This is a genomic window from Xanthomonas sp. F1, from assembly GCF_014199855.1.
This window is the reverse complement of the sequence record NZ_JACHOK010000011.1, coordinates 56,852-114,522: the sequence shown is the minus strand read 5'-3', so window position 1 is coordinate 114,522 and position 57,671 is coordinate 56,852. Positions and strand designations below refer to the sequence as shown.

General features: G+C 68.2%; 43 protein-coding genes and 3 pseudogenes (1 of these 46 cut by a window edge). 26 read left to right on the top strand and 20 right to left on the bottom strand.

Annotation, left to right across the window (positions count from 1 at the left end):
• From rpsE to GGR71_RS18865, 10 genes are all read left to right on the top strand, one after another.
• Window positions 1–144: the 3' end of a 30S ribosomal protein S5 gene (rpsE, locus tag GGR71_RS18910; RefSeq protein WP_010340449.1), read on the top strand. Its footprint begins 402 nt before the window's first position; only the last 144 of its 546 coding nucleotides appear in the window; its start codon lies beyond the left edge, outside the window; its stop codon occupies window positions 142–144.
• Window positions 137–328, top strand: a complete 192-nt coding sequence (gene rpmD / locus GGR71_RS18905) for a 50S ribosomal protein L30 (protein WP_010340450.1) — start codon at window positions 137–139, stop codon at window positions 326–328. Before rpsE ends, rpmD begins: the two co-directional genes overlap by 8 nt.
• Window positions 329–334: 6 nt before the next feature.
• Window positions 335–778 (top strand): 50S ribosomal protein L15, encoded by a 444-nt coding sequence (rplO, locus tag GGR71_RS18900; protein WP_160959228.1) that lies wholly within the window; start codon window positions 335–337, stop codon window positions 776–778.
• A 7-nt stretch (window positions 779–785) separates the two neighbouring features.
• Window positions 786–2,156: a preprotein translocase subunit SecY gene (secY, locus tag GGR71_RS18895; RefSeq protein WP_048490054.1), complete on the top strand. Its 1,371-nt coding sequence runs from the start codon at window positions 786–788 to the stop codon at window positions 2,154–2,156.
• 340 nt (window positions 2,157–2,496) lie between these two features.
• A complete protein-coding gene (rpsM, locus tag GGR71_RS18890) occupies window positions 2,497–2,853 on the top strand; it encodes a 30S ribosomal protein S13 (protein WP_010340453.1) in 357 nt (118 codons plus the stop codon).
• 9 nt (window positions 2,854–2,862) lie between these two features.
• The gene (rpsK, locus tag GGR71_RS18885; protein WP_003470632.1) at window positions 2,863–3,255 is read left to right on the top strand and encodes a 30S ribosomal protein S11; all 393 of its coding nucleotides are present in this window, start codon (window positions 2,863–2,865) and stop codon (window positions 3,253–3,255) included.
• 14 nt (window positions 3,256–3,269) lie between these two features.
• Window positions 3,270–3,899 carry a 30S ribosomal protein S4 gene (gene rpsD, locus GGR71_RS18880; RefSeq protein ID WP_010340454.1) on the top strand — a complete coding sequence of 210 codons (630 nt, stop codon included), beginning with the start codon at window positions 3,270–3,272 and terminating at the stop codon, window positions 3,897–3,899.
• Window positions 3,900–3,950: 51 nt separating this feature from the next.
• Entirely contained in the window at window positions 3,951–4,949 is a 999-nt protein-coding gene (locus GGR71_RS18875) for a DNA-directed RNA polymerase subunit alpha (protein ID WP_010340455.1), read from the top strand.
• 200 nt (window positions 4,950–5,149) lie between these two features.
• Entirely contained in the window at window positions 5,150–5,533 is a 384-nt protein-coding gene (gene rplQ, locus GGR71_RS18870) for a 50S ribosomal protein L17 (RefSeq protein WP_010340456.1), read from the top strand.
• Between the two features lie 202 nt (window positions 5,534–5,735).
• Window positions 5,736–6,248 (top strand): disulfide bond formation protein B, encoded by a 513-nt coding sequence (locus tag GGR71_RS18865; RefSeq protein ID WP_048490055.1) that lies wholly within the window; start codon window positions 5,736–5,738, stop codon window positions 6,246–6,248.
• Between the two features lie 187 nt (window positions 6,249–6,435).
• Here GGR71_RS18865 and GGR71_RS18860 read toward each other — a convergent pair whose 3' ends face one another.
• Window positions 6,436–7,326 carry an alpha/beta hydrolase family protein gene (locus tag GGR71_RS18860; RefSeq protein WP_160959231.1) on the bottom strand — a complete coding sequence of 297 codons (891 nt, stop codon included), beginning with the start codon at window positions 7,324–7,326 and terminating at the stop codon, window positions 6,436–6,438.
• A gap of 356 nt (window positions 7,327–7,682) precedes the next feature.
• Window positions 7,683–9,821 carry a TonB-dependent receptor gene (locus tag GGR71_RS18855; RefSeq protein ID WP_160959233.1) on the bottom strand — a complete coding sequence of 713 codons (2,139 nt, stop codon included), beginning with the start codon at window positions 9,819–9,821 and terminating at the stop codon, window positions 7,683–7,685.
• A gap of 200 nt (window positions 9,822–10,021) precedes the next feature.
• Between GGR71_RS18855 and GGR71_RS18850 the strand changes: the two genes are divergently transcribed.
• Together GGR71_RS18850 and GGR71_RS18845 are read left to right on the top strand one after the other, a co-directional pair.
• A complete protein-coding gene (locus GGR71_RS18850) occupies window positions 10,022–11,416 on the top strand; it encodes a class II 3-deoxy-7-phosphoheptulonate synthase (RefSeq protein WP_160959235.1) in 1,395 nt (464 codons plus the stop codon).
• 269 nt (window positions 11,417–11,685) lie between these two features.
• Window positions 11,686–12,849 carry a mechanosensitive ion channel family protein gene (locus GGR71_RS18845; protein WP_160959238.1) on the top strand — a complete coding sequence of 388 codons (1,164 nt, stop codon included), beginning with the start codon at window positions 11,686–11,688 and terminating at the stop codon, window positions 12,847–12,849.
• Between the two features lie 80 nt (window positions 12,850–12,929).
• On the opposite strand, the gene GGR71_RS18840 is transcribed toward GGR71_RS18845, so the two are convergent.
• The 3 genes from GGR71_RS18840 to typA form a co-directional block, all read right to left on the bottom strand.
• Window positions 12,930–15,125 (bottom strand): ricin-type beta-trefoil lectin domain protein, encoded by a 2,196-nt coding sequence (locus tag GGR71_RS18840; RefSeq protein WP_237474323.1) that lies wholly within the window; start codon window positions 15,123–15,125, stop codon window positions 12,930–12,932.
• A gap of 315 nt (window positions 15,126–15,440) precedes the next feature.
• Window positions 15,441–15,923 carry a DUF2127 domain-containing protein gene (locus GGR71_RS18835; protein WP_160959240.1) on the bottom strand — a complete coding sequence of 161 codons (483 nt, stop codon included), beginning with the start codon at window positions 15,921–15,923 and terminating at the stop codon, window positions 15,441–15,443.
• Window positions 15,924–15,939: 16 nt separating this feature from the next.
• Window positions 15,940–17,769 carry a translational GTPase TypA gene (gene typA / locus GGR71_RS18830; protein ID WP_160959243.1) on the bottom strand — a complete coding sequence of 610 codons (1,830 nt, stop codon included), beginning with the start codon at window positions 17,767–17,769 and terminating at the stop codon, window positions 15,940–15,942.
• Between the two features lie 206 nt (window positions 17,770–17,975).
• On the opposite strand from typA, the gene GGR71_RS18825 reads away from it, so the two are divergent.
• From GGR71_RS18825 to GGR71_RS21205, 10 genes are all read left to right on the top strand, one after another.
• Window positions 17,976–18,470, top strand: a complete 495-nt coding sequence (locus GGR71_RS18825; protein ID WP_048490063.1) for a peptidylprolyl isomerase — start codon at window positions 17,976–17,978, stop codon at window positions 18,468–18,470.
• 91 nt (window positions 18,471–18,561) lie between these two features.
• Window positions 18,562–18,939: a glutaredoxin family protein gene (locus GGR71_RS18820; protein ID WP_160959246.1), complete on the top strand. Its 378-nt coding sequence runs from the start codon at window positions 18,562–18,564 to the stop codon at window positions 18,937–18,939.
• 36 nt (window positions 18,940–18,975) lie between these two features.
• Window positions 18,976–19,962 (top strand): malate dehydrogenase, encoded by a 987-nt coding sequence (locus GGR71_RS18815; protein ID WP_010340467.1) that lies wholly within the window; start codon window positions 18,976–18,978, stop codon window positions 19,960–19,962.
• A 70-nt stretch (window positions 19,963–20,032) separates the two neighbouring features.
• The gene (locus GGR71_RS18810) at window positions 20,033–20,911 is read left to right on the top strand and encodes a LysR family transcriptional regulator (RefSeq protein ID WP_160959249.1); all 879 of its coding nucleotides are present in this window, start codon (window positions 20,033–20,035) and stop codon (window positions 20,909–20,911) included.
• 79 nt (window positions 20,912–20,990) lie between these two features.
• Entirely contained in the window at window positions 20,991–21,611 is a 621-nt protein-coding gene (gene gstA / locus GGR71_RS18805) for a glutathione transferase GstA (RefSeq protein WP_160959251.1), read from the top strand.
• 98 nt (window positions 21,612–21,709) lie between these two features.
• Window positions 21,710–24,220: a prolyl oligopeptidase family serine peptidase gene (locus GGR71_RS18800; RefSeq protein WP_184452211.1), complete on the top strand. Its 2,511-nt coding sequence runs from the start codon at window positions 21,710–21,712 to the stop codon at window positions 24,218–24,220.
• A gap of 22 nt (window positions 24,221–24,242) precedes the next feature.
• Window positions 24,243–24,551 carry a hypothetical protein gene (locus tag GGR71_RS18795; RefSeq protein ID WP_160959257.1) on the top strand — a complete coding sequence of 103 codons (309 nt, stop codon included), beginning with the start codon at window positions 24,243–24,245 and terminating at the stop codon, window positions 24,549–24,551.
• Between the two features lie 70 nt (window positions 24,552–24,621).
• Window positions 24,622–24,888: a hypothetical protein gene (locus GGR71_RS18790; RefSeq protein WP_160959259.1), complete on the top strand. Its 267-nt coding sequence runs from the start codon at window positions 24,622–24,624 to the stop codon at window positions 24,886–24,888.
• A 60-nt stretch (window positions 24,889–24,948) separates the two neighbouring features.
• Window positions 24,949–25,233, top strand: coding sequence for a hypothetical protein (locus tag GGR71_RS18785; protein WP_160959262.1), 285 nt, complete (start codon window positions 24,949–24,951; stop codon window positions 25,231–25,233).
• Window positions 25,234–25,394: 161 nt separating this feature from the next.
• Window positions 25,395–25,667 carry an acetyl-coenzyme A synthetase N-terminal domain-containing protein gene (locus GGR71_RS21205; RefSeq protein WP_456362640.1) on the top strand — a complete coding sequence of 91 codons (273 nt, stop codon included), beginning with the start codon at window positions 25,395–25,397 and terminating at the stop codon, window positions 25,665–25,667.
• 58 nt (window positions 25,668–25,725) lie between these two features.
• On the opposite strand, the gene GGR71_RS18775 is transcribed toward GGR71_RS21205, so the two are convergent.
• Window positions 25,726–27,402 carry a ShlB/FhaC/HecB family hemolysin secretion/activation protein gene (locus tag GGR71_RS18775; RefSeq protein WP_160959264.1) on the bottom strand — a complete coding sequence of 559 codons (1,677 nt, stop codon included), beginning with the start codon at window positions 27,400–27,402 and terminating at the stop codon, window positions 25,726–25,728.
• A gap of 44 nt (window positions 27,403–27,446) precedes the next feature.
• On the bottom strand, window positions 27,447–35,006 hold the full coding sequence (locus tag GGR71_RS18770; RefSeq protein ID WP_160959267.1) for a YDG domain-containing protein: 7,560 nt from the start codon (window positions 35,004–35,006) through the stop codon (window positions 27,447–27,449).
• 476 nt (window positions 35,007–35,482) lie between these two features.
• Between GGR71_RS18770 and GGR71_RS18765 the strand changes: the two genes are divergently transcribed.
• Window positions 35,483–36,556, top strand: a complete 1,074-nt coding sequence (locus GGR71_RS18765) for a helix-turn-helix domain-containing protein (protein ID WP_160959269.1) — start codon at window positions 35,483–35,485, stop codon at window positions 36,554–36,556.
• Here GGR71_RS18765 and GGR71_RS21200 read toward each other — a convergent pair.
• Window positions 36,552–36,929 (bottom strand): annotated as a pseudogene (locus GGR71_RS21200) (IS5/IS1182 family transposase); the annotation flags it as partial. The gene GGR71_RS18765 and the pseudogene GGR71_RS21200 sit on opposite strands and share 5 nt — an antisense overlap.
• A gap of 271 nt (window positions 36,930–37,200) precedes the next feature.
• On the opposite strand from GGR71_RS21200, the gene prpE reads away from it, so the two are divergent.
• Window positions 37,201–39,069 (top strand): propionate--CoA ligase, encoded by a 1,869-nt coding sequence (gene prpE, locus GGR71_RS18760; RefSeq protein ID WP_184452209.1) that lies wholly within the window; start codon window positions 37,201–37,203, stop codon window positions 39,067–39,069.
• A gap of 48 nt (window positions 39,070–39,117) precedes the next feature.
• Here the strand turns inward: prpE and GGR71_RS18755 are convergent, their stop codons facing one another.
• The 6 genes from GGR71_RS18755 to GGR71_RS18730 all read right to left on the bottom strand — a co-directional run bounded on the left by GGR71_RS18755 (window position 39,118) and on the right by GGR71_RS18730 (window position 46,983).
• Complete coding sequence (locus tag GGR71_RS18755) at window positions 39,118–39,726, bottom strand: glutathione S-transferase N-terminal domain-containing protein (protein ID WP_160959275.1); 609 nt, start codon at window positions 39,724–39,726, stop codon at window positions 39,118–39,120.
• Between the two features lie 123 nt (window positions 39,727–39,849).
• Complete coding sequence (locus GGR71_RS18750) at window positions 39,850–40,311, bottom strand: cell wall hydrolase (protein WP_019797714.1); 462 nt, start codon at window positions 40,309–40,311, stop codon at window positions 39,850–39,852.
• Between the two features lie 299 nt (window positions 40,312–40,610).
• A complete protein-coding gene (locus tag GGR71_RS18745; RefSeq protein WP_184452207.1) occupies window positions 40,611–42,107 on the bottom strand; it encodes a hypothetical protein in 1,497 nt (498 codons plus the stop codon).
• A 90-nt stretch (window positions 42,108–42,197) separates the two neighbouring features.
• Complete coding sequence (locus tag GGR71_RS18740; RefSeq protein WP_184452205.1) at window positions 42,198–43,355, bottom strand: glycerophosphodiester phosphodiesterase family protein; 1,158 nt, start codon at window positions 43,353–43,355, stop codon at window positions 42,198–42,200.
• 209 nt (window positions 43,356–43,564) lie between these two features.
• Window positions 43,565–44,461, bottom strand: a complete 897-nt coding sequence (locus GGR71_RS18735; RefSeq protein WP_160959280.1) for a glycerophosphodiester phosphodiesterase family protein — start codon at window positions 44,459–44,461, stop codon at window positions 43,565–43,567.
• Window positions 44,462–44,484: 23 nt separating this feature from the next.
• Window positions 44,485–46,983, bottom strand: a complete 2,499-nt coding sequence (locus GGR71_RS18730; protein ID WP_160959283.1) for a TonB-dependent receptor — start codon at window positions 46,981–46,983, stop codon at window positions 44,485–44,487.
• 112 nt (window positions 46,984–47,095) lie between these two features.
• Here GGR71_RS18730 and GGR71_RS18725 point away from each other — a divergent pair, with 112 nt between their 5' ends.
• Entirely contained in the window at window positions 47,096–48,217 is a 1,122-nt protein-coding gene (locus GGR71_RS18725) for an ROK family protein (protein WP_160959285.1), read from the top strand.
• A 137-nt stretch (window positions 48,218–48,354) separates the two neighbouring features.
• On the opposite strand, the gene GGR71_RS18720 is transcribed toward GGR71_RS18725, so the two are convergent.
• Window positions 48,355–49,686, bottom strand: a complete 1,332-nt coding sequence (locus GGR71_RS18720) for an MFS transporter (protein WP_160959288.1) — start codon at window positions 49,684–49,686, stop codon at window positions 48,355–48,357.
• 98 nt (window positions 49,687–49,784) lie between these two features.
• On the opposite strand from GGR71_RS18720, the gene GGR71_RS18715 reads away from it, so the two are divergent.
• A complete protein-coding gene (locus GGR71_RS18715) occupies window positions 49,785–50,195 on the top strand; it encodes a Rap1a/Tai family immunity protein (protein ID WP_160959291.1) in 411 nt (136 codons plus the stop codon).
• Between the two features lie 171 nt (window positions 50,196–50,366).
• Here GGR71_RS18715 and GGR71_RS18710 read toward each other — a convergent pair whose 3' ends face one another.
• From GGR71_RS18710 to GGR71_RS18690, 5 genes and pseudogenes are all read right to left on the bottom strand, one after another.
• Entirely contained in the window at window positions 50,367–52,415 is a 2,049-nt protein-coding gene (locus GGR71_RS18710) for an NADPH-dependent 2,4-dienoyl-CoA reductase (RefSeq protein ID WP_160959293.1), read from the bottom strand.
• 545 nt (window positions 52,416–52,960) lie between these two features.
• Window positions 52,961–53,983 (bottom strand): zinc-binding alcohol dehydrogenase family protein, encoded by a 1,023-nt coding sequence (locus tag GGR71_RS18705; protein ID WP_160959296.1) that lies wholly within the window; start codon window positions 53,981–53,983, stop codon window positions 52,961–52,963.
• Between the two features lie 42 nt (window positions 53,984–54,025).
• Window positions 54,026–55,058, bottom strand: a pseudogene (locus tag GGR71_RS18700) (aldo/keto reductase).
• A 39-nt stretch (window positions 55,059–55,097) separates the two neighbouring features.
• A pseudogene (locus GGR71_RS18695) lies at window positions 55,098–56,402 on the bottom strand (SGNH/GDSL hydrolase family protein).
• On the bottom strand, window positions 56,399–57,649 hold the full coding sequence (locus tag GGR71_RS18690; protein WP_184452203.1) for an MFS transporter: 1,251 nt from the start codon (window positions 57,647–57,649) through the stop codon (window positions 56,399–56,401). Before GGR71_RS18690 ends, GGR71_RS18695 begins: the two are co-directional and overlap by 4 nt.
• Window positions 57,650–57,671 lie beyond the last annotated feature (22 nt).

Here is a 57,671-nt window from a genome sequence, read left to right as displayed (position 1 = left end):
AAGAACGTGCTGGCCAAGGCCGTCGGTTCGCGCAACCCGATCAACCTGGTGCGCGCCACCCTGCGCGGCCTGGAAGACATGCAGTCGCCGGCCCGCATCGCGGCCAAGCGCGGCAAGAAGGTGGAGGATCTGACCCATGGCTAATGAATCCACCAAGACCGTCAAGGTGCGCCTGGTGCGCGGCCTGCGTGGCACCCAGTCGCGTCACCGCCTGTCGGTGCGTGCCCTGGGCCTGAACAAGCTCAACGATGTGCGCGAACTGAAGGACAGCCCGCAAGTGCGCGGCCTGATCAACAAGGTTCAGTACCTCGTCCAGGTTGAGGAGTAATCGACCATGACTTTGCATCTGAATGATCTGAAGCCCGCGCCGGGCGCGCGCACCGAGCGCACCCGCGTCGGTCGCGGCATCGGCTCCGGCCTGGGCAAGACCGCTGGCCGCGGCCACAAGGGTTCGTTCGCGCGCAAGGGCGGCGGCAAGATCAAGGCCGGCTTCGAAGGCGGCCAGACCCCCATGCAGCGTCGTCTGCCGAAGATCGGCTTCCGTTCGAAGATGGCCAAGGACACTGCCGAAGTGCTGTCCTACCAGCTCGACAACCTGCCGGCGGGCGAGATCGATTTCGCCGCGCTGCGCGCCGCGAAGCTGGTCCCGAGCACCGCGAGGAAGGCCAAGGTGGTCCTGAAGGGCGAACTGACCAAGAAGTTCGTGCTGAAGGGCGTCGCCGCGACCGCCGGTGCCAAGGCGGCAATCGAAGCTGCCGGCGGCAGCGTGCAGGAGTAACACGCAGATGGCGCAGGCTGGCATGGGTAACCTCGGCGGCGGGCTCGGCAAGTTCACGGAACTTCGCCAGCGCCTGTTGTTCGTTCTCGGCGCATTGATCGTCTATCGCATCGGCTGCTATGTGCCGGTGCCGGGCGTCAATCCCGAAGCCATGCTTGCGCTGATGCAGGCGCAGGGCGGCGGCATCGTGGACATGTTCAACATGTTCTCGGGCGGCGCCCTGCACCGTTTCAGCATCTTCGCGCTGAACGTGATGCCGTACATCTCGGCATCGATCGTGATCCAGCTGGCCACGCACATCTTTCCGTCGCTGAAGGCGATGCAGAAGGAAGGCGAGTCGGGCCGGCGCAAGATCACCCAGTATTCGCGCATCGGCGCGGTGCTGCTGGCGGTGGTGCAGGGCGGCAGTATCGCCCTGGCGCTGCAGAACCAGACCGCACCGGGCGGCGCGCCGGTGGTGTATGCCCCCGGCATGGGCTTCGTGCTCACCGCGGTGATCGCGTTGACCGCGGGCACCATCTTCCTGATGTGGGTCGGCGAGCAGGTCACCGAGCGCGGCATCGGCAACGGCGTCTCGCTGATCATCTTCGCCGGCATCGTCGCCGGCCTGCCAGCGGCGGCGATCCAGACCGTGGAGGCCTTCCGCGACGGCAACATGAGCTTCATCGCGCTGCTGTTGATCGTGCTGACCATCCTCGCCTTCACCCTGTTCGTGGTGTTCGTCGAGCGCGGACAACGACGGATCACGGTGAACTACGCGCGCCGCCAGGGTGGCCGCAATGCGTACATGAACCAGACCTCGTTCCTGCCGCTGAAGCTCAACATGGCCGGCGTGATTCCGCCGATCTTCGCCTCGAGCATCCTCGCCTTCCCGGCGACGCTGTCGATGTGGTCGGGCCAGGCCGCCTCCAACAGCACCTTCGGCAGCGTGCTGCAGCGCATCGCCAATGCGCTCGGCCCCGGCGAGCCGGTGCACATGATCGTGTTCGCCGCGCTGATCATCGGTTTCGCGTTCTTCTACACGGCGCTGGTGTTCAACTCGCAGGAAACCGCGGACAACCTGAAGAAGTCCGGCGCGCTGATCCCGGGCATCCGTCCGGGCAAGGCCACCGCCGACTACGTCGACGGCGTGCTGACCCGCCTGACCGCGGCCGGCTCGGTGTACCTGGTGATCGTGTGTCTGCTGCCGGAAGTGATGCGCGCCCAGCTCGGCACCTCGTTCCACTTCGGCGGCACCTCGCTGCTGATCGCGGTCGTGGTGGTGATGGACTTCATCGCGCAGATCCAGGCGCACCTGATGTCGCACCAGTACGAAAGCCTGTTGAAGAAGGCCAACCTCAAGGGCGGCTCGCGCGGCGGCGGTTTTGCCCGCGGTTGATTGCTATACTGTTTGAATCCTTCCGCGAAGACGCCCCCGGTTCCCGGGCGCAGTCTTCCGACTTGAAGGGCGGCTCGCGCAGCGGTCTCGTGCGCGGGTGAGACGTGGTGGTCCTGCGCTGGAGTAGCGCGGGCGGCAGGGCGGAGGTTTCTCCCTGCCAACGACGTCCGGCGCCGGAGCATGGGCACACTCCCCATGCCGGGCTTGCGGAACCTTGCGGTTCCGCGGGCTTCCATGTAACCCGAGACCTTGCTAGACTTACAAGTTCACTTTTTGATCCATCCTGCCGGATGGCGCCGTGGTGCGCCGTCGGGCCATCACTCAGTTGGAGAACCGCGTCATGGCGCGTATTGCAGGCGTCAACCTGCCAGCCCAGAAGCACGTCTGGGTCGGGTTGCAAAGCATCTACGGCATCGGCCGTACCCGTTCGAAGAAGGTCTGCGAAGCCGCAGGCGTGACCTCGACCACCAAGATCCGCGACCTGTCCGAGCCGGAAATCGAGCGCCTGCGTCTCGAAGTCGGCAAGTACATCGTCGAAGGCGACCTGCGTCGCGAAATCGGCATCGCCATCAAGCGACTGATGGACCTGGGCTGCTACCGCGGCCTGCGTCACCGTCGTGGCCTGCCCCTGCGCGGTCAGCGCACCCGTACCAACGCCCGCACCCGCAAGGGTCCGCGCAAGGCGATCAAGAAGTAAGGGACCGACATGGCTAAGCCCGCAGCAGCAAAGACCAAGAAGAAGATCAAGCGCGTCGTCACCGACGGTGTCGCCCACGTCCACGCTTCGTTCAACAACACCATCGTGACTATCACCGACCGTCAGGGCAATGCGTTGTCCTGGGCGACCTCCGGTGGCGCCGGTTTCCGCGGTTCGCGCAAGTCCACGCCGTTCGCGGCGCAGGTGGCCGCCGAGAAGGCCGGGCGCGCTGCGCTCGACTACGGCGTGAAGTCGCTGGAAGTGCGCATCAAGGGCCCGGGTCCGGGTCGCGAGTCCGCCGTCCGTTCGTTGAACAACGTCGGATACAAGATCACCAACATCATCGACGTGACGCCGATCCCGCACAACGGGTGCCGTCCGCCGAAGAAGCGTCGCGTCTAAAGGAGCGATAAGAAATGGCTCGTTATATCGGTCCTACCTGTAAGCTCGCGCGCCGCGAAGGCGCCGATCTTTCCCTCAAGAGCCCGGCGCGTGCGCTGGACTCCAAGTGCAAGCTGGAGCAGAAGCCCGGCCAGCATGGCGCGACCGCCCGCAAGGGCAAGCTGTCCGACTACGCCACCCAGCTGCGCGAGAAGCAGAAGGTCAAGCGTATCTACGGTCTGCTGGAGCGTCAGTTCCGCAACTACTACAAGAAGGCCTCGACCAAGAAGGGCAACACCGGCGAGAACCTGCTGCAGCTGCTGGAAACCCGCCTGGACAACGTCGTCTACCGCATGGGCTTCGCCGTCACCCGTCCGGCCGCGCGCCAGCTGGTGTCGCACCGTGGCGTGCTGGTCAACGGCAAGTCGGTGAACCTGGCCTCGTACCAGGTCAAGGCCGGCGACGCGATCGCCCTGTCGGAAAAGGCGCAGAAGCAGCTTCGCGTGCAGGAAGCGCTGACCGTTGCCGAAACGCATGACCTGAACCCGTCGTGGGTCGAGGTCGATTCGAAGAAGTTCAGCGGCATCTTCAAGGCCGTGCCGGACCGTGCGGACCTGCCTGCCGACATCAACGAAGCGCTGATCGTCGAGTTGTATTCGAAGTAATCACATCGGAGAGCCTCCGGTCCACGGAGGCTCGTCAGGAGAACCCGCAACATGACGGTTACCGCCAACCAGGTTCTGCGCCCGCGTGGGCCGCAGATCGAACGCCTTACCGACAACCGCGCCAAGGTCGTGATCGAGCCCTTGGAGCGCGGGTATGGGCATACGCTGGGCAACGCCCTGCGTCGCGTGCTGCTGTCCTCGATTCCCGGCTTCGCGATCACCGAAGTCGAGATCGACGGCGTGCTGCACGAGTACACCACGGTCGAAGGGCTGCAGGAGGACGTGCTGGAAGTCCTGCTGAACCTCAAGGACGTGGCCATCCGTATGCATACCGGTGACAGCGCCACGCTGTCGCTGTCCAAGCAGGGTCCGGGCACGGTCACTGCCGCCGACATCAAGACCGACCACAACGTCGAGATCCTCAACAACGACCACGTGATCTGCCACCTGACCAAGGACACGGCGATCAACATGCGTCTGAAGATCGAGCGTGGCTTCGGCTACCAGCCGGCCGCCGCGCGTCGCCGTCCGGACGAAGAGACCCGCACCATTGGTCGTCTGGTCCTGGACGCCTCGTTCTCGCCGGTGCGCCGCGTCGCCTACGCGGTCGAGTCGGCCCGCGTCGAGCAGCGTACCGATCTGGACAAGCTGGTCCTGGACATCGAGACCAACGGCACGATCGATGCCGAGGAAGCCGTGCGCACCGCCGCCGACATCCTCAGCGACCAGCTGTCGGTGTTCGGCGACTTCACCCATCGCGACCGTGGCGCGGCCAAGCCGGCCAGCAACGGCGTGGATCCGGTGCTGCTGCGCCCGATCGACGATCTGGAACTGACCGTGCGTTCGGCCAACTGCCTGAAGGCCGAGAGCATCTACTACATCGGCGATCTGATCCAGAAGACCGAAGTCGAGCTGCTCAAGACCCCGAACCTGGGCAAGAAGTCGCTCACCGAGATCAAGGAAGTGCTGGCCCAGCGTGGCCTGTCGCTCGGCATGAAGCTGGAGAACTGGCCGCCGGCCGGCGTCGCCCAGCACGGCATGCTCGGCTGAGTCTTGCATATCCGGCCGGTGCCGCAAGGCACCGGCCGTGCGTTGTCCGCTTCATCCGCTCCACCACGTCGACGGGTCGCCAAGCCCGCGGCGTCGCCCGGTCAGGGACGGCCGGCACGGACCATCCGCAGTCCACTTTCAACGCCAGGACGGCGACAGCGATCTCCAACAGTCACACTCTTCCATAGGAATCCCAACCCATGCGTCACCAGAAATCCGGCCGCAAGTTCAGCCGCACCAGCGCCCACCGCGAAGCGATGTTCAAGAACATGGCGGCGTCGCTGATCAAGCACGAACTGATCAAGACCACCCTGCCGAAGGCCAAGGAACTGCGCCGCGTCGCCGAGCCGCTGATCACCCTGGCCAAGGTCGACAACGTCGCCAACCGCCGCCTAGCGTTCGCCCGTCTGCGCGACAAGGAAGCGGTCGGCACCCTGTTCACCACGCTGGGCCCGCGCTACCAGGCGCGCCCGGGTGGCTACCTGCGCATCCTCAAGTGCGGCTTCCGCGCCGGCGACAACGCGCCGATGGCGTACGTCGAGCTGGTCGATCGCCCGGCCGTGGCCGAGGAAGTGGCCGAGTAATCGGGTCCGCACCTGCAGCAGCAAGAAGCCCGGCCTGTCCGGGCTTTTTTGTTTGCGGGGCGGGGATTCGCAAGTGGGGATTCGGGATTGGTAGAGCCGCTGTCGCCGAACTGGCGAGGGGCGGCCAACAGCGGCATGGCGCATGGTGATGGAGCGCACGATCGCGGATAATGCGCGCATCGTCGTTGCGAGTCCGAGTCCGATGAATCCGTTCCGCTGGGGTTTCCGCGCGCAGTTCCTGCTCGGCTTTCTGATCTGCGCCGGCTTGCTGGGCTATGCGATCTTCGTGCAGCTGCAGCTGGGCATCGAGCCCTGCCCGCTGTGCATCTTCCAACGCATCGCGTTCGCCGCGCTGGGCGTGCTGTTCCTGCTCGGCGCCCTGCACGGGCCGCGCAGCGCCGGTGGGCGCAAGCTCTACGGCGTCCTGGCGTTCCTGGCCGCGCTGGTGGGCGCCGGCATCTCTACCAAGCACGTTTCGGTGCAGCTGTTCCCGGACCCGATGGCCTCCTGCGGCCCGCCGCTGAGCTTCCTGCGCGAGACCATGGGGCCGTTCGAGGTGCTGCGCCGGGTGCTGACCGGCACCGGCGACTGCGGCAACATCGACTGGCGTTTCCTCGGCCTGTCGATGCCGATGTGGTGCCTGATCTGCTTCGTGCTGCTGGCCGTATTCGCGCTGTATGCGGGCTTCAAGAGCCGGCGGCGCACGCTGATCTGATGGTGCTCCTGCTGCGCGCCGATTGCCCTGCCTGATGGCTGGCGGCAGCGCCGCTGGATGCTGGTAGGGCCGATGCGGGCAGCGCGGGCGCACGCCGCCGGGCCCCGACGCTGTCCATCCGCTTTGGCCAGCGCCTTGTCTGCAGTTCCCCGCTGGCGATACGAAATCCCGCCTGCGCCTGTCTGCCTCACTGCGCCGTGCTGGCCTGTGGCGGCACCTGCGCGCTGACAGCCTGCGGGACGACCTGGGGGAGGAACGCGGCCACCGGTCTCGCCCACACCGACGGATCGGCCTGGGCGAAGGTCTTGTGGCCGTCGTCGCCGAACGGCGGCAGGTCGACGAGAGCCACCGGCGGCGTCGAGCCGGCGCGGTAGGCGGCATACATGCGGTGCGCCAGCTCACGCCGGAAGAAGTGATCGTTCTCGGCGTACAGCCACAGCTGCGGCAGCGTGTTGGCTGCACCCAAAGTCTTCTCCGCATCGACCAGGCGGTCCTCGCCGGCGCAGATGACCTCCTTGCCATTGCTGCCGCGTCCGCCGGCGAAGCTGATGACGCCACGTACACCCGGCGGCGGCGCATCGGCCAGCGCCACCGCGCCGAGGCCACCGGCGGACTGGCCGACCACGACGATGCGCTGCGGATCCACGCCGGGAAGGCGAGCGGCGGCATCGACGATCGCCGCCTCGGCCGCGGCGATCTTGCGCCCGGCGACGACGAAATCGATGTCGTGGCAATTGCCTGCGCCTTCCAGATAGCTGCCGCTGGAGTTGCCGTAGCCGGGCCGTAGTGCCAGCACCACCATGTAGCCGTGGGCGACGAACCAGCGCGCAGCGCGGGCGAAGCCGAGGCGGGTGTCGGCGAGTTTGTGCCTGTCCGCCGGGGTGCCGTGATGGATGACGATCAGCGGGAACGGGCCGGGGCCGGTGGGGCGATACACACGTGCGGCGAGAGCGTAGTCGACGCCTTGCACGACCACCGGCATGCGGAAGTCGGTGACGCGTTCGGCGTGCGCCGGCGGCGGTGCGGCGAAGGCGAGGATGGTGGCCGCGACGGTTGCGGCGAACAATTGCTGAAGCATGGGCGGGACCTGGCCTGGACGGGGTGCGTGGCAACGCGTCGTGGCGGTCCGTGTGCGACCGGCGTGTCGCGTGGCCTTGCCGTCTCGCTGGGCGATGCCAAGGCCACGAGGCGGCGCGCGGCTTCGCTTTATTGCTGGACGTGTCTTGGTCGGATGCCGGATGCATCGTACCCGGCGATTGGCGGCGGCAGGCTACGACATCGTGCGTGTCGGCTCTGGCGGACTGACCGTCAAAGGACTGGGAGTCGCTAGCAGGGTCATGGCGCATGCATCAGTACGCCGCAACCGCCGTCATCACTGCGATGTGGCCTGCGGCACGTCGATCGACATGCCGCAGGCCGTCGCCAGGGACTTGCTCAGAAGTCCTGCTGCAGGCTCAGGTAGACGCCGCGGCGCGGCGCCCACTGCGGCGCGAACACGCCGATGCCGCCGCCGTCGCGCAACTGGTAGTGGCGGTCGAGCACGTTGAGCACCGCCAGCTGCGCGTGCAGCGGGTGGTTGCTGGCCAGGGCGAAGTCGTGGCCGGCGCTGAGGTTGAGCTGGAAGTACGCCGGCAGTTCGCCGCCGTTGGGCACGCCGTTGGCATCGGTGCGCAGGCCGCTGCCGAACAGGTAGTCGGCGCCGACGCGGCTGTCGTCGGCCAGGGCGTAGTTGATGCCGCCGGAGGAGGTCAGCTTCTGGTCGTGATCCAGGTGGATCCAGTGGTCGTAGGCGTAGGCCAGCGCGTCCGGATCGAAGTTGTACAGGCTGGTCATCACCTGCTTGCCCATGGCCTTGCTGTAGGCCGCGTTGAAGTAGGCGTTGATCGGGCCGTTGCTGTAGTCAGCGCTGAACTCGGCGCCGCGGATGCGGCCGTAGCGGTAGTTGAAGGTGGAATAGACGTAGGCGGCACCGAACTGGCCTTCGTCCTGTAGGCGGTCGGCCTTGCGGTAGTAGGTGTCCAGGCCCAGGGTCAGGTGGTCGCCGACCATCTGCGAGATGCCCAGGTCGTAGTAGTCGCTGCGCTCGCTCAGCGGCTTGGTCGGGCCGCCCGCCGCCGACTGCTGGTTGGTGGTGCCGTCGTACAGGGCGATGTCGCTGGTGGAGATCAGCTCGGTGGCCGGGGGGGTGAAGTAGCGGGCATAGCCGGCGTGCAGGGTGGTGCTGTCGCTGGCGTGCCAGACCACGCCCAGGCGCGGGCTGAGCTGGCCTTCGGTGGTGCCGAAGGCCTTGTAGCGATCGCCACGCACGCCGTAGTTGATGGTCCAGGCGTCGCTCGGCTGCCATTCGTCCTGCAGGTACACCGCGTAGGTGCTGGCGTGGAAGCGGCTGCCGTCGGGGATGAACAGCGGCACGTCGCTGCTCTGGCTGCCGTCGTCGTTGGCCGGGAACACGTAGGCGTTGTTGCTGGCGTTGGCGTGTTCGAAGTTGCCGTACACGCCATAGCGCAAGGTGTGGGTGCTGCCCCACGGCGTGGAGAAGTCGGCCTGCAGGGTGCTGGCGCGGTTGGCGCGCTGCACCTGCGAGGCGATGCCGTTGAAGATCAGGTCGCCGGCGATGTCCGGGGAGAACGCGACGCTGCTGTAGCGCTGGCCGGCCGACAGCTGGTAACTGGTGTCGCCGAGCGCGCCCTGCAGCACCAGGGTGCCGAAACGGGTGTTCTCGCGCTGGTTCTCGTCGAGCTGCGCTGAATCGAAGCTGTTGTTGCCCAGGTAGGTGAACGCCGGCGTCTGCCCCGGGTTGTTGGGGATCTGGAAGCGGTTGTTGGCGTAGCCGACCAGCAGGCTGAGCCGGGTGTTCTCGTTCAGCAGATAGCTGAGGTCGGCGAAGCCCTTGCCCTGGTGGGTCTTGTCGTGGATCGGGTTGTCGCTGTCGGTCGGATTTTCCATGCCGATGCGGTTCTGCAGGTAGTTGCCGCTGGCGAACCAGCTGAAGCGGCCGTCGCTGCCCCACCACGACGCATTGGGATTGAGCGTGCCGTAGGAGCCGCCGGTGATGCCGACGCTGCCGCCGTTGCCCAGTTCCACGCCGTTCTTGGTGGTGATGTCGACCACCGCCGCGGTGCGGTCGCCGAACTGCGCCGGCAGCGCGCCGTCGAGCAGGCGGATGTTCTTGATCGTGCGCGGATCCAGGGTCTGGCCGAAGCCGGAGATGGACTCGGGGATCATCACGCCGTTGATGCGGTACTGCAGATTGGCATGGTCGCCACGCACATGGATGCCGCCGTAGGAATCCTGGACCACGCCCGGCGCCTGCAGCAGCACCTGGTTGAGCGGGGTGGAGGCGCCCAGCGGCAGGCGCGCGATGTCCTCGGCAGTGATGGCGTACTGGCTGCTGCCGATGTCCGGCGACAGTGCGTTGCGCGCGGCTTCCAGCTTGGCGGTGACGGTGACCGGATCCAGATCGACGGTCGGTTCGGCGGCGGTGCTGTCCGCGCCGGCGTCTGCGGCGAGGGCAAGGCCGGGGACGACCAGGAGGATCAGGGCGATGGCGGAGGAGAGGGGGCGACGTGTCATGGCGAGGCGGACCGAATGGAAAGGAATTGTTACTTAATAACAGTGTGCTTTCGCAAAAACGCCGGCGTAGGCCGGAAGTCATGGTGGCATCGCGGTGTTGCTTGCCGTTCATGTCCTGGCGCTGCCAGCGTGACCGGCGTGCGGCGCTATGCGGCGCGCCCCGGCTCTGCGAACATCGCACACTGCCAAGGAGTCCTTTCATGAATCTGTCCGCCGCCGCCGTGTCCGCATCCGTCTCGTCGCCCTGGTCACCTGCCAGTTGGCGCGAGCGGCCGGCGCTGCAGATGCCGGTGTATCCGGACCCGCAGGCGCTGGAAGCCGCGCTGACCGAATTGCGGCAGTTGCCGCCGCTGGTGACCTCCTGGGAGATCTTCGCGCTGAAGAAGCAACTGGCCGAAGCGCAGGAAGGCAAGCGCTTCCTGCTGCAGGGCGGCGACTGCGCGGAGAACTTCAGCGATTGCGAATCCGGCACCATCTCCAACCGGCTCAAGGTGCTGTTGCAGATGAGCCTGGTGCTGGTGCACGGGCTGCGTCTGCCGGTGGTGCGGGTCGGTCGCTATGCCGGGCAGTACGCCAAGCCGCGCTCGGCCGATACCGAGACCCGCGACGGTGTGACCCTGCCCAGTTACCGCGGCGACGTGGTCAACGGCCCGGAGTTCACCGCGCAGGCGCGCGTGCCGGACCCACGGCGCATGATCACCGCGCACTCGCGTTCGGCGATGACCATGAACTTCGTGCGCGCGCTGATCGACGGCGGCTTCGCCGACCTGCATCATCCCGAATACTGGAACCTGAGCTGGGTCGGCTATTCGCCGCTGGCCGACGACTACCAGAAGATGGTGTCCTCGATCGGCGATGCGGTGCGCTTCATGGAGACCCTCTCCGGCGCGCAGCTGTACAACCTCAACCGCGTCGATTTCTATACCTCGCACGAGGCCTTGCTGCTGCCCTACGAAGAGGCGCTGACCCGCGAGGTGCCGCGGCAATGGGGCTGGTTCAACCTCAGTACGCACTATCCGTGGATCGGCATGCGTACCGCCGCGCTGGACGGCGCGCACGTGGAGTATTTTCGCGGCATCCGCAATCCGATCGCGATCAAGGTCGGGCCATCGGCGCAGCCGGACCAGTTGCTGCGCCTGATCGACGTGCTCAATCCGGAGGACGAGCCGGGCCGGCTGACCTTCATCCACCGCATGGGGGCGGCACAGATCGCCGAGAAGCTGCCGCCGCTGCTGGAGGCGGTGAAGCGCGATGGCCGTCGCGTGCTGTGGGTGTGCGATGCGATGCACGGCAACACCGAGAGCACCAGCAACGGCTACAAGACCCGGCGCTACCAGAATGTCCTCGGCGAGGTGGAGCAGTCGTTCGACATCCATGCCGCGGCCGGGACACGCCTGGGCGGCGTGCATCTAGAACTGACCGGCGAGGACGTCACCGAGTGCACCGGCGGCGCGCGCGAACTGACCGAGCGCGACCTGGAGCGCGCCTACCGCTCCAGCGTCGACCCGCGCCTGAACTACGAGCAGTCGCTGGAGATCGCGATGGCGATCGTGCGCAAGCAGAACGGGCGTAACGTCGCCACGCCGCTCGCGTAACCGGGGTTGCCGCCATTCGCCGGCGCGCAGCGTGCGCGGCGGCGCTGGCGCTGTGCGGAGTCTTATGTTGCGCCCTTACGTCTGCACGTATTGCCGTACGGCGACCTGACATCGCTGCCGCTTCAGTTCCTTTTGCAGCAGCGCGTGCATACGCGCCGACGCACGTTACGGTTGTCATCACTTAGCGCCGCAGCGTGCGTGCTCGACATCGCGCTAATCCGCGCGCTGCCACACTGTCGCGACTCCTCCCCCCAACAAAGGAGCGCAACTTGACCCTCGATCTCCACTGGGTGCCCTGGCGTGCCTACACGGTGCCGCTCGGCGCTGCACTGATTCTCGGTTTCCTGGCCTGGTGGCTGCTGTTGCGCATCGCCCAGCGCATGCGCGGCCGCGACTACCGTCGCGCGCGCATCGTGCGCGTGATCAGCGTGCCTGTGGCGTTCCTGCTGCCGATGCTGATGCTCAGCTTCGCGCTCGAATCCACGCCACTAGACGATGCGGCGCTGACCGACCTGCAGCATCTGCTGCACATCGGCATGATCGGTTGCGTCACCTGGCTGCTGGTGCGTGGCGTGGCGGCGCTGGAAACGGCGATCCTGCGCAGCCACCCGATCGAGGTGGCGGACAACCTCACCGCGCGCCGCGTGCAGACCCAGACCCGGGTGCTGGCGCGGGTGGCGATGGGCACGATCATCCTGTTCGGCACCTCGATCGTGCTGCTGACCTTCCCCGCGGTGCGACAGATCGGCACCACCTTGCTGGCGTCGGCCGGCATCATCGGCCTGGTCGCCGGTATCGCCGCCAAGCCGGTGTTCGGCAACCTGATCGCCGGCCTGCAGATCGCGCTGACCCAGCCGATCCGGCTCGACGACGTGGTCATCGTCGAAGGCGAGTGGGGCCGCATCGAGGAGATCGGCAGTTCCTACGTGGTGGTGCGGATCTGGGACGAGCGGCGCATGGTGGTGCCGTTGACCTGGTTCATCGAGAACCCGTTCCAGAACTGGACGCGCAGCAGCGCCGACCTGCTCGGCACCGCGTTCCTGTGGCTGGACTACCGCACGCCGATCGCGCAGGTGCGCGCCGAGCTGGAGCGGATCTGCAAGAGCGAGCCGCTGTGGGACGGACGGGTCTGCGTGACCCAGGTGACCGATACCAGCGAACGCACGATCCAGGTGCGCCTGCTGGTCAGCGCGCGCAACTCCGGCGATGCCTTCGACCTGCGCTGCATCGTGCGCGAACGCATGCTGGATTTCCTGGTGCGCGAGCACCCCTACGCCTTGCCGTTGCTGCGTGCGGAACTGGCGCCCGAACCGGTGCGGCTGTCGCACCCGCCAGTGCGTGCCAGCGACTCGGATGCGATGCGTTCGCCTGGTGCTGAGGATGGGGCTGGAGCCACGCCTGCGCCGGCTCCCGCGCAGCGCGGCGCCGCGTGAACCCCTGTGTACCGGTCGGCACATCTGAAGTGGCCACGGTTGGCCCGCGAACATGCCGACCGCGGCGATTGGGCTGCGCGTCAGTTGGACTGCACTTCCCAGAGCTGATTGACGTTGCCGAGGCATTCCCACATCTGCACGCGCGCGCCATTGAGGGTGCCGCCGGCAGAGTCGTCCAAACACTTGCCGTGCAGTTCGCTGCGGATCTGGCCACGGATCCGCCACGCTTGCGCGTTGCTGCCGGTGCATGTCGCCATCCGGATGGCGGCGCCGTTCTGAGGCGTATTCACTACCTCTAGACAGTTGCCGCCATACCCCACGATCGCGCCGTTCTTGCCGAGCTGCCAGGCCTGGTTCTTGGTGCCGTTGCAATCCCATATCTGCACTGGCGTTCCAGGGGCGGTGCTGAAATTCACGACATCCAGGCAACGCCCGGTCGAGACCCGGATTTCGCCGCTCGCGGGGTTGAACGACCAGCGCTGGTTGGGACCGCTGAGGTTGTCCCAGAGCTGCAGCTGTGCGCCGTTGGCCGTTCCATATGCCGCGACATCCAGCACCTTGCCGCCGGTGGCGATGAGCGAGGCATTGGTGAAGTACCAGGCCTGGTTCGCCGTATTCAATGATTGGTACAACTGGATCGGTGCACCGTTGGCGCGGCTCACCGCGGTGACGTCGAGGACCTTGTTGGTACCCAGGCCGCGCAGGCTGCGGCTGCCGGGCTGGAACGACCACTTCTGCTGGCGAAACCCGTTGCAGTCCCATACCTGGATCGGGGTACCGTTGCCTGTCTCTCCGTTGATGACATCGACGCATTTGCCGGAAGGGCCCATGATCTGACCGGGGGAACTGGAATCGTCGAATGGCACCACGGTTTGCCGATACTGGACGACGTTCGGCACCGTGGTGAGGAAGGCGCGGGCATTGTCGGCCTGGTCCGGCACGCCGCAGGCTTGCCCATTGCAGGTGCTGATCGCCGGCGACGAGTACACCAGGATCTCGCTTTGCCCGTTGACCGCGTAGGCCATCGTGGTGTGGAAGCTGCCTGTGTCGCTGCGATGGCCGAAGTTGAAGCCCGGCTCCTGGCCGGTTTCGTGCTGGTGGCCGGAGCCGAGCAGGTGGCCGAACTCGTGGGCGAGGGTGCCGCGGGTGCAGTAGTAGCCGCCATCTACGCCGTCGGAGATCACCGAGTATCCCCAGCGCGAATCCGTGCCGCCCGATTGCCAGGCGACGCCGCAGCTCTGTTGGGAATTGTTGAAGCGCCGCACCAGGCCGACCAAGTCGGCGCCGAAGCGGTCGCGGGCGTCGTGCAGCGGCACCAGCGCCGCTGCGGTCGCCTGGCCGACGCCGGTGAGCTCGTTGAGAGTGCCGTCGTTCGGCGTGTTGTCCGGGTAGTCGACCTGCACGGTCCCGACCAGGCGATAGCGCACATTGATGTTGGCGTTGGCGAAGGATTGGTTGGCCGTTTCCACCAGATTGGTGAGCACGGTTTCGATCGCCGACGCCCCACCGCGATAGTCGCGGTAGCCGGGTGTGTAGCCGAGCAGCACGTCGATCGTGTTGGTGGAGGTGGTGCCGGCTTGTGCGTTGACCTGCGCGAGGCTGCTGTACCCGGCGATATAGCCCTGGGCGGTGTTGCCTGCGGGCAGTTGTGTGACCGACTCGGCCAGGCGGCGCCCATCCGCGCGGCTTCCGGCGGAATGCAGGTCGGCGCTGGTGGCCGCCATGATGTAAGGCACCCCATCGATGGTGGTGAGCTGGTAGGTCATGCCATCAATGGTGCCCAGCGATCCGAACACCGCGTCCCTGCCGAAACTGATGACCGTCTCGTTGCCCATCGGTTGGCCGTCCACCCGGCCGACCCAGGTCCAGATGCCGCGCTTGGCGTCGCGCCGGCTCTGGTAGGTGATGCGCAGGTTCTTCCCGTCCGGCGTCGGCACCGTCATCGTGCCGTCGACGCTGGCCTTGATCGCATGTGCCTCGCTGAGGGTGATGGGGTACAGGGCGAACGCGCCGTCGTGTCCGGTCGGGGTGCGGCTGGTGTAGCGGATCAGTGCGCCGCTGTCCTTCGCGTCGAACAGGGATGCGGGTTGTGCGGCTGCCATGGGCAACGCGGTGGTGGCCGCAGCGGACGCGTGCTTGTCGTCCGAGGTTGCGCTGTGTTTGTGATCGATGGCGCCGCCGCAGGCGCTCAGGCCAGTGCAAAGTAACGCCGCCACACTCCAACCCATCGCTTTCGCGATTCGCATCGTTGATTCCCCTGTGGTGATCTCCGCCATCGGCCTATTGGTGATGGCGCGCTGTCCGGGGTTCCCGGAACCTGTCAAGGGTCAGAATCGACCGGACTGGACAATTCTGTAGACATTTTCGCGAAATGATCGCGTTGCGGGGACCGTGCCTAAAAGGGCTGGGGATGACATCACAAATCCATCCGGCAGCTTGTCGGCTAACGCGTTCTGCCCATCAGGACGAGGGCGTTCAGAAACGGCATGTCCGCCGAACTTGTGGTGTGACGAGGCCGGTCAGCAGGGATGAACGTACGTTGAGCGGCGCCACGGTCATGGCCGCCGTGACAGGGATGCGGCGCAGATAGATCAGGCAGCAGGATGCCGCCGGCGCCGCACCAGGTCGCGGGCGAGGATGCCGACCACCGCGAGGTTGATCGCCAGCACCGCCCAGGAGGCCCAGCCGGGATGGCGCACGATGGCGTAGACGTCGAACGGCAGGTAGATCGCCGCGGAGATGCAGCCCAGCAGCGAGGCCCAGGCCTTGGCGCGCCACAGACCCCAGGCCTCGATGATGTGCAGCACGCCGTAGGCGAGCATGCCGGCGGCGGCCAGGTGCACCGCGCCGGGGCTGATCATGGTCAGCAGTGAGGGCAGGGCGCCATGGTCCGGGTCCAGGCTGAAACGCACGATCAGCTTGTCCACCCCCGCGCGTAGCGGGGCCGGACCCATCAGTTCCAGCCCCGTGGCCGCCAGCACTGCGAGCAGGCCCTTGCCGGCCTCCAGCAGTGCGATCAGGTGCAGACCCGGATGCGCGTGCGGATCCGGGTTGTACGCCTTGTCGGCGGCCATGGGCGTGCGCTATCCCTTAGCCCGCGCGACCGGCGCGCTTTCGCTCGTTTTCGGTCAGGTGCTTCTTGCGCAAGCGGATCTCCTTCGGGGTGACTTCGACCAGTTCGTCGTCCTCGATGAAGTCCAGCGCCTGCTCCAGCGTGTACTTGATCGCCGGGGTCAGCTTGATCGCATCGTCCTTGCCCGAGGCACGCATGTTGGTCAGCGGCTTGGTCTTGATCGCGTTGACAGTCAGGTCGTTGTCCTTGGAGTGGATGCCGACCAGCTGCCCTTCATACACGTTGTCGCCTTCGGCGGCAAACAGGCGGCCGCGCTCTTCCAGCGGGCCCAGCGCGTAGGCGGGGGTGGCGCCCGGCGCGTTGGCGATCATCACGCCGTTCTGGCGCTTGGCGATGGCGCCCTGTTCCTTCGGGCCGTAGTGGTCGAACACGTGGAACAGCAGGCCCGAGCCCTGGGTCAGGGTGCGGAACTCGTTCTGGAAGCCGATCAGGCCACGCGCCGGGATCATGTAGTCCAGGCGCACGCGGCCCTTGCCGTCCGGCTCCATGTTCTTCAGCTGGCCCTTGCGGGTGCCCAGCTTCTCCATCACGCCGCCCTGGTGCTGCTCCTCGATGTCGACCACCAATTGCTCGACCGGCTCCATCAGCTTGCCGTCGATCTCCTTGATGATGACTTCCGGGCGCGACACCGCCAGCTCGAAGCCTTCGCGGCGCATGTTCTCGATCAGCACCGACAGGTGCAGCTCGCCGCGACCGGAGACCAGGAACTTGTCGGCGTCTTCCAACTGCTGCACCTTCAGCGCCACGTTGTGCACGGTCTCGCGCTCCAGCCGGTCCTTGAGCTGGCGACTGGTCAGGAACTTGCCGCCGGACAGATCCTTGTTACCCGCGAACGGCGAGTTGTTGACCTGGAAGGTCATCGAGATGGTCGGCTCGTCCACGGTCAGCGGCGGCAGCGCCTCCGGGGCTTCCAGCGCGCACACGGTATCGGAGATGGTCAGTTCCTGGATGCCGGAGATGGCGACGATGTCGCCGGCCTGCGCGCTGTCCTGCTCGATCCGCTCCAGGCCCAGGAAGCCCAGCACCTGCAGCACCTTGCCCTGGCGCTTCTTGCCTTCGCGGTCGATCACCGCCACCGGCATGTTCTTCTTCAGCACGCCGCGCTGGATGCGGCCAATGCCGATCACGCCGACGAAGTTGTTGTAGTCCAGCTGGCTGATGCGCATCTGGAACGGGCCGTCCGGGTCCACGTCCGGCTTCGGCGCGTGCTGCATGATCGCTTCGTACAGCGGGGTCATGTCGCCGTCGCGCACGCTGTCGTCCAGCGAGGCGTAGCCGTTCAGCGCCGAGGTGTAGACGATCGGGAAGTCGAGCTGCTCGTTGGTGGCACCGAGCTTGTCGAACAGGTCGAACACCTGGTCGATCACCCAGTCCGGGCGCGCGCCGGGGCGGTCGATCTTGTTGACCACCACGATCGGCTTGAAGCCCATCGCGAACGCCTTCTGGGTCACGAAGCGGGTCTGCGGCATCGGGCCGTCCATCGCGTCGACCAGGATCAGCACGGTGTCCACCATCGACAGCACGCGCTCCACCTCGCCGCCGAAGTCGGCGTGTCCGGGGGTGTCGACGATGTTGATGCGGTTGCCCTGCCAGGTGATGGCGGTGTTCTTGGCCAGGATGGTGATGCCGCGTTCCTTTTCCTGGTCGTTGCTGTCCATCACGCGCTCGGCCAGCACCGTACGCTCGGAGAGGGTGCCGGACTGCTTCAGCAGGCAGTCGACGAGGGTGGTCTTACCGTGGTCGACGTGGGCGACGATGGCGATATTGCGAAGATTTTCGATGGACATGCGAAAGGGGGCCAGCCGGCGCCAGAAGGAAGGAAAGGAAGCCACCTAGTATACCCGGATCCCGTGACGCCTGCCGGCGCCCGGCGGCGGTGGGGCCGGGCAGGCCCGTTCAGGCGCCGGCGGCGGGCGCGGGCGCGGGCGAAGCCTGAACGAGGCGCCGTGTATCCTATGCGCCCCTCATGACGCCCCCGTTTCCAAGGAATCCCATGTCCCTGATCGCCCATTTCGACACCGCCCGCGGCCCGATCAAGATCGAGCTGTATCCCGACAAGGCCCCGCTGACCGTGGCCAACTTCGTGAACCTGGCCAAGCGCGGCTTCTACGACGGGCTGAACTTCCACCGCGTGATCGCCGACTTCATGATCCAGGGCGGCTGCCCGGAAGGTTCCGGCCGCGGCGGCCCGGGCTACCGCTTCGAGGACGAGACCAACAACGGCGTGCGCCACGACCGCGGCGTGCTGTCCATGGCCAATGCCGGCCCCAGCACCAACGGCAGCCAGTTCTTCATCACCCACACCGCCACCCCGTGGCTGGACGGCAAGCACACCGTGTTCGGCAAGGTGCTCGAGGGCCTGGACGTGGTCGACAGCGTCGCCCAGGGCGACGTGATCAACAAGATCACCATCGAAGGCGACGCCGACGCGGTGCTGGCGGCCAAGGCCGACCGCGTCGCCGAGTGGAACCGCACCCTCGACGCCTGATCCGGCGCTGTCCGCGCACCCGGCCCTGCGGCCGGGCGCGCGGAGCCTGCGTGCTACCATTTTCCTGGTTGATTGCCGCACCCGACTGCCGATGACGATGCGCCCCCTTGTGTTGTGCCTGCTGCTGCTCGCCATCGGCGGCGGCGTGCATGCCTGGTGGCGCAGTCCGGCTTCGGCGCCGTCGGCCGCACTGGCCGCCGGCGACCCGCGCCTGCTGACCGGCGACGACGGCATCGTCATGCTCGCCGCCGACTGGTGCGGCTACTGCCGCCGGCAACAGGCCGATTTCGCCCGCGCCCAGGTTCGCTACACGGTCCTGGACGTGGAGCAGGAGGCCGGCCGCCAGGCCGCCGCCGCGCTCGGCCTGGAAGGCGTGCCGATCACCGTGATCGGCCAGCACGTGGTCGAAGGCTACGACACCGATTCCCTGGACCTGCACCTGCAGCCGCTTGGCTACCGCGTCTACTGATCCACCCCACCCACTTTCTTAGCAGAGGAATCCCCCATGAAAGCACCCGTTCGTGTTGCCGTGACCGGCGCTGCCGGCCAGATCGGTTATGCCCTGCTGTTCCGCATCGCCTCCGGCGAAATGCTGGGCAAGGACCAGCCGGTGATCCTGCAGTTGCTGGAACTGCCGATGGAGAAGGCCCAGGCCGCGCTGAAGGGCGTGATGATGGAGCTGGAAGACTGCGCGTTCCCGCTGCTGGCCGGCATGGTCGGCACCGACGACGCCGAAGTGGCGTTCAAGGACGCCGACATCGCCCTGCTGGTCGGCGCGCGTCCGCGCGGCCCGGGCATGGAGCGCAAGGACCTGCTGCTGGAGAACGCCAAGATCTTCACCGCGCAGGGCGCGGCGCTGAACAAGGTGGCCAAGCGCGACGTCAAGGTGCTGGTGGTCGGCAACCCGGCCAACACCAACGCCTACATCGCCATGAAGTCGGCGCCGGACCTGAACCCGAAGAACTTCACCGCCATGCTGCGCCTGGACCACAACCGCGCGCTGAGCCAGCTCTCGCTCAAGCTCGGCAAGCCGGTCGGCGGCATCGAGAAGCTGGTGGTGTGGGGCAACCACAGCCCGACCATGTACCCGGACTACCGTTTTGCCACCGCCGACGGCGCCTCCATCGCCGACGCGATCAACGACCAGGAATGGAATGCCGGCACCTTCATCCCGACCGTGGGCAAGCGCGGCGCGGCGATCATCGAAGCGCGCGGCCTGTCCTCGGCCGCCTCGGCCGCCAACGCCGCGATCGACCACGTGCGCGACTGGGTGCTGGGCAGCAACGGCAAGTGGGTGACCATGGGCGTGCCGTCCGACGGCTCCTACGGCATCCCGGAAGGCGTGATCTTCGGTTTCCCGGTCACCACCGAGAACGGTAAGTACACCATCGTCAAGGACCTGCCGATCGACGACTTCAGCCAGAAGTACGTCGACAAGACCCTGGCCGAGCTGGAAGAAGAGCGCAGCGGCGTCGCCCACCTGCTGGGCTGATCGCCAACGCGATCGCGTCGTCACGGAACGCCGGGCCCCGCCCGGCGTTTCGCGTTGTGGGGAACCTAACATGATGAATCTGATCCACTGGCGGCTGTACGTCGCCGTCGTCGAGTGCGGCAGCATCAGCGCCGGCGCCGCGCGCTGCGGCATCACCCAGTCCGGTGCCAGCCAGGCCATCGCGCAGATGGAGCACGTGCTGGGCGCGGCGCTGCTGCTGCGTGAGCGCGGGCGGATCCGGCCGACCCCGTTCGGCGTGCGGGCGCTGGAGCATGCGCGGGCGATGCTGGCCGAACTGGGGCAGCTGCAGGTGCTGGCCAGGGCGCAGCGTGTGCCCGCCGCGCCGTCGCTGCGGGTCGCCGGGTTCGCCTCGTCGCGGCCGTGGCTGGCGCCGCGCCTGCGCGCGTTCGAGCGGGCGCATCCGGACACGGGGGTGGTGTGGCTGGAAGGCAGCGACGAGGAGGTCGAGGCCTGGCTTGCGGCCGGCACGGTCGATCTGGGCGTGGTGCTGGATCCGGCGCCGCAGCGCGACGCCATGGTGTTCGGCATGGACGAATGGCTGGCGGTGCTGCCGCCGGCGCTGGCGCGTCCGCAGGCGCGCGACATCGCCCTGACGGAGCTACTGGCGCTGCCGTTCGTGCTGGCCACCGGCGGCTGCTGGCTGCATGCGCAGCGCCTGGCCGAGCGTGCCGGGCTGGCGATCGCCGACCTGCGCCTGCAGGTGTGCGACTGGTCCAGCGCCTGGACCCTGGTGCGCGACGGCGCGGGCGCCAGCCTGCTGCCGGCATCGGTGCTACCGGCCGAGCGCGACGGGGTGCAGGTGCTGCCGTTGCAGCCGCGGCTGCAGCGCCGCTTCGCGCTGGTCGCCGCCGCGCACGCGGCGCCGGCCGCGCGGCAACTGCGCAGATTCCTGGACGAAGCCATTAGCGGCGCTACTGACGCGCGTTGACATTCTTGTTTCTCGCCAGGCCCCCGTGCCACGCACACTGCGCGTGCCGACTCTCCGGCGCCCATGCGAGAACGTTCCGATGCACCTCTATGCCGCTCCTGGCGCCTGTTCCCTGGCGCCGCACATCGTGCTGCGCGAACTGCAGCTGCCGTTCCGGCTGGTGCGCGTGGACAACCGCAGCAAGCGCACCGCCGATGGCGAGGATTTCCGCGCGATCAATCCCAAGGGTTACGTGGCCGCGCTGCAACTGGACGATGGCCAGGTGCTGACCGAGGGCCCGGCGATCCTGCTGTACCTGGCCGACCGTTGCCCGCAGGCGGCGCTGGCGCCGCCCGCGGACGCGGATGCCTTGCCGCGCTATCGCCTGTACGAGTGGTTGGCCTTCATCAATAGCGAACTGCACGCTGGCAGCGTGCCGCTGTTCGATCCCGGGCTGGCGCCGGAGCGCCGCGCCGCGGTCGCCGCCCGCCTGCTGCAGCGCTATGGCCATGCCGAGACCGCGCTAAGCGCGCGACCGTACCTGCTCGGCGAGCGCTTCGGCGTGGCCGATGCCTACCTGTTCACCGTACTCGGTTGGCTGCCGCGGTTCGGCCTGTCGCTGCACGCGTATCCGGCGTTGGCCGCGTACGCGGCACGCATCGCGCAGCGTCCCAGCGTGGCGGCGGCGCTGGCCGCCGAGCAGGCGCTGCTGCCGGCCTGAGCGCGGCGCGCCGGCAGGCGGGGCATGACCTTCGGCGCTCGGCCGCGGCGCGGCGGCCGTGCTAGGTTGCCTGGGCCATTCGAAAGGGGATTTCGACCATGCTCATGCCGTTCCGCTGGATCGGCGCGCTGGCGCTCGCCAGTGCGTTGCCTGTTGCCGCCCATGCCGCCACCGCCGACAGCGGTTACCGGCAACCGCCCGAGCCGCTGCTGGGCGTGATGCGCGCCCCGCTCAATCCGACGCCGCGGCTGGACCCGACCGGGCGCACCCTGCTGCTGGTGGAGCGCCAGGCCTACCCGCCGATCGCGCGCGTCGCCGAGCCGTACCTGAAGCTGGCCGGGGTGCGGGTGGAACCGCGCACCCACGCCCGCCACGACATGTCCAACGGCTACGGCATCCGCGCCTGCCTGGATGGCTTCAGCCTGGTCGACGTGGCCAGCGGCAAGCAGACCGCGGTGACCTTGCCGGCCGGCGCCTGCCCGGCGCAACCGGTGTGGTCGCCGGACGGGCGCCGCTTCGCCTTCAACAACACCGCGGCCGACCGTGTCGAGTTGTGGCTGGGCGACGTCGCCACCGGCGCGGTGCGCCGCATCGACGGCGTGCAGCTCAACCCGGTGCTGGGTGGCGAGATCCAGTGGCTCGGCGGCAGCGACACGCTGCTGGTGCGCACGGTGCCGCAGGATTTGGGCCCGGCGCCGGTGAAGGCGGCGGTGCCGCCGGGGCCGGAGGTCAAGGAAGCGATCCGCGGCAAGGGCGAGAGCAGCACCTACGAGGCCCGCGACACCCTGTCCAGCCCCGAGGACGAGGCCCAGTTCAGCTACTACGCCACCGCGCAGCTGGTCACCGTGGACGCCGCCAGCGGCAAACTGCGCACGGTCGGCAAGCCGGCGGTGTACTCGGTGGTCGACGGTGCGCCGGACGGCCGCCACGTGCGCGTGGAGCGCTTGCAGCGTCCGTACTCCTACGTCACCACCTACGGCCGCTTCGCCCACGATGTGGCGGTGCTGGACCTGGCCGACGGCAGCGAGCGCGTGCTGGCGAACCTGCCGGTGGCCGACCGGGTGCCGGTGCATGGCGTGCCGACCGGGCCGCGCGCCTACGGCTGGCGCGCCAACCAGCCGGCGACCCTGGTCTGGGCGGAGGCCCTGGACGGTGGCGACTGGAAGACCAATGTCCCGGCCCGCGACAAGCTGCTGACCCTGTCGGCGCCGTTCACCGGCAAGCCGCGCGAACTGGCCAAGGTGACCCAGCGCTACGCCGGCCTGAGCTGGTTCGCGCAGGGTGGGCAGGCGTTGCTGGACGAGTACGACGAGAACCGCCACTGGCGCCGCACCACGTTGCTGGACGCGGACCGCCCCGGCAGCGCCGGGCGGGTGCTGTTCGACCTGTCCACCGATGACCTCTATGCCGATCCCGGCACGCCCGAGCTGCGTCGCTTGCCAAACGGCGAATACGTGCTGCGCGAGGACAACGGCGCGCTGTTCCTGAGCGGGCAGGGCGCCACCCCGGCCGGCGACCGGCCGTTCCTGGACCGCTACGAACTGGCCAGCGGCAAGACCCAGCGCCTGTTCCGCAGCAGCGCCGACGTCGACGAGGCCTTCGCCGGGTTCGCCGGCGACGACACCACCCGCCTGCTGACCTGGCGGCAGTCGCCGAGCGACCCGCCCAACGTGTACCTGCGCACCCTGGGCCAGCCGCAACCGGCCGCGACAGCCGGCGAGGCGGTGGTCGCCTCCACCCTGGCACCGGTGACCCGCTTCCCCGATCCGACCCCAGTGGTGCGGCAGATCCAGAAGCGCCTGGTGACCTACAAGCGCAAGGACGGGGTGGAGCTGTCCTTCACCCTGTACACGCCGCCCGGCTACAAGGAAGGCACACGGGTGCCGGCGATCCTCTACGCCTATCCGCTGGACTACGCCGATGCCTCCAAGGCCGGCCAGGTCAGCGGCGCCAACGACCGCGACTTCACCCGCCTGCATTCCTACCAACTGTTGCTGCTGGCCGGCTACGCGATCATCGACGATGCCGCGTTCCCGATCGTCGGCGATCCCAAGACCGCTTACGACACCTACCTGCAGCAACTGGTGGAGAACGCACAGGCGGCGGTGGACAAGGCGGTGGCGCTGGGCGTGGTCGACCGCGACCGCATCGGCGTCACCGGCCACAGCCACGGCGCGCTGATGGCGGCCAACCTGCTGGCGCACACCGACCTGTTCCGCGCCGGCGTGGCCACCAGCGGCAGCTACAACAAGACGCTGACCCCGTTCGGCTTCCAGAACGAGCGGCGGTCGTTCTGGGCCGCGCCGGAGGTGTATGCGCAGGCCTCGGCGTTCTTCCACGCCGACAAGATCAACGAGCCGCTGTTGCTGGTGCACGGCATGGACGACGCCAACCCCGGCACCGAGACCACCCAGGCTCCGCGCATGTTCCAAGCCATCCGCGGCCTCGGCGGCACCGCGCGGCTGGTGCTGCTGCCGTTCGAACCGCACTGGTACACCGCCCGCGAATCCAACGAAGACGTGGTGGCGGAGATGCTGGAGTGGTTCGACCGCTACGTGAAGCAGGCGCCGCCGCGTGCGGGGTCGGCGGACAAGGCGAAGACGCAATAGCCGGCCGACCTGGGAGCGCACGATGAAATGGCGTTTTCTTTGCGCGCCGGCGTTGCTGGCGCTTACCGCATGCAGTGCGGTCGACACGGTGAAGAATGCGTACGCGCATTCGCGGGAGGTGGCTGCCGACCTGGAGAAATCGGTCGGCAGCAAGCCAGCGGTCGGCTTCAACTGGGCCAACGGCTCGCTGGTCCAGGTCACGGTCAATTTCCAGGGCGTGCCGCACAAGCCGCTGGAGCAGATCGTGCAGCTCAGCAAGGCCTCGGTGGCGACACGCTTCGAGCAGGCACCGGGGAATGTGGTGGTTATGTTTACGGTGCCGGGGAAGTAGGTCGGTCTCCGGCGATTCGTCCAGCCGACGCCGCGTTGCGGCGCGGCTCGATCCAGGTGTGAGGCGAGCCATGGGCAGTCCCTGCTACCCCGGTACGACGACTCCTGTTCGTCGTGGCGACCTGGTCAAGTGGCACGGTGACGCACTCCCATCGCGAGTACTCTTTGTCGTCAGTACCGGCGACTTCCCCCCGGAAGAAGACCTGGCCTCGAGAGAGTGGTTCCGGTTGGAGTTCGGCGAAGGCATCATGATCGACACGCCGACCGCGGGTTGGGTGCTCGAGTCGGAAGACTGTGCGAACCTGGTGTTGCTGCATGCGGTCGATGAGTGCACCTGACGAAGCGCGTTCGACCCGGTGGTGTTGCAGTACTGGTAAATCGTGGCGAAGGAGTTCTGCATGCATCACGCAGATGACGCGGTTGAGATCGAGCGCCTTGTAAACATGTTGGTCGCAGAAGGGTACTTCGCATATTGCAGGTGGGATGGCACGGTGCCGCTCTTGTTCGCTCTCGGCGAAAAGAAGACGCACTCCGTGGACGTGCGGCGTCGTGGGCAGTACGTGGCAGTGCATTACTGGTTCGGGTATCCCGACGACGATTTCATTCGCGAAGAACGGTTCCAGAGCTTCGCTGAGACGATAGCGCCAGTGAGGGCTTGGCTTGCCAAGGACACCCTGGACTGACGTGGCGTCGCAGCAGTTTCGTTCAACTGTGCGATAGCGCGCGCTGCACAGAGGCTGGATCCGAGTTCTCCGTCTAGGCCCGTTCGACCAAGGTCGGAACGACGCCCTCCCTGCCGAAGGACTATGCTCGGAGCCGGTGCACCGGCCTTGGGAGGGGCGGCATGGACTACGCGACGCTGTACCGACGTTCGATCGAACGGCCCGAGGCGTTCTGGGCCGAGCAGGCCCAGGCGATCCACTGGCAGCGGCCGCCGCAGACGATCCTGGAATACGACACGCCGCCGTTCCGGCGCTGGATTTCGGGGTGGAACCCGTCCGGATTTTGCCACCGGTTCGATCGCCGCTTTGATTTGGCCGCGCTGATCTCACGCCTCACCATCGCCGCCGCGTGGACCTCTCCACTGCGCTATCGACTCGCAACCTTGGATGCGTGATGTGGGAATCAGGAGAGCAAAAGACGGCATTCGATTCGTTCCGTCCCCTACGCACCGCTCAGAAGCCCCTGACCAACTGTAACCATGCCCGTGCGGAGCCGCGCTTGCCGAGCAATGTGGGGGTGGCGCCCACCGGCGTGGCCAGTTGCACCTGCGCCTGCCAATGGCGCGTGCCGATCCAACTGAAGCCGATGCCGACGCCATCGAGGTCGAATTGATTGCGGCCGGCGATCCAGGGGGCGGCATTGACGCGCAGGCTGCCATGGTCGACAAACAGGCTGCCCTCGCAGCGGCCGCCGCAGCCGAACGGCAGGTCGTGGCGTAGCTCTACTGTGCCCAGCCAGCCGCTGGCGCCGGCGATGCTGGAGACGTCGTATCCGCGCACGCTGTTCGACCCGCCCAGCAGGAACTGCTCAGAGGAGTCGAGGTTGCGGTTGCTGTACTGGCCGTTGAGGCTCACATACACGCGGGTAGCGGCACTGAGGTTCTGCAGGCGGGCGAGGCTGGCGTTCCAATGGGTGTAGCTACCTTGCGTGCGTGCGGTGGCAGCGTCGGCGGCCGCGGCCGCAGCGTTGGCGAAGCCGAGCCGACCGTGGCCGAGGCTGAGGCTGGCGCTGGTCAGCCCGCCGCCGCCCCAGGCGTCGCCGTGCTGGCTGACGACGCTGGCTGTCCAGTGGTTGCTGTGGCGGTCGTTGCGCAGGGCGGTGCTGTCGATGCGGTCGCGCAGTTGCTTTCGGTCGAACTGCAAACGGACGTCCAGTCGGCTGTCTTGCGTGCGCACCAGCGGCTGCGTCAGCCAGGCACTGGCGACCCCGGCGTTACCGTGTGCATCCAGCGTATCGAGCGGACCACCCAGCGCATAGGCCAGCATCGAATACGCCGCGCCGAGCCGAGTGCCATGCCCGTTCAGGGTGAACTGGTAACCCAGCCGGCCGTAGCGCAGGCCGTGGCCGGAGGTGAGCGTACCCAGGCTGAGCTGGTCGCCATGGCGCATCGGATTGTTGATGTCGAGATAGGCTCCCACGCGCAGGCGGCCGGTGTAGCGGCTGCCTGCGGTGTCGGCGACCCACTGGCCTTGCAGCGTTGGTTCGGCGTCGGCCTGCACGCCAAGGGTCGAGGTGCCCGGTTCTGTACCGGGGCGCAGGGTGGCGTGGGGGGCCACGCCGGGCAGGTCGCCGAGCAGCAGCAAGCGGGTATCCAGCGTGGGCTGGGTGACGACCTCACCGGAGTGCAATGGCGCCAGCGTGGCGCGCAGCAGGCCGTCGTCGATGCGGCTTTGGTTGGCCAGTTCGATCTGGTCGTAGCGCGCCTCGACCACCTGCAGGCGCACCGTGCCGCCGCTCAAGGTTTGCGCCGGTACCAGCGCGCGGGCCAGCGGGTAGCCGTGCGCGTGGTAGTAGTCGGTGATCCACTGCGCCAGCGCGTTGAGCCGGGTCAGGGTCAGCGTTTTCCCTTCGCCGTCGGCGACGAGCGCATGCAGGGTTGCGTTGTCGAAGATGGTGTTGCCTTCCACCTGCAGGTGCGTCACCGCGAACGGGGTGGCGTCTTCAGTCGTGTTGCTGGTCGGCGATTCGATCACTACGTCGGGTGCGGTGACGTGTTTGTCCAGCGGGGTCGCCGGCACTTGCTGCAGGATTCGGCCGCTGTTGGGGATCGTCTGCGCTGACGTAATCAGCGGCAGGGAGAAGCAGGCCAGTGCAAGCGGGGCGAAGCGCAAGCGCAACGGTGACGGCATAGGGTGATCCTTGCGCGGGGTGCGGGATGTGCGGGTTGCGTGATTCACGGCAGACGAACTCCACCGTCGACGATGTGCACATCCGGGGCATACGGCGCGTGTGCAGCATTGGTGTCGTCGGAGGATCGCTGCAGCCCGACGACGGTGCCGACGACAAGGCGTGGCGCGCTGCCATCGACCACGTGTAGCGCGGCGGCGTTGCCTGGTGCCTGCTCGAACAGATAGTTGAGTGCGGACAAACCGCTGCCGTCGATGGCGTACGGCCCTGCCAGGCTGGCCGCCGTGGCTGGCGTCTGCCATGTCAGCGTGCCGTCGGTGGCATCGGCCAAGGTATCGCCGCCGACCAGCCCGGTGACGGTACCGCTCAAATCACCCGGCATCTGTCCAATCTTGAAGTGGGCGATATCCGCGCGGTAGGTCAATGTTGCGGGGGTGACATCGGCGGTCGTGGTCGCGCTGGTGTTGTAGCTGTAGTTGTTCGCTTCGCTGCCGCTGGCCGTGATGCCGAAGACGCTGACGGTTTTTCCGATGCCGACATTCTTGTCGAGGAAGCTACCGGTACCGGTGAAGCTCACCGTATCGCCGGACAGCACGCCGGCACTTGCCAGCGTGACCGCATCGACGGTGCTGCCGTCGTAGACGCGGTTGGTGCCGGTGGCATCGACGGTGATGCCGCGCTGGCGGATGTCAGCCGTCGTGTTCGCGGTGGTGTTGTAGCGGTAGTTGCCCGCATCGGTACCGCTGGCGGTGATGCCGCTGATGGTGACGGCCTTGTTGCTGCCGGCGTTCTTGTCGGCGAAGGTTGCCGAGGCGTTGCCGAAGGTGACGGCATCACCCGCCACCAGGCCCGTCGTGCCCAGTGCTGCGATCGTCGCGGCCGTGCTGCCGTCGTAGACCTTGTCCACGCCGATCGCGTCGACCGTGATCGGCTTGGCGGCAATATCGGCGGTCGTATTCGCGGTGGTGTTGTAGCGGTAGTTGCCCGCATCGGCGCCGCTGGCGGCGATGCCGCTCACACTGACCGCCTTCGCCGTACCGACATTCTTGTCGAGGAAGCTGCCGGTACCGGTGAAGTTCACCGTATCGCCGGACAGCACGCCGGCACTTGCCAGCGTGACCGCATCGACCGTGCTGCCGTCGTAGACGCGGTTGATGCCGGTGGCGTCGACAGTGATGCCGCGCTGGCGGATGTCAGCCGTCGTATTCGCGGTGGTGTTGTAGCGGTAGTTACCTGCATCGGTACCGCTGGCGGTGATGCCGCTGACGGTGACGGTCTTGTTGCTGCCGGCGTTCTTGTCGGCGAAGACCGCCGAGGCGTTGCCGAAGGTGACGGCATCGCCCGCCACCAGGCCCGTCGTGCCCAGTGCTGTGATCGTCGCGGCCGTGCTGCCGTCGTAGACCTTGTCCATGCCGATCGCGTCGACCGTGATCGGCTTGGCGGTAATATCGGCTGTCGTGCTCGCGGTGGTGTTGTAGCGGTAGTTGCCCGCATCGGCGCCGCTGGCGGCAATGCCGTTCACACCGACCGCCTTCGCCGTACCGACATTCTTGTCGAGGAAGCTGCCGGTACCGGTGAAGTTCACCGTATCGCCGGACAGCACGCCGGCACTTGCCAGCGTGACCGCATCGACCGTGCTGCCGTCGTAGACGCGGTTGATGCCGGTGGCATCGACAGTAATGCCGCGCTGTCGGATGTCAGCCGTCGTGTTCGCGGTGGTGTTGTAGCGGTAGTTGCCCGCATCGGTACCGCTGGCGGTGATGCCGCTGACGGTGACGGTCTTGTTGCTGCCGGCGTTCTTGTCGGCGAAGGCCGCCGAGGCGTTGCCGAAGGTGACAGCATCGCCCGCCACCAGGCCCGTGGTGCCCAGTGCTGCGATCGTCGCGGCCGTGCTGCCGTCGTAGACCTTGTCCATGCCGATCGCGTCGACCGTGATCGGCTTGGCGGTAATGTCGGCTGTCGTGCTCGCGGTGGTGTTGTAGCGGTAGTTGCCCGCATCGGCGCCGATGGCGGTGATGCCGCTGACGGTGACGGCCTTGTTGCTGCCGGCATTCTTGTCGGCGAAGGCTGCCGAGGCGTTGCCGAAGGTGACGGCATCGCCCGCCACCAGGCCCGTGGTGCCCAGTGCTGCGATCGTCGCGGCCGTGCTGCCGTCGTAGACCTTGTCCATGCCGATCGCGTCGACCGTGATCGTCTTGGCGGTAATATCGGCTGTCGTGCTCGCGGTGGTGTTGTAGCGGTAGTTGCCCGCATCGGCGCCGCTGGCGGCGATGCCGCGCGCACTGACCGCCTTCGCCGTACCGACATTCTTGTCGAGGAAGCTGCCGGTACCGGTGAAGTTCACCGTATCGCCGGACAGCACGCCGGCACTTGCCAGTGTGACCGCATCGACCGTACCGCCGTCGTAGACGCGGTTGGTGCCGGTGGCATCGACGGTGACGCCCCGCGCGGTGATGGTGCTGCTGCTGTTGTCGACGTAGGTGACGGCATAGTTGCCGCCGCTGTTGCCGTCGCTCACGGTGACGCCGTCGATGGTCACGTGCTTGCCGATGCCGACATTCTTGTCGGTGAAGGAGAAATTTCCGCCACTGAGAGTGTCGCTGCCGAACAGCGTGCCGCCGCTCACTACCGCTGTGCCGATCGCGCTTAGTCCGCCGTCGTAGGTCTTGCTGACGTTGCTGCTGCTGACCGTCAGCGCGGCCTGGCCCACCGAGAGGCCGCCATTCCTGTAAGTGATGGTGTAGTTGCCCGCGGTGAGGCCGCCGGGCGTGATCGTGTAGCTGCCCGCGTTGGTGGCACCCTGCGCATCGCCGGCGTAGCCCAGCGCGCCGCCGAGTACCGAGGTGGTCTCGCCGTTGACAAAGCCGCTGTAGGTGACGCCGTGGCCGCCCGTGTAAGCGAGGCCGTTGTAGGTCTTGCTGTCGTCATTGGCGGTGACCGTCAGCGCGGCCCGGCCCACCGAGAGGCTGCCATTCCTGTAAGTGATGGCGTAGTTGCCCGCGGTGAGGCCGTCGGGCGTGATCGTGTAGCTTCCCGCGTTGGTGGCGCCCTGCGCATCGCCGGCATAGCCCAGCGCGCCGCCGAGTACCGAAGTGGTCTCGCCGTTGACAAAGCCGCTGTAGGTGACGCCGTGGCCGCCCGTGTAAGCGAGGCCGTTGTAGGTCTTGCTGTCGTCATTGGCGGTGACCGTCAGCGCGGCCTGACCCACCGTGAGGCTGCCATTCCTGTACGTGATGGCGTAGTTGCCCGCGGTGAGGCCGCCGGGCGTGATCGTGTAGCCGCCCGCGTTGGTGGCGCCCTGCGCATCGCCGGCATAGCCCAGCGCGCCGCCGAGTACCGAGGTGGTCTCGCCGTTGACGAAGCCGCTGTAGGTGACGCCGCGGCCGCCCGTGTAAGCGAGGCCGTTGTAGGTCTTGCTGTCGTCGTTGGCGGTGATCGTCAGCGCGGCCTGGCCCACCGTGAGGCTGCCGCTCCTGTAAGTGATGGCGTAGTTGCTCGCGTTGAAGCTACCGCCGGTAGCTGCGTTCGACGTGATGGTGTACGGGCCACCGGTGACGCCGGCGTTTGCCGCGGCACCGGCGCTGGTGAACGCGACATGGCCGATGGTTTCGCCGTTCTGCAGGCCGCTGGCCGTGAATTCGTTGCCTGCAAACGTGAGCGTGTCACCGTAGGTCTTGCTGGCGTTATTCGCCGTGATTGTCAGGATGGCTGGGGCGATGGTCAGCGTGCCGGGCGTGAAAGCGATGTCGTAACCCATCTGGCCGGAATACAGGTCGCTAGCCAACGCATAGCTGCCGGCATTGGTCGCCGGGGTGCTGGTTCTGGCGTTGGGGTCGCCCAGAATCAGGGTCGCATCCACACTGCTCGACGGCCGCCAGTAGCTCGGCGTCAGCGTGCCGAGGATCGAGCTGCTGCTGCCAGCAAAGGCGGTGCCGTTGTAGAACGTGCCGAGATTCATGGCGGTGACCGCCAGACCCGTCATGAAGGTACGCAACAGCGGCGCGGTGTCACCCGCGTAGATCCGCCAGGTCGCGGAGCTGCCGCCGACGGCACTGATATCCGTGCTCCAGGCCGCAAAACTGGCCGGGTCCATCATCTGCAAGGTGGTGAGGCCGGTACCGCCGCCGTCACTGGTGGATTGGCGTGTGGTTTCCGTGTCCCAGTAACTGCCGATGATGGTGCCTCCGTTGTAGAGGCCGACCAGACCACCGACAGAGTTGTTGCCGCTGACCGCTCCGGTGGCATAGGTGTTGGTGATCGTGCCACCCGTTTCGTTGGAGCCAACCAAGCCGCCTACGGCGTTGCCGCCGCTGACAGCTCCTGTGGCATAGGTGTTGGTGATCGTGCCACCTGTTCCGTTGGAGCCAACCAAGCCACCTACGGTGTTGCCGCCGCTGACCGCCCCTGTGGCATAGGCGTTCGTGATCGCGCCACGGTTGCTTCCGACCAGACCCCCGACGTAGCTATAGTTGGCGCCGCTGACCGCTCCGGTGGCATAGGTGTTGGTGATCGTGCCGCCGTTGTCTCCGACCAGGCCGCCGACGTAATTCTTGCCTGTAACCGACCCGCCGAGCAGACCGAGATTGCGGATCGCGCTGCCGTTGCCGGTGACGCCGAACAGGCCGGCGTAATCGGTGTTTGGCCAATTGATGGTCAGGTTGTTGATGGTGTGACCAAGGCCATCGAAGACGCCGGTGAACGCTGCGCCTGGGACGCCAATCGGCCTGAAGCCGTTGTTGGCGATGATGGGGCGGCCTCTGGCGTCGAACTCAATGCCCACCCATCTGATCGAGGCGCTGGCGTCGATGTCGTTGCCCAGCACATAACGGCCTGCGAGGCCGGTGTTCACGGCCTGCAATTGATTCAGATCCAGGATGACGGCGTAGAGGTTGGGCCGGTTGCTGCGCGTCACGGTGCCGCTGGGCAGGTCGTTGGTATTGAATACCTGATTGCCGGACATGCCCAGCAGGTATGGCGTGGTCTGGTTGCCGACGTTGCCCCACCTGGCGGCCGTGAAACCTGCGGGCAGCGCTGCGATCAGTGCCTTGGTCGTCAGACCGGTACCGCCGCTGCTGGTGGACTGACCAGTGGTTTCCGTGTCCCAGTAGCTGTTGGTGATTACGCCAGCACTATTGGCCCCAATGAGACCGCCGACGTTGCCGCCGGTGCCGCTGACCGCACCAGTGGCATAGACCTGGCTGATCGTGGTGCCGGAGACGTTGATCCCGACCAGGCCGCCGACATAGTTGCTGCCACTGACCGCACCGGTCGCATAGGCTTGGTTGATCGTGCCGCTGGTGTTGTATCCGACCAGACCGCCGACGTCGTTGCTGCCGCTGACCGCGCCGGTCGCATAGGCTTGGCTGATCGGGCCGCCGTTGTTGATCCCGATCAGGCCGCCGGCATCACCGCCGCTGCTGCTGACCGTACCGGTCGCATAGGCCTGGCTGACCGGGCTGCGGTTGTTGTACCCGATCAGGCCACCGACAGTGGCCGTGCCGCTGACCGCACCGCTGGCATAGGCTTGGCTGATCCGGCCGCTACTGTCGTTGTATCCGACCAGGCCGCCGATGTTGGCGCCGCCGCTGAAGCCGACGTCGGCACCGCCGCGATTGCCGTTGATCGTACCGGTGGCGTAGGCCTGACTGATCGTGCCGTAGTTGTACCCGACCAGGCCGCCTACGCTGCTTTGCCCCTGGATCGACACGCCAAGCAGGCCGATGTTACGGATCGTCGTTGTGCTGTAGGTGTAACCGAACAGGCCGACGTTGCTGGAGCCTGGCCGGTTGATGGTGAGGCCACTGATGGTGTGGCCGAGGCCGTCGAAGGTGCCTGTGAACATCTTGAAATCGTTGGCGTTGAAGCTGTGGCCGATCGGCACGAAGCCGGAGCCGATGGCAGAGCCGAAGGCGGAATCCCCCCAACTGGCCGTGGCGCTGGCGTCGATATTGGCACCCAGCGCGAAATAGCAGGCGCAGTTGAGGGCGCCGTTGATGCCTTGCAGGTCCGTTCTGGACGTGCTGCCGGAGGCACCCAACGTCGTGATGATGGTGTACGACTGGCCATTGATTTTCAGCGTGTTGCTGCCGCCGGTGAAATCCACCCGTCCACTCTGGCCCGGCATGGCATCGACCATGTTGACATTGACGGTGCCGCCGCCAATCGCCGCATCGCCGCCGTTGCTGGTGCTCGGGTTCAGCGCGAGGCCGGCGCTGCCGCTGGCCGTCATCACGGCGTTGATATCGACATCGTGGGCGGCGGTGAGCGTGAGCGTGTTGGCGCCCCAGGTCACGACATCATTGACATGGATGTCGCCGCTGCCGCTGGCGTTGGCGCCTTGGCTGGACTGAATGGTGACATTGCCACGACCAAGCTGGCTGCTCAGGGTGCCGCCGCTCATGTCGCCACCGTTGAAGGCGATGGTGAAATCGTGCGGATCGATCAGCCAGGTGCCGGCGTCGCCCGTGGCGGCCAGGGTGCTGATCCTTGCGCCGTCGGCCACATGCACATGCGCCGCCGAGGTTTCGACAAAGCCGCCGTCGCCGCCGGTCGGCGCGCTGGCGTCCAGCGTGCCGTCCACCTGCGTGGTGCCGGCTTCCATGCCGCCGAGCAGCACGATCCTGCCGGCGCGGTTTTCGACCGTCCGCGCCTGGATCGTGCCGCTGTTGTTGACCACGCTGGCCAGCAACGCATCCTTCGCGCCAGCGCTCATCAGCACCTGGCCGCCGTCGGCGACGATGAGTTGTTTGTTCTCGGACAGCGCGTTCAAGGCGCTGGCGTCGATCTGCATGTCGAGCAGGTGGTTGCCATCGAAACTCAGGGTGATCGCGCTGCCGCCGGCCAGCGCCACGCTGCCGGCGGGCGCGTGGATAGCCCCCTGGTTGGACACCGCGTGGCCGAGCAGGGCCACGTAGCCGCCGGGTGCAGCGGTGATCGTGCCGAGGTTGATCACGCTGCCGACGCTTGCGCCGGTAAATTGCAACGTGCCATGACCCAACTGGCTGTCGCTGACGTCGAGCGTGCTGGCGACCAGGCCGCCCGCATTGACCTGCGCGCCTTGTCCAAACAGCACGCCGTTGGGGTTGATCAGGAACACCTGGCCGTTCGCGTTCAGGTGGCCGAGGATCATGCTGCCGTTGGGATCGGCAATACGGTTGACGGCGATGGACTGCGCGTTCGGCTGCAGGAAATTGACCGTGTCCTGCCTGCCGATGTTGAAGCTCAGCCAGTTCAGTGACAGGTTCTGGCTGTCCTGCTGGATGGTGGTGAGGTGATCGCCGTAGTCGATACGGCCGCTGCCGGCGGTGACCTGGCCGCCGGTGGGATGGGTCGAGGATGCCGCCGCCGCGATGACCGTTGGCGCGAGCGTCGGATGCGCGGGGACGATGGCCGCTGCCGGACGGGCGGCCTCCATCGCCGTCACGCCGGCTGGCGCGGTAGCGAGGGCCAGCATCGGCAGGCTCAGGGGCAGCGCAGCCCACCAGACCGGGCGCGTGCGGCGCGATGTCGAGGTACGCCCGGCCTTGCCGCGACCGCGGGCGAGTTCGGAAACGACCAGCCAGGCGCGACGGACCTGGCTCCAGACCAGCCGGTAGATGTGATTCATGCAATTCCCCTGTGGTGCAACGCGGATTTCCCCCGGGCAAGCTTCTCTTGGACAGGCTCGGATGACCGGGTTGGTTAGCTGGGGATTTTGCGTGTCAGGGCACAGGCGACTTGATCGGCTGTCTCAGTTGGGAAGGGAAGGTTGGGGGAATGACGACGTTGGAGTTCCGCGCAATCGCTTGCGACGGCAACGCCACAGTGGAGGAGCGGTTCGCTTTGTGGGGCAATGACCAGCTTCGCTGTTGTAAAGAACCGCCTGCCTTCCCGGGAATGACGACATGGCGGAACGAGGTGTTTTCCGAAGCAAGACGGCAGGCGGTAGCGAGTCGATACGCTGGGCCCGGCGCTGGTTCGATGCGCCAGCAAGCCTCAGGGCCAGCGTGGGAGGGTGTTAGGGCATGCCACGACAGGTGGCGACAGGCGGGGATGAAAGCGGGCGCGCGTCCTGTAGCATGAGCGCGCGGACGGGGGCCCGGGATGACCAGCAACAGCACAAGCCATGTCGAGGTCGAAGTCGAGGTCGAGGCAAGCGTTCGCGCGCCGATCCACCACCACTTCAGCACATGCGACGTCGCACGAGCGCAGCAACTTGTGGCGTGGCGTGATCGAACCTCCTCTTTTCTCGATATCGCGGTGTCGCACGCACGGGTGGCTGACGGGTTTCGCGCCACGCTCGACCATTACCAGGTCGATGGCATGCGGTTTATGCACGCCTGCACCGACCCGATCACGCAGACCCGCACGGCGCCACAAATTTCCACGGACACCATGCGCGATTATGTTTTTCACGTGCTGCTGGTGGGCGGCGGCGGCGTCGAAACCACAACCGGTCTGTATCCGCGGCGCAAGGCGCCGCAATCCCGGCCAGGCATCCTGGCGCTGGACATGGGCCAGACGATGCGCATGGAGCGGGAGTGCAAGAGCCAGGTCATGGCCTTGTTCCTGCCGCGCGCACTGGTGGAATCGGTGCTGCCCGATGCGGAATCGCTGCATGGCCGCGTGATCGACTACGCATCGCCACACGCGCGCATGTTTCTCGGCGAACTGGACGCGCTTTCCAACAGCATCGATACGATGAGCGGGGCCGAAGCCCGCGCGATGATGGTCACATGTGCGCACCTGATCGTCGGCGCCTTCGCCAAACAGTCCGGCCTGAGCGGCGACGCGCGCGCCGCGATCCGCGCGGCGGTGTTCGGGAGGATACGGCGGCATGTCGAGCACCACTTGCACGAGCCGGAACTATCGCTGGAGAGGATCGTCGCTGCATCGCAGCTGTCCCGCGCCGCGCTGTATCGCCTGTTCGAGCACGAAGGCGGCCTGGCCGCCTACATCCGCAATCGCCGCTTGCGCGAGGCCGCGGACGAACTCATCCGATTCCCGAAGGCACCGGTCGTGGAGATCGCTTACGGCCTGGGGTTCAGGAGTGCGGCGGATTTCAACCACGCGTTCCGCCGCGCGTATGACATGCCGCCCCGGGACTTCCGCGCCCTGGCCGGGGCGCGCAAAGGCCGGACATCAGGCCAGAAGTCCGTCGCTTCCATCACGCCGTGAATGGCAAGGCCCGACACGTGCAGTCTGCCGTGTCGTAGGCCTTGTCCGCGCCCAGCGTGCGCCGGCCCCTGCCGCCCAGCGCGTCCAGCATGGCCAGGGCCGCCGGACGCCCCCATGCCCGTCGGCCGGGGTGACCTGCGCGCTCACCACCAACCCCCAGCGGCTTTCCATCGGCACATGCCCTGGTCGCACAGGATCGCGCCGGTCCGCGCACTCTTGCGATACCGCCGCGCTTCCGGATCTGTCGTGCTGGCGTGGGTGGCATTACTCCACCCCTGACCCCTCCAGTCCTGCGCCCGCCGCCCGAGGGCGGCTCGTCCTGGCCGTCCTTGCGTCGGAAACTCTTCTGGCTGGCCCATGCTTGGATCAGCGTGTGTACCGGGAAACGGCGAAAACCCGAAGAGCTGAGCGCCGTCGGTGCGGTGGATGTGGCTTGCCTCATCTTCCGGCCGCATCGATCAGACTTTCCTTAAAGAGATAGACCTGACACTACGGCATATCGGTGGCTGATCCTGATAACTTCAAACTGGCGTCGCTTGGCGTGACCGGTCCAACGCGCCCGCCCCTTCGACCAACGTCGAACGACGCCCACGCCGCCGAAGGACTATGCTCGGAACCGGTGCACCGGCCTTGGGAGGGGCGGCATGGACTACGCGACGCTGTACCGACGTTCGATCGAGCAGCCCGAGGAATTCTGGGCCGAGCAGGCCCAGGCGATCCACTGGGAGCGGCCGCCGCGGGCGATCCTGGAATACGACACGCCGCCGTTCCGGCGCTGGTTCGTCGGCGGGCTGACCAACCTGTGCCACAACGCGGTCGACCGGCACCTGCCCGCACGCGCCGCGCAGTTGGCGCTGGTCGCGGTATCCAGCGAAACCGGGCAGACCCAGGAGATCACCTATGCGCAGCTGCACCGCGAGGTCAACGCCTTCGCCGCGGTGCTGCAGCGGCTGGACGTGCAGCGCGGCGACCGCGTGGTCATCTACATGCCGAACATGGCCGAGGCGGTGTACGCGATGCTGGCCTGCGCGCGCATCGGCGCGGTGCACTCGGTGGTGTTCGGCGGCTTCGCCGCGCACAACCTGGCGCTGCGCATCGACGATGCGCGGCCCAAGCTGCTGATCGCCGCCGATGCCGGCAGCCGCGGCGGCAAGCGCATTCCCTACAAGCCGCTGGTCGATGCCGCGTGCGCCGAAGCCAGTGCGCCGCCGCCGACGGTGCTGATCGTCTCGCGTGGGCTGGATCCGGCGCAGCCGCGCGTACCCGGGCGCGACGTCGACTATGCCGCGCTGCGCGCCGAGGTCGGCGATGCGCAGGTGCCGGTGGTGTGGCTGGAATCCAACGAACCCAGCTATCTGCTGTACACCTCCGGCACCACCGGCAAGCCCAAGGGCGTGCAGCGCGATGTCGGCGGGCATGCGGCGCTGGCGCTATCGATGCGCACGGTGTTCGACTGCGGCCCGGGGCAGACCATGTTCTCCACCTCCGACGTGGGCTGGGCGGTGGGACATTCGTACAACGTGTATGGCCCGCTGATCGTCGGCGCGACCTCGCTGTTGTACGAAGGCCTGCCGGTGCAACCGGATCCGGGCGTGTGGTGGGCGCTGTGCGAGAAGTACCGGGTACGCACGATGTTTTCCTCGCCCACCGCGATCCGCGTGCTGAAGAAGCATCCGGCGCGCTACTTGCGCGAGCGCGACCTGAGCGCGCTCCGCTACCTGTTCCTGGCCGGCGAGCCGCTGGACGAGCCGACCGCGCTGTGGATTGGCGAAGCGCTGGGCAAGCCGGTGATCGACAACTACTGGCAGACCGAGACCGGCTGGCCGGTGCTGACCCTGTTGCCGGGTGTCGAACTGCGGCCGGTGAAACCGGGTTCGCCGGGTTTTCCCAACCTCGGCTATCGCACGCGCATCGTCGACGAGCACGGTGTCGAGGTGCCGGCCGGGCGCAAGGGCGTGCTGGTGATCGAGCCGCCGTTGCCGCCGGGCTGCATGACCACCGTCTGGAACGACGATGCGCGCTTCCTGCGCAGCTACTTCAGCCACTTCGATACGCTGATGTACAGCTCGCTGGACTGGGCGATCCGCGACGAGGACGGCTACACCTTCATCCTCGGCCGCACCGACGACGTGATCAACGTCGCCGGGCATCGCCTGGGCACGCGCGAGATCGAGGAGGCCATCGCCGGCCACGCCGATGTGGCCGAAGTCGCGGTGATCGGCATGCACGACGAACTGAAGGGCCAGGTGCCGGTGGTGTTCGCGACACTGAAGCAGGCCGCGCCCGATGCCGCGGCGGTGATCGAGGAGCTGCGTCAGTGCGTGGTGCAGCGGCTGGGCGCGGTGGCGCGGCCGGCGCAGGTATATCTGGTGCAGGCACTGCCGAAGACGCGGTCGGGCAAATTGTTGCGGCGCTCGTTGCAGGCGCTGGCCGAACAGCGCGATCCCGGCGATCTGTCGACGCTGGACGATCCCGCCGCGCTGGAGGAGATCCGCCGCGCGCTGCGCGGTTGATGCGACATGGACGACGCCGGCGCTAATGCGCCGGCGCTCGCACGCATTTCAGCCGATGCCTTCGGCCTGCAGCGCCGCCTGCACCTGCGGATCGGCGGACATGCGTTCGAAATGCAGTTGCAGATTGGCGCCGAGCGCGATCTGCTGCGCGCGCGCCCAGCGCAGGGTCACGAACAGGTAGGCGTCGGCGATGGAGCGGCGTGCGCCGCCCAGCCAGGTCTGCTGTTCCAGTGCGGTCTCCACGCGCGTGTACAGCGTGCGCACGCGCTCGCGTGCGTGTTCCTGGGTGCGCGCGATCACCGCGGCGTCATCGAGATAACGCGTGCTGCCGAACAGCGGATGGAAGGCCGGATGCAGGTCGGCGTTGAGGAAGGCCAGCCAACGCTGCACCTCGGCGCGGCCGCGCGGGCTGCCGTCGCCTGCCAGGTGCGCGTCGGGCGCGAGATCGGCGATGTAGTTGAGGATCGCCGAGTTCTGGGTGAGCACCCAGTCGTCCATCTGCAGCGCGGGCACTGCGCCGGCGGGATTGATCGCCAGGTATGCCGGCGTCTTCATCGCGGCGGCATCGAGCAGCTTCAGTTCGAACGGCAATCCCGCCCAACGCAGTGCGATGTGATCGGCCAGCGAACAGGCGCCGGGCTTGGAATAGAGTTTCATGGCAGGCGGCTCCGCATCAGTCAGGACGGCAGAGCGTACCTGCTGCACGGTGCGCTTGGCGATCGGACGCGCCGTGCGCGGCGCGCGGGAGCCTGCGTCTGGACGTACCTGCGCGGCGAACGATCAGGACGCGTTGCGCGGACGCAGCTTCTGCACGCGATAGAACGTGTGGTCGCCGATGGTCGCGACCTGATAGGCATTGCGCCAACTCGGGCTGGCGATGGCATGCGCGGCGAAGTGGCTGGCGCCGGGCACGATCTCCTTGCGCTGGCCCTGCGGCAACGCCCAGTTGCGCTCGGCGGCGAAGGCGACCTTGACCGCGTCGGCCCAGGCGTCGTCGTTCTTCAACTCGGTACCCGGCTTCACCAGGCCCGGCGCGAACTGCTTGCGCGCGGTGACCACCTGGCACATCGAATCGCCCCACAGGCCGCTGTCCAGGCGCCGCAATGCGACTTCGGCGACGGCTTGTTGTCCGCGCAGCGTCTGGTCGCGCGCTTCCAGGTACACGGTGGTGCTGAGGCAAAGCGAATCGGCGGCGGGTTGCGGCAACAACTGCGATAGCCAGAGGATCCAGGCCAGTTTCATCGTACTCCTTGCTCCGTATGGGCCGTCGTCGGGTCGCTGCGCCAGGGTGGCGCGGCAAGCGATGCGGCTTGGCGTCATGGGGAGGCGGCCTGTCACGGGCCGCCCGGATGCCGGCAATCTGAAGTCCGGCGGGATCCGCCAAGATGGGCGGATCGGAAGAGGGGCGCACAATAGGCGCCGCTTCCCGAATCGCAACTGAACCCCGAGTCTTGACAGGGTTCACAACTCGCCATTTCGCGAATGCCGTCGTGCCTTGCCCACGACGGCATGGTGCAGCGCCGCACTGCGGCGCATCAGACTCAGGGAAACTGCTTGCGCTGCATCAGCATCGCGTACACCTTGACCACCGGATCGGCATGTCCGCTCAGTTGCGCGAGGCGCTGTTCGCGATCGGGCCAGCGCTGCGCCTGCTCGGCGAGCACGCGCAGATCGCCGAACCAGGTGTCGTGATCGCGCGCGTAGTACGGGCCGCTCAATAGCGTGGCGAGCAGGTTCATGCCGCGGTCGCGCGCCGCGCCGGCAGGCGCGTACTCGAGGTAGCGCAGCAGCTCGCGCAGGCGCGCGCGCTGCACGCGGCCGCTGTCGTCGCCGGCCGCGGTTTGCTGCAGCACGCCGTGATCGAGCTGGTCGAGGAATTCCATCGACGCTTTTTCCGTAGCGGGATCGCCCGCACTGGCGGAAGGATCCAGCAACTGCGTGCGGATGTTGTAGCCGGCCTGGCGGATCAGCGAGATCGCATCCGCATCGACCGTCATCGCGGGCACCGGCGGCGCTGGCACGATGCGGTCGGCCGGCGCTTCGGCGACGAAGCGCTGCTCCAGCAGCCAGTGATTGCCGAGCAAGCTTGACGGACAGCGCGTCTGCGCCAGGTGTGCGGCAACGTAGCCGCGATAGGCTGCGTGCAGCTGTTCGCGCAGCGCGCTCTCGGACAGTTGCTGCAGCACCAGCGGCATGTCGCCGGCCACGCTCAGCTCGGTGGCGGTGAAGCCGGCATCGTCGCCGCGGATGCGTTCGAACATGCGCGCCAGGCTGTCGGCGAGCTGTACCTGTCCTGCGGTGTCCAGCGGCGCAGCGGCGAGCGCCATCTTCAATGCCGGCGCGGTGTCGGTTTCGTGTCGCGCCGCGTCCACGCGTGCGGCGAGCGTATTGGCGCGCGCTGCCGGTTGCGCCGGCTGCAATGCGCTGGCCAACGCATAGGCCGGGCTGGGATCGTCGAGATAGTCCGCATCGCAACTGCCCGCTTGCGGTGTCGGCAGCGTCGCGAGCAACGCCTGCGCCCGTGCAGGCGTTGCGTGCTGCGCGGCGCGTGTCTGCAGCGTCAGCCGGTCCAGGCCGGCGGTGCTCGGCGCGCGCAATTCGTCGTCGCGCTCTTCGTCGACGTTGCCGACGCGAGCCAGGCCGGGCATGCGCCGTTGCGCGTGTTCGGCCAGTGCGGCGGCTTGCTGGTTCAGGCGTTGCGCGGCGGCAGCACGATCGCCGTCGCCATTGGTCGGTAAATCCGTCGACGTGGCCAGACGCAGCAGCACATCGGCCTGGAAATCGGCTGGTAGCGCCTGCGCCGCGGTTAGTACCGCGCTTGCGGGCGGTCCAGGCATGGAGGTGTCGGTGGCCGGCGCGGCGCGCATCGGCAGCGGTGTCTGCGCGCTGGCGTTGCCAGCATGCGGACGCGTGGCGAGGGAAGCGGGCGCCGCCGCTTTTGCGCCATGTGCGGTCGCTGCGTGTTGCAGCAACGGCAGGCACGCGCCGGCGACCAACAGGGTGAGAAGCAGGTGTCGAGGACGGGGAGCGGAACGCATGGAAAACTCCTGAAGGAGGAGGGCATGCTGCACGGCGCGCGGGCGCCGTGCAGTGCCGGGGAGCGCGCTCCCCGGCGCGACCTGCGAGGGTCAGTTGTAGCGCGTGGTGTCGCGCGGCACGTTCGCGCGGATCACGCTGAGCGGATCGTCGGTGATGATGCTGGTGAAGCCGGCGGTCACCTGCCCACGGAAATCCGGACGGTCGTCGGCAGTCTCGTTACCGAAGTACTTGGTGCGCGTCAGGTAGTTGTCCAGCGACGCGCAGCAGGTGCCGTTGCTGCGCACGTAGTGCTGGCCGTCGTGGCTGCTCAGGCGGTACTCCGGCACCGGCGAGAATGCGCCGATCGCGCGCTTCTGCGCCTGGTTGTCGGCGAGCAACTCAGCGGTCGGGTCGCTGCGGCGCGGCTGCTTGTTGCCGATTTCCAGCCAGGCGAAGCCGCTCTGGCCGCGCACTTCGCTGATCCAGGCGTTGACCCGGCAGAACGGCGTGTTGGGACTGATCGAGCCGCACAGGCCCACGTAGCCGCCGTCGGCGAGGTTGTCCATGTCGCCGGCGTAGACGGTCGGCGCGAACGGCACGCCCTTGGTGAAGCGGGTGATGTCACTGGGGGTCTTGGGCAGCAGCGACGCGCTGAACTTCAGCACCACCTGGTTCTGCATGCGGAAGGCATGCACCTGATCGGCCGCGCGCGAGACCGCGTCCAGGGTCTTCAGGTCCAACACCACCACCATGTGGTTGGCATTGGTGACCACGGTGTTCAATGCCGAGGCCAGTGAAGTCGGACGGTAGTTGGTCTTGGCGAAGTTCTTGTCGCGCAGGAACGAATTGATCAGCTCATGGCCGGTCAGGGTGCGGATGTCCGGATTCCAGCCGGAGGGATTGGTCGCGTTCTGGAAAATGTAGAAGCCCGGATCGTGATCGACCACACGGCCGGCGTTCTGGTCGTGGAAGAGCCACAACAGGCCGTCGGCGTCCTGCTTGACGTCCAGTTCGATCGCTTCGATGTTGTTGTTGTAGGTGTTGAGGATCGAGCAGGTGGAGTTCTCCGGGCAGCCGTTGCCGACCACGCCGCGATGCGCGATCACTGCCACGTCGGCACGGTTGCCCTCGTAAGGACTCTTCATCGCGTTGAGGATGTGCTGCGGGTTCCAGTTGTTGGCGGCCGACGCCATGCCGGACAGCGCGGCCAGCGACGCGCAGGCGAGCGCCAGGGCGAGGACCTTGGTGGGTTTCTTGGGCAGTTTCATGTGCTCTCTTCCGTTCGGGGTTGATGGAATGAAGTGAAGCAAACGCAGCGCACCGCAACCGACGTGCGCATGGGCGTTGTCGTTTGCCGCGCAGTGCTCGAAGCGACGGGCATCGTCCTGGTGCTGCGTGCCGCCCGTCTGAAACCGGACTCCTGGCGGCGCCGCACGTGGCCATCGCGCGGCGTCGCCTGGATTGGGACCGAGATCGGCTACCGTGGCGTGTCCGCGCCGTGCAGGTAGCGTTGCAATGCCAACGGTTCGTCGGTTTGGATCATGCTCACGCCGTGCTGGCGCAGCCCGCCCCAGACCGCGGCCGGATCGCGCAGCGCGCGCTGGTCGGTGTAGTTGGCCGACAGGCGCATCGGCCTGCCGCTGGCGATGTCGTTGGTCATGGTGTTGACGAACAGGCGCGCGCGCGGCGCCAGTTCGCGTTGCGCGATGTCCAGTACCACCGGATCGTCGAACATCAGTTGCACCACCGCCGGCTGCAAGTCCGCGGCGCGGCGCAAGGCCTGCTCGGGCGGCAGCGCCGAGTCGCGCTGCAGGTACAGCGCCTGCACCGCGATATCGGCCTTGCGTGCGCGCTGCAGCACCGCTGCGGGTACATCCAGCGGCACGTTGAGCAGCACGTCGCGTTGCGCGCCGGCAGCCTCGACCACATCCATCACCTGGTCCAGCGCTGCCGCCTTGACGTCCAGGTTCACCAGCACCTTGCCGCGCGCCAGCGCGAGCGCCTGCGCCAGCGTCGGCGGATGCCGCGCGGTGAGCGTGCTGCTGCGTCCGCCGCCCTGGCTGCGCACGCGCAAGGCGGCGATCTGCGCGGCCGTCAGATCGGCCACCGCGCCGTGCCCGTCGGTGGTGCGGTCCACGGTTTCGTCGTGCATCAGCACCAGCGCGCCGTCGCGGGTGGTGCGCACGTCGATCTCGACCATGTCCACGCCGCGCGCGATGCACGCGGCGATGCCGTCCAGGGTGTTCTCAGAGGCGAACTTCCAGCAGGCGCGGTGCGACACCACCAGCGCCGGCCCATGCGGGTCGCGCAGGTGGTCGGGCAGGCTCGGCGTGGCCGCCAGGGCCAGGATCGGCAGCGACAGCGCTGCGCTCATCAGCAGTCTCCGGCAGCGCATGCTCACCACCTCCAGGTCAGCGATGCGTTGTAGTTGCGGCCGAAGATCGGCCGCGCGTAGATCGCGTCGGCGGTGCCCTGGCCGGACAGCGTGTCCACCCGTGCATTGCCTTCGGTCAGGCCGAGCGCGTTGCTGACGTTGGCCGCGTGCAGCTGCAGTTCCAGGTGCTCGCTCAGCCGCGCGAACAGGCCCAGGTCGTAGGTCGTGTAGGCGGGCAGGGCGGTGGCGTTGGTGTAGTCGACGTAGCGCTGGCCCATGCGATAGGCGGTGGCCGACAGTTCCAGCGGCCGGCCGTCGATGTCGAAGTACAGGGTCGGGCTGATCGACGCCATGAACTTCGGGATGCGCGAGATCTGCTTGCCGTCCAGGTCGCCGTAGCTGAGGCCGGTGGTCGCGTTGCTCAGGCCGCGTGTCTGCGGATCCTGCAGCGTGGCCGAGCCGGTGATGCCGAACAGCGGCGACGGCCGCCAGGTGAACTCCGATTCCAGGCCCAGGGTGCGGGTCTTGCCGACCAGCGCCAGGTTCTGCACCGCACCGCTGCCGTCGAGCACGATGGCGCTGATCGACAGGTCGTTGAAGCGGCTCCAGAAGCCGACCGTGGAGAACGAGAAGGTGTCGCCGAAGCTGCCGCGCAGGCCGGCCTCGGCCTGGTCGATGTCGGTGACGTCCGCGTTCTGGGTCTGGTAGACGTTCTGCAGCCGCGGCAGGCGCTGCGATTGGGTGTAGCGGGCGAAGGTCTGCAGTTGCGGGGTCAGCGCGAACTCGGCACCCAGCGTCCACTGCGTGGCATGGCGGTGATCGGTGCGCGGACTGAACGCACCGCTGAGGCCGCCGACGTTGTCGTCGGCCAGCGTGGTCGGATCGCCGAGATTGCGCGTGGTGTTGGCGTACACGCCGCCGTTGGCGTTGTAGCGGGTGTAGCGCACGCCGGCATCCAGGCCGAGGCGTCCGAAGCGCACCGAATCCCACAGGTACGGAGACAGGTAGGTGGCGTTGGCGAAGCCGCTGGTGACGCCGTTGCCGTAGCGCACGAAACCGTTCTGGGTGACCGAGCCGACCACGTTGCCGGCAGCGTCGTAGGCCAGTACGTCCAGGCGTTGCGCGTTGTTCTGCAGCGTGGTCAGCACGGTGTTCTGCAGCCGGTCCTGGCGGAATTCGACGTGCTGCACGTTGAGGCCGGCGGTCAGCGTGTGCTTGCCCAGCGCCGTGTCTTCGAACGCCTTGCTCAGGCGCAGGTCGTCGGACAGCGTGCGCAGATGGGTGCGCGCATTCCACAGGCCGCTCTCCAGCACCAGGCCATCGGCCGCGGCCGGATCGTAGGCGGCGCCGTTGCGGGTGGTCACGTAGCCGACCCGCGCCACCCGCGAACCGAAGCCGCTGCGCGCACGGCCGAGCTGCGTGTTGAGGTAGGCGCCGGCGTCGTAGGGCGCGGCGCCGGAGAACAGCGCGGTGTAGTCCACTTCGGCATCGACGAAGCGCATGCGGTTGTTGAGGCTCAGGCCGTCGCCCAGATCCCATTCCAGGTGCGTGCCGAGTTGCTTGACCTTGTTGTGGATGCCGTCGGCCAGGTCCAGGTTGCGCGCCAGCGGTCCGTTGCCGTCGAAGGTGAGCGCGGTGGTGTGGCGCAGGTCGTCGGATAGCAGCGTGCCGTCCAGCGGATCGATCAACGCCGACAGCGACTGCGACGGGTTGCGCGGGTCGGCCAGCGGGATCGGGTTGTAGAAGGCGGTGCGGTCGTTGAGGTACTTGGCGTCGACGTCGAGCACCGCATCGCCCATCAGGAAGGTCAGGTTGCCGCGCAGCTGGCCGCCCTGGTCGGCGGTGTAGCCGGTGCGGCGCAGGCCGTCATCGCTGCGGTGGTAGCCGCCGATGCTGTACAGCACGTTCTCGCTGAGCGGGCCGGCACTGTAGGCGTCCTCGCGGCGCAGGCCGTCGCTGCCGATGGTCATGCGCACCGCGCCTTCGGGCGTGGCGGTGCCGTGGCGGGTGATGGCGTTGACCGTGCCGCCCGGCGCGTTGGTCGCGAACAGCGGCGAGGTGCCGCCGCGCACCACTTCCAGGCGCTCGGTCATCATGTCCAGCGCGAACAGGGTGTCGACGTTGAAGAAGCTTTCCTGCGGCTCGTCGAACAGGGTCAGGCCGTCTTCCTGGTACTGCACGTAATACCAGCCGCCTGCCGGCAGGCCGCGCACGTAGAGGTTCTGGCCGCCGCCCTGGCCGCCGGAGGGTTCGGCGGAGAAACCGGGGACCGCGCGCAGCATGTCCACGCTGCTGCTCGGGGTGCTGCGCTCCAGGCGTTCCTTGGACACCACGCTGATCGCGAACGGGGCGTCCTTCTGCGACTGGCCCTGCGGGGTGCCGGTGACCACGATCTGGTCCAGCGTGGTGGTGGCGTCGGCCGGCGGTGCCGGCGCGTCCTCGGCGTGGACGGCGGTGGCGGCGCCGAGGATGGACGCGAGCGCCAGTGCCAGCAGGCTCGGGTGTGGATGAGCGGTACGCATGAGACCCCCAGCAAAAGAATGTGGGGGTAATACTATTTACCATGTATGAAACTTGTGTGTCCACATGCTAGGTTGTAGCCGTTCGTGCATTCATCACGCTTTGCGCCCGCCTATGCCGCATCCCGATTTCCCGCCGCGCGTCAGCGCCGGCGGCCGCCAATTGCTCGACCGTGTGTTCAAGACCGGGGTGCAGACCCAGGCGGCGCTGAGCCGTGACCTGGACCTGTCGCAGCCCACCGTGGCGCGCCTGCTGCAGGGGTTCGTGCAGGACCGCATGGTCCAGCTCGGCGCCCGCGCCGCCGAGGGCCGCGGCAATCCCAGCGTCGATGTGCGGCTGGCGCCGGATTACGCCTACGCCTTCGGCATCGGCCTGATGGGCGATGTGGTGGCGTTGGCGCTGGTGGACTTCGCCGGCAACGTGCGCGGCCAGCGCCGCATCGGCCTGGCCGACATGCGCCGTGCGCCGGTGCTGGCGCAACTGCAGCGGTTCCGTGCCGAGTTGCTGGCCGAAACCGGCGTGGATCCGGCGCGGGTGGTCGGCATCGGCATGGCGATCTCGGCGTTCTTCACCGGGCAGGGCCGGCAGATGGCCGGGCCGCCGGCGCTGGAGGACTGGACCCAGGTCGACCTGGTGCCGATCCTGGAAGAGGCCCTGGGCTGCGCGGTCACCGTCGAAAACGACGGCGCGGCGGCGGCGGTGGCCGAGAGCCTGTACGGCGTCGGCCGCGAGTGCCGCGACTTCGTGTACCTGCATCTGACCAACGGTTTCGGCGGCGGCATCATCGCCGATGGCCGGCTGTTCCGCGGCCACCGCGGCAATGCCGGCGAGTTCGGCGGCATCTGGACCGTCGGCGGCATGGCCTATCCGAATCTGGACGCGCTGCTGTCCCTGGTGCGTGCCGCCGGCCAGGACTATGCCGGGGTCGAGCAGATGCTCGGCGCGATCGACGCGCACACCCCGGGCGTGGACGCCTGGCTGGAGATGGCCGAGGCGCCGTTCTCGCAGTTGTGCGCCTACCTGGCCTATGCGCTGGATCCGCAGGCGATCGTGATCGGCGGGCGCCTGCCGGCCGCGATCGGCGCGCGCCTGATCGAACGCATCCGCATCCCGCGCGCGCCCAACCGGCACGGCCTGGCGCCGCCGCTGCCGCAACTGTGCATTGCCCGCACCGTCGGCGACGCGGTGACCCTGGGTGCGGCGTTGATGCCGCTGCAGCGGGCGTTCTTCGCCTGAGGCATGCGCGGCCTGGCGCTGTGCGCCGGGCCGCGTTCAAGCCAACGGCGTGGCGCGCGCTGCGCGCGATCCTGTCCAGCCTCTTCCGGCATTGCGTTGCAGTGGCGTTGGCCGGTGAGCGCTCCGTGTCCGACGCATCAACCGCTGCTGGCGCTCGTCGCCAGGCCGGCACCGATCGGGAGCGATCGGCGGCGTCCGCTGAGCAAGGCCAGCAGCAGGCACAGCGCACCGCACAGCAGCGGGCCGGCCGCCATCGCCCAGCACAGCAGCAGGCAGTGCCCGTCGCGGTAGTCCAGCGCATCCAGCAAAAGGCCGATCAGCACCACCCCGGCGGCCAGCGCGACCTGCGCGGCGGCGGTCAGCGCGGCGAAGCACAGCGCGTGTTCGGCGACCGCACGGGTCGCGGTGCACTGCGCATGCCAGGCCCACACCAATTGTCCGCCGCTGCCGCCGAGGGCACCGATGCAGGCCGCCGCCGCCAGGCTCAGCAGTGGCTGCCCCGGTAGCGCCAGCGCGAACAGCGGCGCGCACAACAGCAGGGCGCTGCCGAGCCAGGCCAGCCGTTGCGTCGGCGTGCGCTGCCGGCCCCAGCGCGCGGCCAGCGGCTGCACCAGCACCGTGCCCAGCGCATAGGCGATCAGGACCGCACTGCCCCAGCCGGGCGAGAGCAGGCCGTAGGCGGCCACGTATGGGGCGAGCTTGGTGAACGCGGGCAGGGTCAGCGAAACCGCTGCGATCAGCGCCAGCGGTTGCCAGGGGATCGCGCGCCAGGAGGGCGCCGTGTCGGTCGCGGCCACGACCGTGGTGCCGACGGGTGTCGGCTGCGCAGCGGCATGACGGCGCAGCACCTGCTGCAACTGCCAGGCGCACAGCATCGCCACCGCCGCCAGCACCGCGCTGGCCTGCAGCGCCAGACTGCCGCCGTCGGTGCCGCGCGCCAGCACCGCGCCGACCACGCTGCTGATCAGCAGCGCCGCGACGCCGCTGCCTGCAAGGCGCAGCGCGCTGGCGCCGTCGTGGCCGCGCCACGGCCACTGCGCCAGGCTCAGCAAGGTGTTCTGGGCCACGTCGCAGGCGGCATAGGCCAGCCGGAACAGCAGGCTCACCGCCAGCACGTAGCCCAGCCGCCACGGCGGGGGCAGCAACGGCGCGGCGAACACCAGCAGCAGCGCCAGCGCGGCGGCGGCCAGGCCGTGCCATTGCAGGCGCCCGGCGCTGCGCACGTCGCGCAGGCGCCGGCGCAGGCCCCAGCCGGCGCCGAGGCCGATCGCGGCGCTGAGCAGCAGGCCCAGCGCCAGCACCAGCCCGGCCGTGATCGCGTGCAGGCCGGCGTGTTCGGTCAGCGAGTAGATCAGCAGCAGTTCGCCGGCGTACCACAGCAGGCTCTTGCCGAAATGCGCGCCGGCATACGCTGCCAGGGCCGCTTGCGGCAGGCGGGGCAGGGCGGGCAGGGGCGAGGGGCGCGGCATGCCCAGGCTTATAGCCGCACGATGCGACAGCACCAAGTCCGCCGCGCCGGCTTGCTAGGATCGAGGGCGCTGGTCCCAGTCGTCCAAGGAGTCCGCCGATGTCGCTGTCATCGTCATTGCCCCGGCTGCTGTGCCTGTGTCTGGCCGCCTGCAGCGTGCCTGCCGCCGCGTCCGTGGCCGCGCGCCCGGAGGCGGTGTATCAGCTGTCCGCCGCCGATCTGCTGCGGCTACTGCGCGGCGATGCGCAGGCCGCGGCGACGCCGCTCGCCGGCAGCGCCGAACAGCGCCGCGCGCAGGCCAGCGCGATGGCGCGGCAGTACATCGCCGGCGTCGCCGATGCCAGCGAAGGCACGCAGTGGTGCGCCGGCGCCCAGGGCGTGCTGGCGCACGAAGTGGTCGATCGCGTGTTCACCGCGCTGGCCGCGCTGCCGCCGGCGCAGTTGCGGCAGCGCGCGGCGATTCCGGTGGGGCAGGCGCTGCACGCGGCGTTCCCCTGCGCGGCGCGTTGAGCGTTGCAGGCCCGTCGCTGGCGTCGCCGGACCTGACGGCTGCAGGTGACGGCGGCTTGCACATGCTGGGGTCGAGGACATCGCCGACTGCGCCGGGGGGGACAGCACGCCGCATGCGCGACGCGGCGTTGCCGGGGCGAGTCGCCGATACCGACTCGGTCAGTGCATGTTCTAGAGTTGCGCCGCCAGCCGGCTGCCCTGGGCAATGGCGCGCTTGGCGTCCAGCTCGGCGGCGACGTCTGCGCCGCCGATCAGGTGCGCGCTGCGGCCGGCGGCCTGCAGCGCCGCCTGCAGGTCGCGGCGCGGTTCCTGGCCGGCACAGATCACCACGGTGCCGACCGGCAACAGTTGCTCGTTGCCGTCCACGCGGATGCGCAGGCCGCTGTCGTCCACGCCCAGGTATTCGACGCCGCCGAGCATGGTCACGCCCTTGGCCTTGAGCGTGGCGCGATGGATCCAGCCGGTGGTCTTGCCCAGCCGCGCGCCGGGCCGGCCCGGGCTGCGCTGCAGCAGCCACACGCTGCGCGCCGACGGCTCCGGGCGCGGCTTGCACAGCGCGCCGCGGCCTTCGAACTGCGGGTCCACGCCCCACTCGGCCATCCACCGCGCCGGGTCCAGCGCGGTCGATTCGCCGGCATGCACCAGGAACTCGCCGACATCGAAACCGATGCCGCCGGCGCCGATGATCGCGACCTTGTCCGCCGCCTGCACCCGGCCCTGCAGCACGTCCAGATAGCTGACCACGCTGGGATGGTCGGCGCCGGGGAAGTCCACCGTGCGCGGCACGATGCCGGTGGCCAGCACCACCTCGTCGAAGTCGGCCAGCAGCGCCGCATCGGCGGTGGTCTGCAGGCGCAGCTGCACGCCGGTGGCGTCGATCTGGTGGCGGAAGTAGCGCAGCGTCTCGTGGAATTCTTCCTTGCCAGGAATGCGCTTGGCCACGTTGAACTGGCCGCCGATCTCGCTGGCGCTGTCGAACAGGGTGACGCGGTGGCCGCGTTGTGCGGCCACGGTGGCGCAGGCCAGGCCGGCCGGGCCTGCGCCGACCACGGCGATGCGCTTGGGCGCGCGGGTCGGCAGGTAGTTCAGTTCGGTCTCGGCGGCCGCGCGCGGATTGACCAGGCAACTGGCGGTCTTGTTCTCGAACACGTGGTCCAGGCAGGCCTGGTTGCAGGCGATGCAGGTGTTGATCGCCTGCGCCTGGCCGCGCTGCGCCTTGTTCGCCCATTCCGGGTCGGCCAGCAGTGGCCGCGCCAGCGACACCATGTCGGCGCCGCCGCCGGCGAGGATGCGCTCGGCCACGTCGGGCATGTTGATGCGGTTGGTGGCGATCAGCGGCAGCCGCACGTGCGGCTTGAGCTTGGCGGTGACCGCGGCGAAGGCGGCGCGCGGCACCGAGGTGGCGATGGTCGGCACGCGTGCTTCGTGCCAGCCGATGCCGGAATTGATGAGGGTCGCGCCGGCCGCCTCGATCGCTTGCGCCTGCATTACGATCTCCTGCCAGTCGCTGCCGTCCTCGACCAGATCCACCAGCGACAGCCGATAGACGATGATGAAGTCCGGTCCGCAGGCCGCGCGGATGCGGCGCACGATCTCCACCGCGAAGCGCATGCGCTTGGCGGCATCGCCGCCCCAGGCATCGCTGCGGCGGTTGCTGCGCGGGGCGATGAACTCGTTGATCAGATAGCCTTCCGAGCCCATCACCTCGACGCCGTCGTAGCCGGCCTCGCGCGCCAGTTTGGCGGCGTGGGCGTATGCGTCGATCTGGCGTTCGACGCCGCGCGCCGACAGCGCGCGCGGGGTGAACGGGTTGATCGGCGCCTTCAGCTTCGACGGCGCCACCGACAGGGGGTGATAGGCGTAGCGCCCGGCGTGCAGCAGTTGCAGGCAGATCTTGGCGCCGTGCGCGTGTACCGCAGTGGTCACCTGCCGGTGCGGGCGCACCTCCCACGGCCAGGACAGCTTGCCGCCGAACGGCTTCAGCCAGCCGACCACGTTCGGCGCGAAGCCGCCGGTGACGATCAGTCCGACGCCGCCGGCGGCGCGCTCGGCGAAGTACGCGGCCAGCTTGGGGAAGTCGCGGGCGCGGTCCTCCAGGCCGGTGTGCATGGAGCCCATCAGGATGCGGTTGCGCAACTGGGTGAACCCCAGGTCCAGCGGGGCGAACAGGTGCGGGTAGGCGGTGGAGGCGGAGTCGGGCTGGCCGGGGGCGGGCGACATGGCGTGGATACGCGGGCGTACGGAAGCGCGCAGGGTGCCGTGAAACCCGGCTGGCGGCAAGAGGGGTGTTGGCCTTACGTGCCCTTCCGTGCCTTACGGTGGTTGAGGTCGCACTCGTTCTGGCGCTGCGATTTGACGCGTTAAGCTTTGAATCAAGAGCAAAAGCTTCCGCTGGCGCGGGTCACTTTTCTTTGCTTGTGCAAAGAAAAGTAACCAAAAGAAGCGCTTCACCACAGCCGAAGGCTGGTCAAGCACACCCCGCAGCGCGCCTTCCGCGCTGCGCGCTCCAGGTTCGCAGCCAAGTCGGGCATTTTCCGACGGCACATCCATGTGCCGGCGGAAAACGACGCGCATCCTGCGCGTCGCCCTTCGGGTATTCGCCCGCCATGTCTGCCGCGCTGAGGGGACCCGGTAGATCAAAAGCACAGCAAAGGCCGATGCAACAGCAACAGCAGCAGAACTACCGGTCACGGGTCGGTCACTGCCGACTACCGCCGTACGCAAAGCAGGACGATCGCGCCAATGTTCCGAACGCTGGCCGCCGCTCAGCCCCAGCCGACCAGGGCCAGTTTGCCGATGGTGCTGCCCGACTCCAGGCGCCGGTGTGCCTCGCGCAGGGTGGCGGCGTTGATCGGGGTCAGCGTCTCGGTCAGGGTGGTGCGCAGTTCGCCCGCGTCCACCAGGCTGGCGGTGCGCGCCAGGATGCGGTGCTGTTCGATCATGTCCTCGGTGTGGAACCGGGCGCGTGCGAACATCATTTCCCAGTGGATGCCGATGCACTTGGCCTTGTACGGGTCGCCGATGTGCAGTGGACCGCTCGGCTCGACGATCAGCCCGACGTGGCCCTGCGGCGCCAGCAGCTCGCCCAGCGCCTGCCAGTAGCGGTCGGTGTCGGCGAGGTTCAGTGCCGCCTCCACCTGGTCGATGCCCAGCGCCTGCAGCTGCGGCGCCAGCGGCTGGCGATGGTCGATCACGTGGTGCGCGCCGAGCTGCAGGCACCAGTCGCGGGTCTGCGGCCGCGAGGCGGTGGCGATCACCTCGAAGCCGGCATGCCGCGCCAACTGGATCGCGATCGAGCCGACCCCGCCGGCGCCGCCGATCACCAGCAGGCGGCGGCCGCGGTTGCGCGCGTCGTCGAAGTCGAACGGCATGCGCTGGAACAGCAGCTCCCAGGCGGTCAGCGTGGTCAGCGGCAGCGCCGCGGCCTGGGCGAAGTCCAGCGTGGCCGGCTTGCGCGCGACGATGCGCGCATCCACCAGCTGGTACTGCGCGTTGCTGCCGGCGCGGGTGATGTCGCCGGCGTAGTAGACCTCGTCGCCTGGTTCGAAGCCGTCGACCTCGGGGCCGACCGCCTCGACCACGCCGGCGGCGTCGTAGCCCAGCACCTTGGGCTGGGCGTCGCGTGACGCATTACCGCGGACCTTGGTGTCCACCGGATTGACCGACACCGCCTCCACCCGCACCAGCAGGTCGTGGCCGGCGGGCGCGGGCGGCGTCGGCAGGTCGAGGTCGTGCAGCGACTGCGGATCGTCGATCGGCAGGGGATGGAGGGTGGCGACCGCTTTCATGGAGGCTCCTGGACGTGAAGGAAAGGAGGGCACGGCCGCGGCTCAGACCGGCCGCGGGTTGCGCTCGGCGAAGCCGCGCTGGTGCCAGTACGGATACGCCGGTACCGCCGCGCTGGCTGCATCCAGCTGTTGCACGTGGGTGGCATCGAGGGTCCAGCCGACCGCACCCAGATTCTGCCGCAACTGGTCTTCGGTCCGTGCGCCAATGATCACGCTGCTGACCGTCGGTCGCTGCAACAGCCAATTCAGTGCGATCTGCGGCACGCTGCGGCCGGTTTCGGCGGCGATGGCGTCCAGGGCGTCGATCACCCGGTACAGGCGCTCCTCTTCCACTGGCGGGCCGGCCTCGGTGACCGCCTTGTCGTGCAGGCGGCTGCTCTCCGGCAGCGGCTGGCCGCGGCGCAGCTTGCCGGTCAGCCGGCCCCAGCCAAGTGGGCTCCACACCAGCGCGCCCACGCCCTGATCCAGGCCCAGCGGCATCAGTTCCTCTTCGTAGTCGCGCCCGATCAGCGAGTAATAGGCCTGGTGCGCGACATAGCGCGACCAGCCGTAACGGTCGGCCACCGCCAGCGACTTCATCAACTGCCAGCCGGAGAAGTTGGACACGCCCAGGTAGCGGATCTTGCCGGCACGCACCAGGTCGTCGAGCGTGGACAGGGTTTCCTCCACCGGCGTGTGCGCATCGAAGCCGTGCAACTGGAACAGGTCGAGGTAGTCGGTGCCCAGGCGGGTCAGCGCCGCCTCCACCGCGCGGACCAGGTGGAAGCGCGAGGAGCCGACGCTGTTGGGCGCCTCGCGGTCGAAGCGGAAGCCGGCCTTTCGACAGCAGCACCTGATCGCGACGGCCCTTGATCGCCGCGCCCAGCACCGATTCGGCGGCGCCGCCGGAGTAGACGTCGGCGCTGTCGAACAGGGTGACGCCGGCCTCCAGGCAGATGTCGATCAGGCGCCGCGCCTGGTCCACGTCCGAGTTGCCCCAGGTGGCGAAGAAGGGATCGGTACCGGCGAACGTGCCGGTGCCGAAGCTGAGCACGGGGACCTTGAAGCCGGACGCACCGAGATGACGGTATTCCATGGAGGAAACTCCTGATGAGGGAAGGGGGGAGAGACGGCGTCAGTGCGCCGCGGTGTCGGTGTCGACCGCGCCCGCAGTGGCAGCAGCAGGAGGGGGCGCGGGGGCGTCGGCGCCTAGCAACTGCGCGGCGGCCTCGGCCATGGCCGCGTAGCCGGCATCGCCGGGATGCAGGTGGTCGCCCGAGTCGAATTCGGGTCGCATCCGCGTGGGGTGCGCGGGGTCGCGCAGCAGCGCGTCGAAATCCAGGATCGCGTCGAAGCCGTTGCCGGCGCGCAGCCAGGCATTGACCTGCTGGCGCACGGCCTCCTTCTGCGGGCTGTAGTAGCCGGGGATCGGCGAGTCCGGCAACGCGCCCTCGAACGGGGTGAGGGTGGCGCCGATCACCCGCAGGCCGCGCGCCTGCGCGCGCTGCAGCAGTTGCCGGTAGCCGGCGATCAGTTCCTCGGCCGACACCGGCGCATCGTGCGGCGCGAACGGCGTGGCGTACCAACTGATGTCGTTGATGCCCATCAACAGGATCAGGGTGTGCACGCCCGGCTGTGCCAGTACATCGCGATCCAGCCGCGCCAGCGCGTTCTGGCCCATGCGGTCGCGCAGCACGCGGCCGCCGGAGATGCCGGCGTTGAGCACCGCCACCCGCTGCGCTGCCAGCCGCGTGGCCAACTGGTCCGGCCAGCGCCGGTCCTGCCCCGGCGTGGAGGCGGCGCCGTCGGTGATCGAGTCGCCCAGCGCCACCACCGCCCCGGCGGCATCGGCACGACGCACCTGGATGCCGCTGACGAACAGCCGCACCGGCAGCGCGCTGGCGTCGGCCAGCGTGGCGTCGGCGGTGCGTTCGCCCTCGGCCAGCTACGCGCTCTGCAGGCCTTCCCAGTGGAAGGTGGACGGCGCGGTCGGCTGCGGCAGGTACAGGCTGATGCTGAGCCTGGCCAGGTCCGGCACGGGCAGCGCCACCGGGTCGCTGAGCACCGGCGCGCCCGGCGGCACGATCACCTCGGTCTTGCCGCCGAAGCGCAGCGGTCGCTGCGAGCCAGGCAGGGTCGCAGCGCCGTCGCCGGCCAGCGCCAGCGAGGCGGCGCCGATATGCAGTGGCGTGTCGCCATAGGCGTTGCTCAGCTCCACCCGCACCTCGCTGCCGCCCAGGCTGATCCGCGCCACCTGGCGCACGGTCTGCCGCCACAGGTGGAACGGCGTCTGTGTGGGGAACGGGAAGTCGGCGCTCCACGGCGGCTGCGGGCTGGCCTGCCAGGTCGCGACCCAGTCGCGCGGTGCGGCGTCGGCCGGCAGTGCGCGTGTGCCCAGCAGCGCCGCAGCCAGCGCGGCCGTCGCCAGCGGCCGGCTCATGCCGCACCGCCGGCGGCGCAACCCGCGCCGTGATTGGGGGCGGGCGCGGCGCTGGCCGGCGACAGCCGCAGCGCGCCCAGCGCCACCGCCAGTCCGGCCAGGGTCAGCAGCGCCGCCACCCACGGCAGTTGCGACAGGCTGCCGCCATGGCCGAGCACCAGGCCGCCGAGCCAGGCGCCCAGCGCGTTGCCCAGGTTGAACGCGCCGATGTTCAGGCTCGAGGCCAGATGCCGGCCGGCCTCGCCGGCCTTGCCCAGCACCCACATCTGCAGCGGCGCCACCGTGGCGAACGCGGCCACGCCCAGCAGGCCGATGCCCAGCGCCATCGCCGGCGCCGACGGCAAGGCGACGGTCAGCGCCGCCAGCACCACGGCCAGTGCGCCCAGGCTCAGCGGCAGCGCCTGCCGCGGGCGGCGGTCGGCCAGGCGTCCGCCGAGCACATTGCCGACGATCATGCCCACGCCGAACACCAGCAGCAGCGGCGACACCGCGCTGTCGGCCACCCCGGTGACCCGGGTCAGCAGCGGCTGCACATAGGTGTACACGGCGAACACGCCCGCATAGCCCAGCACCGTGGTCGCCAGGCCCAGCAGCACCGGAGCGCGGCCGACCGCGTGCAGTTCCTCGCGCAGCGGCGGCGCCGGCGGAGCGTCGCGGTCGGCCGGCACCAGCGCGGCGATCACCACGGTGGCCAGGGCGCCGATCGCCGCCACCGCCCAGAACGTGGCGCGCCAGCCGTACTGCAGGCCCAGCCAAGCGCCGGCTGGCACCCCGAGCAGGGTGGCGACGGTGAGGCCGGTGAACATGGTCGAGATCGCCGAGGCCTTGCGCTGCGGCGGCACCAGGGTGGTGGCGACCACCGCGCCGACACCGAAGAAGGTGCCGTGCGCCAGCGAGGTGACCACCCGCGCCGCCATCAGCGCCGCGTAGCTTGGTGCCAGCGCGCAGGCCAGGTTGCCGGCGGTGAACACCAGCATCAGCGCCAGCAGCACGCGCTTGCGCGGCCAACGCCGGCTGGCCACGGTCAGCAGCGGCGCGCCGAGGAACACGCCCAGCGCATAGCCGGAGATCAGCAGCCCCGCGGCGGGGACGCTGACCCGCAGGTCGGCGGCGACCTGCAGCAGCAGGCCCATGATCACGAACTCGGTGGTGCCGATGCCGAAGGCGCCGGCGGTCAGCGCGAACAATGCGATCGGCGCGCGCCCGGCAGCGGGCGGGTGGGGAGGCGGGGCGAGCGAGGCGGCCATGCGGCGGCTCCGGAAGTGGCGG

Excerpts from the sequence above, each read along its gene's own strand:
- GGR71_RS21205 (WP_456362640.1), top strand. The coding sequence starts at position 25,395 with ATGGACTACGCGACGCTGTACCGACGTTCGATCGAACGGCCCGAGGCG.
- GGR71_RS18735 (WP_160959280.1), bottom strand. The coding sequence starts at position 44,461 with ATGAGCGCAGCGCTGTCGCTGCCGATCCTGGCCCTGGCGGCCACGCCG.
- secY (WP_048490054.1), top strand. The coding sequence starts at position 786 with ATGGCGCAGGCTGGCATGGGTAACCTCGGCGGCGGGCTCGGCAAGTTC.
- rplQ (WP_010340456.1), top strand. The coding sequence starts at position 5,150 with ATGCGTCACCAGAAATCCGGCCGCAAGTTCAGCCGCACCAGCGCCCAC.
- GGR71_RS18765 (WP_160959269.1), top strand. The coding sequence starts at position 35,483 with ATGACCAGCAACAGCACAAGCCATGTCGAGGTCGAAGTCGAGGTCGAG.
- GGR71_RS18865 (WP_048490055.1), top strand. The coding sequence starts at position 5,736 with ATGAATCCGTTCCGCTGGGGTTTCCGCGCGCAGTTCCTGCTCGGCTTT.
- GGR71_RS18745 (WP_184452207.1), bottom strand. The coding sequence starts at position 42,107 with ATGCGTTCCGCTCCCCGTCCTCGACACCTGCTTCTCACCCTGTTGGTC.
- GGR71_RS18785 (WP_160959262.1), top strand. The coding sequence starts at position 24,949 with ATGCATCACGCAGATGACGCGGTTGAGATCGAGCGCCTTGTAAACATG.
- rpsM (WP_010340453.1), top strand. The coding sequence starts at position 2,497 with ATGGCGCGTATTGCAGGCGTCAACCTGCCAGCCCAGAAGCACGTCTGG.
- typA (WP_160959243.1), bottom strand. The coding sequence starts at position 17,769 with ATGTCCATCGAAAATCTTCGCAATATCGCCATCGTCGCCCACGTCGAC.
- rpmD (WP_010340450.1), top strand. The coding sequence starts at position 137 with ATGGCTAATGAATCCACCAAGACCGTCAAGGTGCGCCTGGTGCGCGGC.
- rpsD (WP_010340454.1), top strand. The coding sequence starts at position 3,270 with ATGGCTCGTTATATCGGTCCTACCTGTAAGCTCGCGCGCCGCGAAGGC.
- GGR71_RS18800 (WP_184452211.1), top strand. The coding sequence starts at position 21,710 with ATGCTCATGCCGTTCCGCTGGATCGGCGCGCTGGCGCTCGCCAGTGCG.
- GGR71_RS18730 (WP_160959283.1), bottom strand. The coding sequence starts at position 46,983 with ATGCGTACCGCTCATCCACACCCGAGCCTGCTGGCACTGGCGCTCGCG.
- prpE (WP_184452209.1), top strand. The coding sequence starts at position 37,201 with ATGGACTACGCGACGCTGTACCGACGTTCGATCGAGCAGCCCGAGGAA.
- GGR71_RS18820 (WP_160959246.1), top strand. The coding sequence starts at position 18,562 with ATGACGATGCGCCCCCTTGTGTTGTGCCTGCTGCTGCTCGCCATCGGC.
- GGR71_RS18825 (WP_048490063.1), top strand. The coding sequence starts at position 17,976 with ATGTCCCTGATCGCCCATTTCGACACCGCCCGCGGCCCGATCAAGATC.
- GGR71_RS18755 (WP_160959275.1), bottom strand. The coding sequence starts at position 39,726 with ATGAAACTCTATTCCAAGCCCGGCGCCTGTTCGCTGGCCGATCACATC.
- rplO (WP_160959228.1), top strand. The coding sequence starts at position 335 with ATGACTTTGCATCTGAATGATCTGAAGCCCGCGCCGGGCGCGCGCACC.
- gstA (WP_160959251.1), top strand. The coding sequence starts at position 20,991 with ATGCACCTCTATGCCGCTCCTGGCGCCTGTTCCCTGGCGCCGCACATC.
- GGR71_RS18775 (WP_160959264.1), bottom strand. The coding sequence starts at position 27,402 with ATGCCGTCACCGTTGCGCTTGCGCTTCGCCCCGCTTGCACTGGCCTGC.
- GGR71_RS18750 (WP_019797714.1), bottom strand. The coding sequence starts at position 40,311 with ATGAAACTGGCCTGGATCCTCTGGCTATCGCAGTTGTTGCCGCAACCC.
- GGR71_RS18840 (WP_237474323.1), bottom strand. The coding sequence starts at position 15,125 with ATGGCGGAGATCACCACAGGGGAATCAACGATGCGAATCGCGAAAGCG.
- GGR71_RS18720 (WP_160959288.1), bottom strand. The coding sequence starts at position 49,686 with ATGCCGCGCCCCTCGCCCCTGCCCGCCCTGCCCCGCCTGCCGCAAGCG.
- GGR71_RS18690 (WP_184452203.1), bottom strand. The coding sequence starts at position 57,649 with ATGGCCGCCTCGCTCGCCCCGCCTCCCCACCCGCCCGCTGCCGGGCGC.
- GGR71_RS18715 (WP_160959291.1), top strand. The coding sequence starts at position 49,785 with ATGTCGCTGTCATCGTCATTGCCCCGGCTGCTGTGCCTGTGTCTGGCC.
- GGR71_RS18725 (WP_160959285.1), top strand. The coding sequence starts at position 47,096 with ATGCCGCATCCCGATTTCCCGCCGCGCGTCAGCGCCGGCGGCCGCCAA.
- GGR71_RS18875 (WP_010340455.1), top strand. The coding sequence starts at position 3,951 with ATGACGGTTACCGCCAACCAGGTTCTGCGCCCGCGTGGGCCGCAGATC.
- GGR71_RS18770 (WP_160959267.1), bottom strand. The coding sequence starts at position 35,006 with ATGAATCACATCTACCGGCTGGTCTGGAGCCAGGTCCGTCGCGCCTGG.
- GGR71_RS18740 (WP_184452205.1), bottom strand. The coding sequence starts at position 43,355 with ATGAAACTGCCCAAGAAACCCACCAAGGTCCTCGCCCTGGCGCTCGCC.
- GGR71_RS18835 (WP_160959240.1), bottom strand. The coding sequence starts at position 15,923 with ATGGCCGCCGACAAGGCGTACAACCCGGATCCGCACGCGCATCCGGGT.
- GGR71_RS18810 (WP_160959249.1), top strand. The coding sequence starts at position 20,033 with ATGATGAATCTGATCCACTGGCGGCTGTACGTCGCCGTCGTCGAGTGC.
- GGR71_RS18850 (WP_160959235.1), top strand. The coding sequence starts at position 10,022 with ATGAATCTGTCCGCCGCCGCCGTGTCCGCATCCGTCTCGTCGCCCTGG.
- GGR71_RS18815 (WP_010340467.1), top strand. The coding sequence starts at position 18,976 with ATGAAAGCACCCGTTCGTGTTGCCGTGACCGGCGCTGCCGGCCAGATC.
- GGR71_RS18790 (WP_160959259.1), top strand. The coding sequence starts at position 24,622 with ATGGGCAGTCCCTGCTACCCCGGTACGACGACTCCTGTTCGTCGTGGC.
- GGR71_RS18855 (WP_160959233.1), bottom strand. The coding sequence starts at position 9,821 with ATGACACGTCGCCCCCTCTCCTCCGCCATCGCCCTGATCCTCCTGGTC.
- GGR71_RS18710 (WP_160959293.1), bottom strand. The coding sequence starts at position 52,415 with ATGTCGCCCGCCCCCGGCCAGCCCGACTCCGCCTCCACCGCCTACCCG.
- GGR71_RS18795 (WP_160959257.1), top strand. The coding sequence starts at position 24,243 with ATGAAATGGCGTTTTCTTTGCGCGCCGGCGTTGCTGGCGCTTACCGCA.
- rpsK (WP_003470632.1), top strand. The coding sequence starts at position 2,863 with ATGGCTAAGCCCGCAGCAGCAAAGACCAAGAAGAAGATCAAGCGCGTC.
- GGR71_RS18705 (WP_160959296.1), bottom strand. The coding sequence starts at position 53,983 with ATGAAAGCGGTCGCCACCCTCCATCCCCTGCCGATCGACGATCCGCAG.
- GGR71_RS18860 (WP_160959231.1), bottom strand. The coding sequence starts at position 7,326 with ATGCTTCAGCAATTGTTCGCCGCAACCGTCGCGGCCACCATCCTCGCC.